This window comes from Onishia taeanensis (genome assembly GCF_900100755.1).
In the GTDB taxonomy this organism is placed as follows: Bacteria; Pseudomonadota; Gammaproteobacteria; order Pseudomonadales; family Halomonadaceae; genus Onishia; species Onishia taeanensis.
Map to the genome: position 1 here is coordinate 1 of NZ_FNCI01000001.1, position 56,053 is coordinate 56,053.

Below are 56,053 nucleotides of genomic sequence, written 5' to 3' on the forward strand. Positions count from 1 at the left end.
GCATTCGGATCAGGGCTGGCATTATCGACATCCCAGCTATCGCCGCCTAGTGGTGGATAAGCGAATACTGCGCAGTATGTCGCGGAAAGGGAATTGCCTGGACAATGCTGCCATGGAAAGTTTTTTCGGCACTCTGAAAGCCGAGTACTTCCACCTAACTCAGTTCGACAACGTTGAGCAGTTGCAGCAAGGCCTCGACCGGTACATCCATTACTACAATCACGAGCGCATCAAGATGAAACTAAAAGGCCTGAGCCCCGTGGAATACAGGACTCAGGCCATGGCCGCCGGTTGAGGTGACTAACCGTCCAACTACTGGGGGTCAGTTCATGAGAGAGCGGGGCGTTTTGCTTTTTGGGCTAACCCGCTGTTGTTGCAGTATCGCTTACTGGGTCGAGGCGCTGGGAGGCTTGGCCTTGACGCCGGCCATCACCTCGGCCTGACGCTCGAGGGTCAGCGACAGGCGCTCGATCAGACCTTCGAGCAATACGTGCCAGTCCTTGGTGATGCCGCCGTGGGAGGCGAGGGCCTCATCCAGTGATTGGCTCGCCTCGCGTATGCCGCGAGGCGATTGGCCCCGGGCGCTTTCCTCGAAGGCCTTGGCGAGCACCGCCAGCAATTCATGCAGGGCCTGGCGGACGGGAGGCGCGCTATTATCGAGGCGATGGCGCAGGCGCAGGCAGGACCGGCCAAGATCGAGACCGTTGAGGCCGATCATGAACAGATGTCGCTGCTCTTCGGGCAGCATGTTGTCGTGGCGGCCAAGCTGCAGCAGGCGGTCCGCCATGCGACCGCTGAAGGTGGCTTCTGCTTCGTGCAGCGGTGGCGCACCGATATCGCTGAGGTCTCGGCTGATGGCGCTCACCAGGCGGCGGCGTTGAAGGGGCGCCCCTAAACCGGGTATCAGCCGGAATGCCATCACTACCGCACTCAGGCCGATGATCACAGCAATGGCGCGGTTGGCAAAGCTGTCGAAGGAGAAATCCATGCCGTTGCCGGGCATGGTCAGCAGGATATTGAAGATGGTGAAGGCCAGGCAGTAGCCCATCAGCTGTGGCTTGGCGGCCCCCAGAAGCCCCAGGAAAAGTGGTGTGAAGAGCAGCATCGCTAGCATCGGAAAGCCGTTGGCCTGGGAGAGCAGCACATGGCCAAACAAAAAGGCGCTGGGCAGGGCCACCAGCATGCCTTTGAAGAACATCACGCAGATCGTGACCGGGTTGTCGCGGCTGGCGAAGAAGGTCGAGAACAGCGTGCCCAGCAGCATCGCGACCTGGCCGTTGGACCAGTGCGTTTGGATCCAGAAGGTCGCCAGACAGGAAAACACCAGCCCGGCTCGCCCGGCGTTGAGCAGCGCTGCCAGATGGTCGCGGTGCCAGGAAAGAGCGCCGGCACGCAGGCGCTTGCGGCCGGGGTGGGCGATGGCTTCTCGGGCGTCGAGCATGATCATGGCGCTGCCGAGTACCTCTCTCAGGCCGAGCAGCAGGCGTCGCTGCAGGGGCGTGAGGTCGGTTTCCGGGCAGGCATGGGCCTGATGACGCAGATCCTGTAGTCGCTCACGGGCCGCCGGCACGCCGCTGACATCTGCGGCATCACGAAAGGCCTGGGCGCTCTCACTGGCGAGGCGTTTCAGCGCATCGTTGACCTGGCCAGCCTGGTCCTGCAGCAACTGATGCAGGGCGCTCAAGGTGGCAAAGAAGCGCAGGGTGCGCTTGGTCAGAAGGTGGGTCGCGCGAACGCGGCCGGCACTGCCGGGGCCCTCATAACGCGCCGATTGGCTGTCGATTTCCAGCGTCATCAGCGGCTCGAGGCTCTGGGTCAGCGACTCCTGCAGCTCATCCATGTCGTCGCTGGCATCCAGTCGCTGGGCAGCATGGGTGAAGGCCTTGTTGATGACGCTGTCGGCCTGACGCGCCAGGTGCTCCTTGACCGGCGTAGGCCATAGCAAAGCGTTGACCAGGGTCGCACAGATCGCGCCCAGGCCGAGCTCCGACAGCCTGGCCACCGCGATACCGAAGACACCGCCGGGTTGGCTGTGGCCGATGACCACCACCAGCATCGCGGTCACCGCCCCCATGATGCAGCCGTAGGAAAAGTTGTTGCGCAAAAGCGAGCTGGCGTAGGCGCATAGCATCAGCCACAGCGTGAGGGTGATCAGCGCCGGCACCCTTGCCTGTGCAAACAGCGCCATGATGCCGATGCCCACCAGGGCGCCAATCAGGGTGCCGCCGATCTGGCAAAGACCCTTCTCGATCACCATGCCGCTCATCGGCCGAATTTGCAGGAAGGCGGCGGAGATCAGCGCCCAGTAGGGACGCTCCAGATCGAACATCAGGGCCACATAGAGCGCCAGCACCATGGCAAGCGTGGCCTTGGTGGCAAACTTGAGGGCGGATGGCGACGGCGTTAGATAGGCGTCGGTCCAGAGCGAAAGACGGCTCAAGGCGACGGTGCCTCGAGGATGCGCACGGTGGCGGTCATGCCGGCACTCAGCAAGGTGCCGTCGGGGATGTCATCGAGCTCGATGCGCACAGGAATACGCTGCGCCAGTCGTACCCAACTGAAGGTCGGCTCGACCTTGGGCAGTAACTGGTCATTGGCTGTGGTGTTGCTGTCGGCGATGCCGCGGCCAATGCCGGCAACATGGCCGTCAAGCTGGGTGTCGCCGCTCATCAAGGTAATGCGCGCGGGGTCACCGACGGCGATGCCCGGCATCTTGGTCTCTTCGAAATAGCCGGTGACGTAGTAGGAATCTGCCTTCACCAACGCCATCACCGGGTTGCCGGTATTGACGTAATTGCCTTCACTGAGTCTGAGGTTCAGGACGTTACCGTCGGCCGGCGCGGTCACCGTGGTGCGCTCGAGATCGAGCTGTGCGCTTTCAAGCTCGGCCTGGGCCTGGTCGAGGGAGGCCTTGGCACTTTGGGTCTCGAGGCGCGCCAGATCGAGATCTTCGTCGCTTATCGCCCGGTTGCTGAGACGGTTGCGGCGGGTCTCTTCATGCTGCTTGGACTCCCACTGCGCCTTCTTCTGTGCGACGACTGCCTTGGCCGTATCAACGGCCGTTGCATAGCGCTGGCGGTTGATCTGAAAGAGGACATCGCCCTTGTCCACCGCCTGGGTATCCTCGATGGACAGCTCGCTCACCCAGCCAGAAACGTCCGGTGCGATGGTGATCACATCGGCCCGTACCCGGCCGTCCCGGGTCCAGGGGGTATAGAGATAGTAATGCCAGAGCCAGGCACCCGCTGCCAGGGCCAGGGCCACGACCACGAGCGTGGTCAGCATGCGAAGCAGTTTGTGCATCATAAGGATCCGGTAGCAGAGGAAGAGAGAAAGGCGATGGCGGCGGTGATGATCACGAACAATGCCGCGTCGAACCAGGCTTCGTACCAGAATACCTTCGAGCCCACCAGACGATGTAGCAGGGTGCGAACGATGAAGGCGCCGAGAAAGCCCAGCAGGGCGTATAGCAGAAGTGGGCTGACGTAGATGCCGCCCAGGGCGATTTCCTTTAGGTCCATGCTTTCTCCCGTGGTCGGCACGCCCGTCGATGGACAAGCTTAATATGTTAGCACGCTATCAAAATAGTTGCACCAGGACGCTCTGGGCGCGACTCGGCCTAAGGCTGCCTGACCGTTGACAGGATTGCGCTCAGGCATTTTGTTTAATGTTTAGGCTAAGCTTATGCTGCGCTACAGGGGCCGCAACAACGATCAGTGTCGCGCCCGCCAACGGTCTGTCAATAATGAACAATCAAGGTCAGTAACAGGAGTCTTTTACCATGATCGTCAAGAAACCCTTAATCGGTGCCATTTCCGCCCTGGCAATGACCACCAGCCTCGCGGCCACCGCCGAACCGCTGAACGTGGGCGTACTGGTGCCGCTGACTGGCGACCTGCAGAGCTATGGTGAGCCGTCATTGCGCGCAGCTGAGCTGGCGGTCAAGGAGATCAACGCCGATGGCGGCGTGATGGGCGAGCCCATCGAGATCAGTGCCGGTGACACCCAGACCTCGCCGCAGCCCGGCGTGGCGGCTGCCCAGAAGCTGGTCAACGTGCAAGGCGTGCATGCCATCTTCGGCGCTCTGTCCAGCGGTGTGACTATCCCGGTGGCACAGAGCGTATCCAAGCCCGAGCAGGTGCTGCAGATCTCCAACGCTTCCACCTCGCCGGTGATCACGAGCCTGGATGACGACGACTTCTTGTTCCGCACCGTGCCGTCGGATGCCTTCCAGGGCGTGGCACTGTCCGAGATCACTGCCGAGAAAGGCTATAAGACCGTCAGTGTCATCTACGTGAACAACGATTATGGCAAGGGCCTGACCGATGCCTTCAGCAAGGCCTTCGAGGCTCAAGGCGGCACCGTGGCGGCAACCGTTGCCTACGAGCAGGGCCAGGCCGCTTATCGCGGTGAGCTGCAGCAGGCCGATACTGGTGGTACCGAGGCATTGGTACTGATCGGCTACCCGGAGAACGGCGAGACCATCCTGCGCCAGGCCCTCGAGGGCGGCTTCTTCCGTGACTTCGTGTTCACCGATGGCATGAAGGCGCCGGAACTGATCGACAACCTCGGCGCTCAGGCCCTGGAAGGCGCCATCGGCACCGTGCCTCAGGCTCGCGGCGACTCGCCGGGTGCCCAGCACTTTGCCAGCGCCTATGACGGTGAATACGGTGAGGTGCCGCCCAAGCCCTATCTGGACACCGCCTACGACGCCCTCTATGTGATTGCACTGGCTGCCGAGCAGGCCGGCTCCACCGACCACGTAGCCATTCGCGACAGCGTTCGCATGGTCGCCAACCCGCCGGGTGTGAAGGTTGGCCCGGGCGAGTTTGCCAAGGCCGTGGAGCTGATCGCCGCCGGTGAAGACATCGACTACGAGGGGGCCTCTGGCTCGGTGAACTTCGACAATAACGGTGACGTGCCGGGTACCTTCGGCGAATGGACCTTCAAGGATGGTGAGATCATCACCAACCGCATCTTCGAGCCCACCATGCCCGAGTGATGTTCCACTCGCTGAGCTAGCTGCAGGCTAGCGACATGACATCGCCCCGGCCACGCGCCGGGGCGTTTTTTTGTCGGTTACCTATCCTCGGCGACAAGAAGCGTCTGCTAGGTGATGCAGATACCGATAGATCAGGCCTTACGATGGGGAAGTGGGCCTTTGCGCTGGCAAAGCCCCGGCTCGATAAGCGAGCAGCCCTGGCGACAGCCCAAATAAAAACCCCGGCGCAAGGGCCGGGGCGGTGAGAGCCAAGCGGGAGCACGCCCGCCTGTCTCGTCGAGGATTACTTCTTACGGGCGATCAACTTGGGCGGCTTCTCGGGCAGAATGCCCTGCGGCCGAGTGACCAGAATGACCTGCAGCAGCACGCCAATCAGCAGCACCCGCAGGGCGGCGGCCTGGGTGGCGTACTCGGTGGGCAGCAGGTCGGTGGCCAGCTCGGTCAGGGTCCAGACGCCCCACACCACCACGGCGCCGAGAATGGCCCCGCGGTTATTGCCGCTACCGCCCGCGATCAGCATGACCCACACCAGGAAGGTGCCGTAGAGCGGCATGAAGGCCTCGGGGCTGAGGAAGCCGAAGAAGTGGGCATAGAGGCCGCCGCCCAGGCCCATGATGGCGGCACCTAGTACGAAGGCCTGCAGGCGGAAGCGGGCGATCGACTTGCCCGCCGCGGCGGTGGCGGGCTCGTTCTCGCGAATCGCCCGCAGCACGCGGCCCCAGGGCGAGGCATAGGCGCGCTCGAGCAGGAAGTAGACCAGCACCACGAAGGCCACCACTACCAGCAGGTAGCCGAAGGGGCTGTCCAGCGGTGTGCCGGCGAAGGGGCGCTCGATGCCGGCGATGCCGCGCACGCCGTTGGTCAGCCAATCCTCGTTCTTGATGAAGAGGCGAATCATCTCGGCGATGCCAATGGTGGCGATGGCGAGATAGTCGGTGCGCAGCTTGGCGGTGATGCGCCCGATCACCAGGCCGATCAGCGCCGAGGCAAGGGTCGCCCCGACCAGGCCCACCAGGAAGGGCATGCCCAGCCCGCCGAGATAGGCGGGGCTTTCCGGGGTGGTGAGAATGGCGCTGGTATAGGCACCCACGGCGAAGAAACCGGCGATACCGATGTTGAACTGACCGGTGAAACCCCATTGGGTGTTGAGGCCCATGGCCAGCACCGCATAGATGCCGGCGAAGGTCAGAAACGAGACGAGGTAAGCGAACAGGCTGGCGAATTCCATCACAGTGTCCCCTTGAAGATGCCCTGAGGCCGGAAGATCAGCATCATCACCATGATGGCGAAGGCCACGGCCGGCTTATAGGCAGCAGAGATGAACAGCGTCGACATCTCCATCGAGATACCGATGATCATACCGCCAACGATGGCCCCGTAGGGCCGCCCGATGCCGCCGAGAATGGCAGCGGCGAACACCGGCAGCAGCGTCGTCCAGCCCATCACCGGGTGTAGGCGAGTATCGATGCCGAGGAATACCCCGGCTGCCGCCGCCAGGGCGCCACCGATGATCCAGGTGACGATGATGACGCGTTCGGCAGGAATGCCGCTGACCAGCGCCAGGTCCATGTTGTCGGACATGGCGCGCATCGCCTTGCCCATCCGGGTGCGCGTCAGGAACAAATGCACGCCGGCTACCAGACCCAGCGAGATCAGCACGATCCACACATGATCCGGCTTGATGCGAAGCCCACCGAGCACGTCGAGGCGCCAGGGGAACTGGATGCCGCTGGCATAGGTCTGGTTTTCCGAACCCCAGATCAACTGGATCAGGCTGCGCAGGATCAGCGCCATGCCGAAGGAGGAGATCAGCAGGATGACCGGCTGGGTGCGGCGGATACGCCGGTAGAGCAGTTGGTCGATGACCACGGCCACCACGGCCATGCCGACCATGGCCGCCGGCAGCGCAAACCAGGGGCTGAGCCCCATCACGCCGATGAAGGTCAGGCCTATGTAGGCGCCTAGCGTCATGAAATCGCCGTGGGCGAAGTGCGCGAAGCGCAGGATGCCGAAGATCATCGACACCCCAATGGCGCCCATGCTCAGTACGCTGCCCAGCACCATGCCGTAGATCAGGATCTGTAAGATGTCATTCATGGCTAGCCTCCCAGGAACATTTCAGCGACTTCCGGGTCGGCCAGCAGATTGGGCCCGGTGTCCTCATGGCGATTGGCGCCGGTGGCAAGCACATAGCCGCGGCTGGCGATAGCCAGCGCCTGCTTGGCATTCTGCTCGACCATCAACACGCCGATGCCCTGGGCGTTGATCTGCTTGATGCGCTCGAAGGTTTCATCGATCAGCTTTGGTGACAGGCCAGCAGTGGGCTCATCGAGCATCAGCAGCTTGGGGTCGACCATCAGGGCGCGACCCATGGCAACCAGCTGGCGCTCGCCGCCGGACATCAGCCCGGCGGGCTGGCGGCGACGCTCGGCGAGCTTGGGGAACAGGTCGTAGACCTTCTCCATGCGCGGCTTGAGATCGCCGGTCATCAGATAGCCGCCCATCTCGAGGTTTTCCTGCACGGTAAGCGATGGGAAGACGTTCTGCTCCTGAGGCACGTAGGCGATGCCTCGGCGCACCATCTGTTCCGGCTTGGCGTTGGTGATGTCCTCGCCCTGGAAAAGCACCTTTCCGGTGCGGACCTTCACCAGCCCGAAGATCGCCTTCATGGCGGTGGACTTGCCGGCCCCGTTGGGGCCCACGATAACCACGATTTCATCGGCGTTGGCCCGCAGATTGGTGCCCTTGAGGATATCGGCGCCGCCGTAGCCACCGTAGATATCCTGGGCATCCAGCAGGGTGGTGGTCGAGCTGCTCATGCGTCTTCCCCCATATGACCGCTGACGCCGCCACCCAGATAGGCTTCGCGGACCTCTGCATTCTGGCGAATCTCGCTCATCGGGCCAGAGGCAATCAGTTCACCGTTGGCCATCACGTGCACCGGGTCGCAGAGTTGTGAGATCAGGTCCATATCGTGCTCGATTAGGCAAAAGGTATAGCCACGCTCGGTGTTGAGACGGCGGATCGCCTCGCGGATCTTGCCGAGCAGCGTGCGGTTGACGCCGGCACCCGGCTCATCCAGTAGCACCATCTTGGCGTCGGTCATCATGGTCCGACCGAGATCCAGCAGCTTCTTCTGGCCCCCCGAGAGATTGCCGGCCAGTTCATCGGCGACATGCGAGATTTCCAGGAAGTCGAGCACTTCGTCGACCCGCTCGAGGACCTTGGTATCTTCCTCGCGAACTCGGCCCCAGCGTAACCAGCTGTTGAAGAGGTTTTCACCGCTCTGTTCAGGGGGGACCACCATCAGATTCTCGCGCACTGTCATCTGCGAGAACTCATGGGGAATCTGGAAAGTGCGCACCAGCCCCCGGTGGAAGAGTTCATGGGTAGGCAGGCCGGTGATGTCCTGGCCGTCGAGCACGATGCGGCCGCTGGTAGGCGGGAAGAGGCCGGCGACGATGTTGAACAGGGTGCTTTTGCCGGCGCCGTTGGGGCCGATCAAGCCGGTGATGCTGCCCTGGGCAACCTCGAAGGACACATCCTTCACCGCCTGCAAGCCGCCGAAGGACTTGGAGACGTTTTCGATTCGGATCAAGGTGGGAGCTCCTGCCTTGAGATTGTTCTTGAAATTATGATGGAGCGGGCAGCACTAGCCTTTAGGCAGGCTCGCCCAATGCGAAGACAGTATCGCCGAGCACGAGGCGTATCAAGGCGACGAACAGACGAGATTTAAACGCTTGTCTTAAGGCAGGGGGCAGCAGCCGCTTCGCCGGCTGTCATCGAGAGGTTTCAGCTAGGGTATAAAAGTGACCGAGCCCGGCATGTCTGCGCGTCGACAACTACGCTCTGGAAGGCTACGACCTCTCGCGCCCCGAGCTGCTTCCTGGTAGAGGTGGGCGATGAAGCCGGCGTGGTCGGACCGATAATCGAAGGCGACCTGCTGGTGGTCGACGAGCAGAAGCCTGTACAGCACGATGGTCTGGTGGTGGTGGAACTGGACGGCGAGAAGCGGCTGTTCAGCAGCCACCGGATCGGTGTGCTGATGCGGCTGATGCCCACCGCCGGGCATTACTGACCCAGGCGCTTTCTTTATGGCATCCAGTCGCAAACGCAGGCTCTAAGCCCCGACCTGCCCATGAACACCTGTTTCACTGTTAGCCATTATCATTTGATCATCACGAAAGATTCCTTCCGGATAGTTTTTGTGCGGCTCCATCCAAGGGGTGAAAGTAATGTGACTCATGCCTGGATTAACAATGTCGCCAAAGCTAATTATTCCTAGCGATGGCTGCTTTAGCTTGATTGATAGCCCAAATGGAAATGCTTTCATGGAGCTGTATAGCTCACCACCATGTTTTAATTTTTTTAGTGTTGATGTTGAAGCTATTGTTTGAATTATTACGCTTTTCCTTTTTTTGTAAGGCCATATTCTTATTTCGTGATTGTCGAGATCCTCCCTTTCTCCCAAGACGAATTCTCTCAGCGGTGTGAAGTAATCTGTTTCTTCAAGTGGATTCATACAGCTTTCTTGGTTGGAGACGGCTAGCAGGTGACCAATAGTTGCTCTCAAGAAGCTGCTAGAATCACATGGTATCTTTTGCTTTTCTATGAGGTTACCGCCACGGTTAAGGAATTTGTATAGGTCGTTAATTGTTTTCTTTAAATCTTTGTATATATGGTCGATCTCGCCTAGTGTTTCGCTATTGCATTTCTGGCAAATAGTTTTAAAATATATTCCAGACAGGCCCTTTTTCTTTTTTATTTTTTCTTGCATCGTTCCTTCAAAGAGAGAGCAATATAAGCTGTCCCCCGGGGTTAGTAGGGACTTCGGTGGTACGTGATCTTTTTTTAGCTCCCCATAGCTACCACATATCCTACAATACCCTTCGGATATTCCTTTGTCATTGAAATATGAAGTCCGTCCCTGCATTGATAAACTCCGTACTGATTCTTTTGTTGTCTTAGTTAAGCATCTCAAGACTAGGTCGTACCACCTCTGGTTATCGGGTGCCCATCACCTCCATCTCCACCGAGCTGGTCAGCGCGTGGTCGCTGAGTTCGTGACTGACCTCGTCGATCAGCCTGGCGGTGTCGCCGATCTCGCGCTTCCAGTCGTTCAGCGTGACCGGCATCTCCAGGGAGATCTCGGGGCGGCAGTCGACGAGGGCCAAGTGAAGGACGAGCCGCCGCGAGGCAGGCGCTGGCATTCGCTCCGGGCGGCGGCGAAAGCGTCGGCCTTGGTGGCTTAAGTGGGGCAGCCCCATACCGAGCGTGCCCTAAATCCCCGCCCACCAGTTGTAGCCGCGGTCTTCCCAATAGCCACCGCGGCCCCGGCCGATATGCGTGAAGCTCTCGACCAGTTCGATACGCATGACGTACTTGGCCATCTTGTAGCCGAGTTGGCGTTCGGCGCGCAGTCGCAGCGGGGCGCCGTTGGCGATGGGCAGGTCGGCACCGTTGAGGGCGTAGGCTAGCTGCGTCTGCGGATGATAGGCCTCGAGCATGTCCAGGCTTTCGTAGTAGGCGTCGCCGCCGCGGTAGCGGTCGGCGCAGTGGAAAACGACGAAGCGCGCCTGGTCGCGGACCCCGACCCGGTCCAGCAGGTCGCCGAGCACTACACCCTTCCACTGGCCGATGCAGCTCCAGCCCTCGACGCAGTCATGGCGGGTGATCTGAGTGCGCGCCGGCATGGTCTTGAGTTCGTCGAGGGATAAGGCCTGTGGCTTGTCGACCAGGCCGCCGATCTCGAGCCGCCAATCGCGAAAGCCGCCTTCTGCAAGCTTCCGGTAGTCCTCTTCGTCGGGATTGGTGGTGCCGTTGGCGCGGAAGGTGGGGGCGATATCGGCGGGTGTGAACTCGCGGGCCAGCGACTGTCGGGAGGCCAGCAGCCGCTGGGCCTGCTGGGTCAGGGCGCTGCTGGCATCGAACAGCTTGCTCATGGCGTCGCTGCGCGTCAGCGCATCGCAACCGGCGAGCAGGGTCGCGCCGCCGGCCATCAGGGAGCGAGTCAGGAAACGGCGGCGGCCGCTATCGGTCGGTTTAGTCATCGCGGGGCTCCTGCTGCGGGGGCAGCGCCGAGGAAGGGGCATGGGGTTGCGCAGGGGGTAGCTCAGGGTGAAGCGCATAGCGTCCGGTGATCATCGAGCGCAGGTTGTTGAACATACCGGAAACCATCACCAGGGCGAGATGCACGAGGAAGAAGGCCAGTAGGCCGATGGCGCAGATGAAATGCAGAGTGCGCGCGCTCTGGCGACCGCCGAATGCGTCCAGCAGCCAGGGCCAGGCGGCATCCATGGTCGGCGACATGGTCAGGCCCGTGAGCACCACCAGCGGCAGCAGCCCCAGCAGCACCAGCAGGTAGGTGAGCTTCTGCAACAGGTTGTAGTGGCGGGCCTCTTCGCCGCGGGGGAAACGCAGCCGAACATGGTCGCGAATCGTCTCGCCGAGGTGGCGCCATTCGTCACGGCGGGGCAGTAGGCGCCGCTTGAGCTGGCCGCTGATTACTAGATAGAAAAGGTAGGCGGTGAGCATCGGCGCGAAGATCCACCCGGCCAGGAAGTGCCATTGGCGCCCCTTGCTGAGCCAGCGGGGGCCGGGCAAGGTCGCCCAGGCGGGAAAGGCGCGACGCTCCAGGTCGTCGGGCGGGCCGGATATTCCCAGCACGCCGGTAGTATCGAAGCGGTAGCCGCCGATGCGGGTGATGCCTTGCCAGGCGCCGTTGGCGTCGCGCTCGGCGCCAATCGATAGTGCCGGGCTGTCGAAGTGCGAATCCTTGCCCCAGTAGAGCGCCGGATGGGCGTTGAAGATCTGCAGGCCGCTCATCAGCAGGATGATCAAGCAGGCGAAATTCACCCAATGCCAGAGGCGGGAGAAGGCGGTATGACGCTTGATGAGCGTTGCTGCTTGGCCCGGGCGAGCCTTGCCGAAGAGCGGCATGAGACATCCTCCCTGGAATGGAGGTCGAAGAAAACGCCGGCCGGTAGCCCTATCGCTGGCACCGGCCGGTCGAGGAAGTGGCGAGCATCACATCTTGTCGTCTTCCTCCATCATCTCGTCTTCGCCCATGGCGTCGTGATCCATGTGGTCTTCGCCCATGGCGTCATGATCCATCTTGTCTTCGCCCATGGCGTCGTGATCCATCTTGTCTTCGCCCATGGCGTCGTGATCCATCTTGTCTCCGCTCATGGCGTCATGGTCCATCTTGTCTCCGCCCATGGCATCGTGCTCCATGCTCTCGCCGTCCATCATCGGGTCTTCATGCGAGTCGGCGAGGGCGGTCACCGGCAGCAGCAATGCACCGCTCAACAGGGCAGCGAAGAGGGCAGTCTTGGGGTGGGCTAGCTTGATCATCGTGAACCTCCAATGTTGTATGAGTCACCGACGATCGTTTCGCCGGTGTTTCCAAGCTAGTCAGTGGGGCGTGGCAATTCCTCACGAAACCATCACAGGCTGGCGAGGCACGTGACGTTTTCGTGATGCAGGCCTCGCGGCGCGTCTCTAGAGTAGGGGCATGCGAATCAAGGAGTACGGCGATGGCCTACCGGATCCTCTGTGTCGAGGACAACCCCGAGATCGGCAAGCTGCTCAGCGAGCAGCTTGCCGCTGCTGGCCATGACTGCGATTGGGTCACCGATGGCGAGGCGGCGCTCACCGCGCTGCTCGGCGATGTCAGCGGACCGCGCTATGACCTGGTAATGCTCGATTTGATGCTGCCGCGGATGGACGGCCTCGAGGTGTGTCGTCGGCTGCGGCGTGGCGACAGCCGGACCCCGGTGGTGATGGTCACCGCCAAGGCGTCGATCCGTGACGTGGTGGTGGGCCTGGAGATCGGTGCCGACGATTACGTCACCAAGCCTTTTCACTTGCCGATCCTGCTGGCCCGGGTGCAGGCCCTGCTGCGCCGTGGCCAGCAGCGCAGCAGCCCGGATGACGGCATCGGCGGCACCCCGCCGCTGGTGTGCGGCCCCCTGGTCATCGATGCCGACCAGCATCGGGTCGAGCTGGATGGCGTACCGGTGCAGCTCACCGGCAAGGAGTTCGCATTGCTTGCGCTCTTCGCCAGTCACCCGGGGCACACCTTCCGTCGCGGCGAGCTGCTGGATCACGTTTGGGGAAAGGAGTTCGATGGCTTTGATCACACCGTGAACACCCATATCAATCGCCTGCGCAACAAGGTCGAGACCGACCCGGCGCGGCCGCGCTTCATCGAGACGGTGTGGGGGGTGGGCTACCGCTTCGCTCCTCAAACCGAGGCGGGAGACGAGGGCGCATGAACCGTCTACTAAGTCGCGGCGCGCGTCTTGGCCGTAGCCTCTATGCGCGGATCGCCCTGGGGTACCTGATCAGCCTTCTGCTGCTGTCGGTAGCCGCGGCCTGGATCGCCATCAGCCAGTTCAACCAGCTCGGTCGCGAGCTACAGCAGCGCCAGGAGTTGAACCTCGCCGACAACCTGGCCAAGGTCATGCAGCCGGCGTTGCAGCAGGGCGCTGACAGCGCTGCCGCACATGACACGGCCCGGCATATCGCCTCGATCAACCCCTCCCTGGCGCTGTACGTGCTCGACGAGCGGGGTCGTGTGGTTGCGGATTACGCCGAGCCGTCATGCGGCCAGGCGCAGCAGGTCTCGACCCAGGCGCTGGAGACCCTGCTGTCCGAGGAGCCGATGCTGCCGGTGCTGGCGGTCTCTCCCTGCGGCGGCGAGCCCGGCGTCTTTTCGGTGGCGCGCATCGCCTATGGCGATACGGGTGACCCCGGCTATCTCTATGCCGACCTCACCAATGCCAGCCATGCCTCGATGTTCGCCATGCTGCGCACCAGCTCCATTACCCGCACCCTGATGGCGGCCGGCTTGATGGCGCTGTTGGTCTGCGGGCTCTTCGGCCTGGTGTGGTTCGCGCTGCTGACGCGGCGCTTCACCCGCCTGACGACGGCGGTGCAACGCCTCGCCGGCGGGGACTACAGCCAGCGCATCGAGGCGCCCAGTGATGACGAGCTGGGCCGCCTGGCGCGCGCCTTCAACGACATGGCTGGGACCATCGAGGCGCAGTTGGCGGCAATGCGCGAGACCGATCGTCAGCGCCGCGAGCTGATCGCCAATTTGACCCATGACTTTCGCACCCCGCTGACCTCGTTGCGCGGCTACGCCGAGCAGCTTCTGGCCGCCCCGCAATGCTCCGCGGACGAGCGCCGCCAGGCGCTGGACGCGATCCTCGACAACGCCGATCGGCTGACACGCCTGGCTCAGCAGCTCTCGACGCTGGCGCGGCTCGATGCCTACGACAAGCCGCTGCAGCGCGAATACTTCTCGCTGCCCGAGCTGGCTTACGACATCGCCGGCAAGTTCCAGAATCAGGCGCGTCAGGCTGGCGTCACCCTGAACGTGGCCTGCGACCCCGAGTTGCCTTGGGTCGATGCCGATCTAGGGCTGATCGACCGGGTGCTGAGCAACCTGATCGACAATGCCCTGCACGCCACGCCGGCCGGCGGCTGGGTGCGGCTCGATGCCGAGGCGCAGGATGAGGGTGTGCGGCTATCGGTCGTCGACAACGGCGTTGGCATCGCCGCCGAGGAGCTGCCGGTGATCACTCAGCGCTTCTACCGTACCCGCGAGAGCATCGCCAAGGGCGAGGGCTCGGGGCTGGGCCTGTCGATCGTGCGCGAAATCTGCGAACGCCATGGCACCGGGATGGAGATCGACAGTCGCCGTGGTGAGGGCACGCGGGTGAGTCTGGTGCTGCCCTTTGCCTGATATCGGTGGGCTTCATCATGGTGTCATGATCGGCTGGCCAACTTCTTCGTAGACGTATCGCAGCGAGAGGAAAAATCCTTGTTGCGCTGCAACAAGCACTTTGCTATGTTGCAATGCAGCGAGGGGCAGGAAGCCTCTCCATTCGAAACTGTTCGCAAGAGGTGGACCATGAGCAACACGAATTTTGACCAAGTCACCCAGCAATTCGAATCCATGTTCTTTGGCCCGGCTCGCGCCTATGCCGCGATGAGCCTGGACTACTCCGAGAAGCTGATGGCCGCCCAGTTTGACGCCGCCAAGGCTTACAGCGATCTCGGCATTAGCCAGGCTCGTGCCGCTCTGAACGTCAAGGATGCCGAAGGACTGCGCACCTACGTTGAAGGGCAGCAGAAAGTGGCTAAGGACGTTGGCGAGCGCGTCAAGGCCGACGCCGAGAAGGTCGTGGCCATGAACCAGGAAGTCGCCCAGCAGGCGCAAAAGCTGACCGAAGAGACGGTCAAGACTGCCTCCAAGGCCGCTACGACTGCTACTAAGTCGACTACCAAGTAACTCGATATAAGCCACTCATTGCCTAGGTCAGTTTTTACGTTTCACGCTAGGCAATGAGGGGCATTCAGCTCGGTAGCTCTGCCCGGTAAGCCCGCCAGGTACGTTAGCCAGGCAAGCCCGCACTGTATAAGTGAACCGAGCTGCTCGTCGGCGGAAGGTCTCCGCAGACGATACTAGAAGACGATATACGCCGTTGCCCCTTGGGGTAGCGGCGTTTTGCGTTGGGGCTGGGACCGGGGAAGGGGATGGTGAAGGGCTACTGGCCACTGCCGAGGTCAGGATGCTCCCGTTCCCAGGGCCTGCTCGTGCATATAGCGCAGCAGCGCTTGAGCCTCGGGAGCAGCGCTGTCGCCAAGCCCGGCTGCGACGCCTGCCTGGTCGGCGCCGCTGCGCTGCTGGCCGAGCTTTGCCTTGCCCTGGAGCGAGGCGATAGGGAGCCGGAAACCAACGATGCCGGCCAGCAGCCGGTCACGGAAGGCATCATCCAGAATCGCCTTGTCGTCGATAAGACCGGGTTCGAAGTGGGCCAGGCTGCGCTCGATCAGCGCGGCGGTGGCGTCCCCGTCGAGTCGCTCGACTGGCCCCTCGGCGTGCACGGCGGCGTAGTTCCAGGTCGGCACGGCTGGGCGAGTGGCGTACCAGCTGGGCGATACATAGGCATGCGGGCCGCTGAATATAGCTAGCGCTCGATGATCCTCCAGCGCCTGCCAGTGCGGGTTGGCTCGGGCGAAGTGGCCGTATAGGGTGCCGAACTCGCCTTCGTCTCGGTCCAGCAGCAACGGCAGATGGGTCGCCTGCAGGTCGCCGCCGACCAGCACGCCAAAAGGATGCGCCTCGATCAAGGCCTGGGCCTGTGGCATGGGCATTCGTAGTGCGGGAGGTACGTACATCGATTGTCTCCTCGTGGGGTACGCCGTCGGGTTAGCTTACCGCCAGCGCCGCCTCGGTCAGCTCGCCTAGAGGGCGACGCTGGCGGCCCTGGGGGTCGAAGTTGTCGGCGGCGAGCCAGCATGCGAAGGCCGGCTCCAATGCTTGCCAGTCACCGTCGAGCACCGAGAACCAGGCCGTGTCGCGGTTATGGCCCTGCACCACCCGGTGCTGGCGGAAGATGCCCTCGAAGCGAAAGCCCAGCCGTTCGGCGGCGCGCCGCGACGGGGCGTTGAGGGCGTCGCACTTCCACTCGTAGCGCCGATAGCCCATGGCAAAGGCGTGGCCCATCATCAGCACCATGGCCTCGGTGGCGGCGGTAGTGCGCGCGAGGCGCGGCGAGAAGTGCAGGTGCCCGACCTCGACGCTGCCGTGCTCGGGCACGATGTTCAGGTAGGCCGCGATGCCTAGCGCCTGGCCACTGGCGGCGTCGACGATGGCGTGGAAGCATGGATCGACGCTGGCCACTCGGTCAGCCAGCCAGGCGTGACAGCCAGGACCGTCGTCGAAGGGCCGCCCACCCAGATAAGTCCAGCGTGCCGCCAGGGCGTTGCGGGTTTCCGGCGCCGCGTCGGGCGCTTGCCAGGCCGTGAATAGGGCGTCTCCGTGGCGGTCGGCGTCGAGGGGCTCGATGCGCACTCGTTGGCCCGTCAGCGTGACGGGGCTAAGGCGTTTGGCGCCCTGCCAACCCGGCACGGGTTGGCCCACCGGCTGGTGGTAAGCATTAGTGGTCGTCATCCGGGGTACCTCTCTTTAAGCGCCATCTCCAGGTGCCATCTCCAGGTGCCATCTTCAGGTGCTATTTTCAGGTGCTATATAATCGCCACCTCAGCGAGCCGTTCCGGCCGGCAGCGACAGGCTGTAGTGACCGAAGGCGTCGTCGCGACGCCAGCCCATTGATGCGTAGAGCGTCTTGGCGCTGTGGTTCTCCACCTGGGTCTCCAGCCGCAACTGGGCGATGCCGTGAGACTCGGCCAGGTCGCGGGCGGCGTTCATCAGGGCCTTGGCGACGCCCTGACGGCGTGCCTCGGGGGCCACGAAAAGATCGCCGAGGATCCAGCACGGGGCCAGCTGCACCGTCGACAGAGTCGGGTAGAGCTGCACGAAGCCCCGCAGCGTGCCGTCGGGGCCGGCCTCCACCAGCAGGTGCGAATCGCCGAGCGCCAGGCGGTGTGACGCGAAGTCGGTGGCGGCGGCGAGGTCTGCGGCCTGGCCGTAGAAACGACGGTAGCCGTCGAGCAGCTCGCCGAGAGCAGCAAGGTCATCTTGGGTGGCGGGGCGCACGGGCATAGCGGTTCTCCTCAGTTTGAGGGTTGAGGGTTTGGGGTGACCGAATGCCAGTCTGGCGGCATAGTGGTTCCAGAATAAGAACCGGTTTTGGGGAAAATCATGGAACCGCTTTCATCGCAGGCCAAGCTGGACTGGGTCATCGATGCCCTCGCCATGGAAGTTGCCGAGCCCGCATCGGGGCCGCTCAGCCGGCGACTCTATCTTGGGCTGCGTGAGCGCATCCAGGCAGGACGGCTGGCTCCGGGCAGCCGACTGCCGTCCTCCCGGCGCCTGGCCCGGGAGCTGTGCCTGGGACGCAATACGGTGCTCGCCGCTCTCGAGCAGTTGGTCGCCGAGGGCTTTCTGGAGACCAGGGCCGGCGCGGGGACCTTCATCGCCGATCTGCCCCAACTGGCCGGGGCGTCGTCGGCACCAGGCGCCGCATCAGAGCAGGCATTGGCCTCCGCCGGTGAGGCCCCGGAGGTCGCGCTGTCGTCGCGGGGTACGCGGCTACTTGGTTACAGCCCCGGTTCGAACCTGCGTCCCGGCGTCTTCACGCCAGGGTTGCCGGCGCTGGACCGCTTCCCCCAAGCGCTATGGCAGCGGCTGATGAGGCGGCACCTGCATCGGGCGCCCACCGAATGGCTGGGCTATCAGACCCAGGGCGGTGTGCCGGCGCTGCGCGAGGCGCTGTGCGACTATCTGCGGCTATCGCGCTCGGTGCGCTGTCGCCCTGAGCAGATCCTTATCGTTCAGGGCGCCCAGCAGGGGTTCGAGCTGATCGCGCGTCTGCTCACCGACCCTGGCGACCGGGCCTGGGTCGAGGAACCCGGCTATGGCGGTGCCAAGGCTTGTTTCGAGGCCGCTGGGCTCGAGCTGCACGCAGTGCCGGTGGATGACGAGGGCCTGCGGGTGGCGGCGGATCTGCCCGCGCCGCGGCTGATTCAGGTCACGCCTTCGCATCAATATCCCAGCGGGGTAACCATGACCCTGGGGCGGCGCTTGGCCCTGCTCGAGGCCGCCGAAAAGCACGGGGCCTGGATCGTCGAGGACGACTACGATAGCGAATTTCGCTATGGCCAAGGTCCCATCGCCGCGCTCCAGGGGCTCGATAACGGTGGGCGGGTGCTCTATGTCGGCACCTTCAGCAAGGTGCTTTACCCGGGACTGCGGCTTGGCTATGTGGTGTTGCCCGAGGCCCTGGTGGACCCGTGCCGGCGGGCCAATGCCCGGCTCCATCGCGAGGGCCAGTATGTGGTGCAATCCGCGTTGGCCGAGTTTATCGCCGCTGGCCACTTCTCCCGCCCTGTTCGGCGCATGCGCGATTGCTACCGCGGCCGCCAGGCCCGGCTGCGCGATGCCTTGGCGCCGGCGGTCAGGGTAGGGCTTGAGCTGTCGGAGGGGCAGGCCGGCATGCACCTGGTGGCCTGGCTCGATGATCACGTCACCGAAGCGGCGCTGGTGGCCCGCGGCCTCGACCACGGCATCGGGCTGTCGCCGCTGTCGACGTATTACCTGACGCCCCCCGGCCGGCCCGGCCTGGTGCTGGGCTACGCCGGGGCGAGTGAGGAAGAGATCGACCGGGCCGGCGGCTGGCTGCGTCGAGAATGGCTGGCGCTCAGAGCCAAACGAGTTGCTAGCAGCATGACTAAGGTCGCCACCGAGCCGGGTGCTCGGGCTTGAGCACGCCGTCCTCGTCCCAGTCGTCCCATCCTGCGAAGGCGATCGGGGTATCGTCGTCGAGTGACTTAAGACGGCTTGCCCAGCGCGCCTTGTCGGCTTCCAGCTGGTCGCGAAAGGTGGTCTCGGATTGGTAGCTGAGGCCGCCACCCTGAATACCGTAATTGAGTTGAGGCGGCAGTACCTCGAGGCCAACGTAGTAGAGCGAGTAGTGGATGGGCCACATCAAGGCGGCGATATCGCCGCCGCGACCATCCCGCGAGAAAGCGGGCGCCGGCGAGCCGGTGGTCACCGAGCATAGTACCCGCTTGCCGCGCAGGCGGCCCCGGTCGTAGCGCATGCGGCCGCTGTAGAGGCCGCCGTAGACGAAGACGCGATCGAACCAGCCCTTGAGCATCGCGGGCTGCGCATGCCACCACAGCGGGAATTGCAAGATCACCAGGTCCGAGCGTTCGAGGCGCGTGATCTCGCGCTGCACATCGGCAGGCAAGCTCGCGGATTCGACGGCATGGCGCTGCTCATCGAGGGGTGCGAAGCGTTCATCGTCGCGCCGCGTTTCGAAGTGCCCGGGGCCTTCCACCGGGTCAAAGCCCTCTGCGTAGAGATCGGCCACTTCTACCTGGTGGCCAAGCCCCTCCAGGGTTTCCACGGCAATCTGGGTAAGGGCCGCGTTGAAGGAGCTGGGCTCGGGGTGGCAGTGGACGATCAATACCTGCATGGCGTGTCTCCTGGGGTGCTGTGACGTCGGTGCTATGAAGTCGCTGATGCGAAGGGGTGACGTAAGGCTCAGGAGTAGCCTAGGCTTTGCACTGATGAAAAAATATTCCCCATAACCGATAGATAACTTTGCATGGATGAACAGAGCGTCCGCTGGGACGACCTGCGGGTCGTATTGGCCATTCACACGGCGGGCTCCTTGTCTGGGGCCGCACGCCACCTGGGGCTAAGCCATGCCACGGTGTTTCGCCGCCTTGAAGGCATCGAGCGTCGCCTAGGTGTCAGCCTCTTCGTGCGCGCTCGTCGCGGCTATACGCCGACGCCGGCCGGCGAGGACATGGCTGCCACCGGCGCCCGTGTCGAGCGCGAAGTGCTGGGCGCCGAACGCCGAGTCGCGGGGCGTGATCTGAAATTGTCCGGCACGCTGCGGGTGACGACCACGGATACACTGTTTGCCGGGCTGTTGGCGCCGTTATTTGCGGACTTTCGGCTCATGCATCCGGATATCGTGCTCGAAGTCGCCATCTCCAATCAGTTGTACAACCTGACCCGGCGGGATGCGGATGTGGCGGTACGGCCCGCATCGACGCCGCCGGAGATGCTGGTAGGGCGGCGTATCGGCGATATAGCCCAGGCCGTCTATGGCGCGCGCGACTGTCATGTCGAAGGGCGTATTGGGGCGGACCTGACCGGCCTTGATTGGGTGGGACCGGATGCCCAGCTGGGCTATCCGGCGTTGGAGGCCTGGATGGAGAGCCAGTCGGTGGCGTCGGCTTGCCGCTACCGAGTCGACAGCATGCTGGGGATGCTCAGTGCCGTTCGCGAAGGCGCCGGGGTGGCGGTACTGCCTTGCTATCTCGCCGACGCCGATTCACGGCTGGTAAGGCTTAGCGAACCACTGGCGGAATTGAGTACCGATTTGTGGCTGTTGACGCATCCCGACTTGCGCCGGGTGGCGAGGATTCGCGCCTTCCTGGATTTTATCGCCGAAGCGATCATCGAGCGCCAAGCACGGTTGCGCGGAACGCAGCAGTGAGGGAGAAGCCGTGCCGAGCCGGTCATTCAGCTAGCCTAGCCCTTGGGCGTGCTGAGTCGATCCAGCCGCAGACGCTCGCGCTGGTCGAACAGCCGCCGGCTGGTGGCGGCAACGGCGGCCAGGGTGCCGAAGCCGGTGCCGGCGGTGATGATGAACATGACCAGGATCTGATATTTCACCGCCAGGGCCGGGGCGCTGCCGGCGAGTATCTGGCCGGTCATCATACCCGGCAGGCTGACGACGCCGGCGGCGGCCATGGAGTTGATCGTGGGGATCATGCCGCTGCGCATGGCCTCACGGCGCACGTCACCGATGGCCTCCTGCCAGGGCTGGCCCAGCATCAGCCGATTCTCGATCACGCTACGCTGCTGCCAGACGTTGGTGGTGAGCCTATCCATCGCCAGTGATACGCCGGTCATGGTATTGCCCAGCAGCATCCCGAGAAGGGGAATGGCGTACTGGGGCGTGTACCATGGCTGCGGCCCGACGATCACGGTCAGGGTCAGGATCGTCACGCTGAAGGAGGACAGGAACATCGTCATGGTGCCGATGCCGAAGCTCCAGCCGCCGCGCAGCCGTCGGCGTTGGCGGGTCATTACCTCGCGACCGGCGATCAGCAGCATGGCCACGGCCATCAGCGCCACCCACTGAAAGCGAGCCGAGGCGAATAGCGCCTCCAGCACCAGTCCGACCAGCGTCAGTTGCACCGCCGTGCGTATCGCGGCGATCAGCAATGGCCGGCCGATGCCCAGGCGCGCCATGGTGGTACAGGCCGCAAGTGCCACCACCATCAGCGCCGCGAGCCCCAGTTGCCACCCTTCCAGGGCGATCACGTTCATATGCTTGTCTCCAGGCGGCGGCCTGCGATCCGCACATGATGCTGGGCGACCCTTTTGATCTGCTCCGGGTCATGGGCGACCCACAGCACCGGCATGCCGTACTGGCGGGCCTGTGCGCCTAGCCAGGCTTCGCAGCGAAGGGTGGTGGCGTGATCCAGGTTGGCGGTGGGCTCATCCAGCAGCAGGACACGGGGCCGGCAGGAGAGGGCGCGTAGCAGGGCGAGCCGCTGCTTCTCGCCGGAAGAGAGCCGCGCCACCTGCCAGCCGAGTGTGTCCGAGGAAAGGCCCAGCGCCTCGAGACCCGCCTGGCAGTCGAGATCGAAATGCGCCCCGACATCCTCGGCCCACCACTGGCTTTCCGCCGGCACCAGCATGACCGCTCGGCGCCAGTCGTGGCCGGTCAGCGATTCTTGGGATTGGTCGCCGAGTCGAATATCGCCTTCGTGGGGTTCGAGGTCGGCGATGGCACGCAGCAGGCGACTCTTGCCACTGCCGCTGGGGCCGGACAGGCAGGTGATCTCGCCCGGGGCGAGGGTCAGGGAAATATCTTCAAGATCGCCAACGGCGACGGCCGCAAGGCTCAGAGACGTCGCTGCCTTTGGGGCGGGTAGGGCTGGCATCCGGCGGTTACTCGCTGACGGTGGGGCAAAGACGCGGCGCTTGCTCGACGGCATCCTTCGCGTCGATCAAGCGCCGCTCCTGTAGTCCAATACCTCAAGCATAGCCGCTATGGCGTTGCGGTCGCGTGACAGCTAGCCGGTTAGCCGTAGACGCCCTGGCTCTTCAGGTAGTCGTCATAGCTGCCGCTGAAGTCGACGATCTTATCGCCGCTCATATCGAGAATGCGCGTGGCTAGCGACGATACGAATTCGCGGTCGTGGCTGACGAATACCAGGGTGCCCGGATAGTGATCCAGGGCCAGGTTGAGGGCCTCGATGGATTCCATGTCCAGGTGGTTGGTGGGCTCGTCCATCAGCAGCACATTGGGCTTTTGCAGCGCCAGCTTGCCAAACAGCATGCGGCCCTGCTCGCCACCGGAGATGACCTTCACCGACTTGCCGATATCGTCGTTGGAGAACAGCATGCGGCCCAGCGCGCCACGGATCATCTGCTCGCCGCCGTCGGTCCACTGCGCCATCCATTCATAGAGCGTCGCCGGGTTGGCAAAGTCGTCGGCATGATCCTGGGCGAAGTAGCCGATCTCGGCGGCATCGGTCCATTTCACCTCGCCGGCGTCCGGCGCCAGGTGGCCGCTCAGGCAGCGCAGCAGGGTGGTCTTGCCGACGCCGTTGGGGCCGATGATCGCCACACGCTCGCCGGATTCGATCTGCATGCCCAGTTTCTCGAACAGCGGGCCTTCATCGAAGCCCTTGGCCAGCGACTCGACCTGCACCGCGCCGCGGTGGATCTTCTTGTTCTGCTCGAAGCGAATGAAGGGGCTGACGCGGCTGGACGGCTTGACCTCCTCGAGCTGGATCTTGTCGATCTTGCGCTGGCGCGAGGTGGCCTGCTTGGCTTTGGAGGCGTTGGCCGAGAAGCGGCTGACGAAGGCCTGCAGGTCGGCGATCTCGGCCTTCTTCTTGGCGTTGTCGGCGTGCAGACGCTCGCGGGCTTGCGTCGCCGCGGTCATGTAGTCGTCGTAGTTGCCCGGGAACAGCTGGATCTCGCCATAGTCCAGGTCCGCCATGTGGGTGCAGACGCTGTTGAGGAAGTGGCGGTCGTGGGAAATGATCACCATGGTGCTGCTGCGGGCCGTGAGCACGCCTTCGAGCCAGCGGATGGTGTTGATATCCAGGTGGTTGGTGGGCTCGTCGAGCAGCAGCACGTCCGGGTCGGCGAAGAGCGCCTGGGCGAGCAGTACGCGCAGTTTCCAGCCCGGCGACACCTCGCTCATTGGACCGAAGTGCTGGGCGTCGGGAATGCCGAGCCCGAGCAGCAGCTCGCCGGCACGGGCCTCGGCGGTGTAGCCGTCGAGCTCGGCGAAGCGGGTCTCGAGATCGGCAACGCGCATGCCGTCCTCTTCGCTCATTTCCGGATTCGAGTAGATGCGCTCGCGTTCGTCGGCGACCTCCCACAGCTCGGTGTTGCCCATGATCACGGTGTCGATCACCCGGTGTTCTTCATAGGCGAACTGGTCCTGACGCAGCTTGCCCAGGCGGGTGCCTGATTCCAGCATCACCTGACCGCCGGAAGGCTCGAGATCGCCGCCGAGAATCTTCATGAAGGTCGACTTGCCGCAGCCGTTGGCGCCGATCAGGCCGTAGCGGTTGCCGTTGTTGAACTTGATCGAGACGTCTTCGAACAGGGGCTTGGCCCCGAACTGCATGGTGATGTTGGCGGTGGAGATCAAATGGGGGTCCAATCGAAAGGGCTCAGCGCGCGCCGAGCGTGGGAGTAAGCATGATTCGGGCGCGCATTATACCGGTTCGTGCCCGCCTCTTCACAATCGATTCGATGTTCGAGCGGTATACGATACGGGGACGCTGTCAGCTGCTCCGGGGTTAGTGAAGCACATGCGACGGCTTAGCAGGAATCCTGGAAATGTGGGAATCACTTATCAACCGAGCCGGTTATTAGGTGAGCTAGGCATTAGTTGCGCGGGGGAGATGAAGTGGGGGGCTTGTCGTTGCCCCTCGCGCGCGGCGAAGGGCGCAGGTAGGCGAGCCAGTAGACGCCCGCGACGAGCAGGCTGCCGCCGACGATGTTGCCAAGACTCACCACCAGCAGGTTGGCGGCCGCGCCGGTCAGCGTAATCGATCCCTGAGCATCCAGCGCCATGCCCAGCGGCAGGAAGAACCAGTTGGCGATGGAGTGCTCGAATCCCAGCGCCACAAAGGCCGCAACCGGCAGGGCGATGGCCAGGATCTTGTCGGTGACGCTATGTCCGCCCATGGCCAGCCACACCGCGAGACACACCAGGACATTGCACAAAACGCCCCGAGCGAAGGCGGAAAGCAGACCGAGCTCGGCTTTGGCGACGGCGATGCTTCGCGCGGTCTCGCCCACCGCACCGCCTCCCAGCGACCCGCTATCGGCCCACACGACTAACAGCGCGGTGCCCAGCGCGCCGACCACGTTGCCGACATACACGAGCCCCCAGTTGCGTAGCATCGCGCGGGTGCTGATCTGGCCGCTGGCCCATGCCATGGCCAGGAGGTTGTTGCCGGTGAAAAGCTCGGCGCCACCCACGACCACCAGCACCAGGCCGAGGCTGAAGGCCATCCCGCCGAGCAGCCGGGTCACGCCGAATCCTAGGCTGCTATCCGTGACCACCACGGTGTAGAACAGGCCCCCAAGAGCGATGAAGGCACCGGCCAGCACGCCGAGAACCAAGAGCGTTAGCGCATCGGCGTTGGCCTTGGTTACGCCCATGCTGGTCACCCGCTTGGCAATTTCGCGGGGTTGGTAGGCATCGCTGAAGAGGGGAGAGGGGGCCATGGCGATCTGCGGCGAAGCGGGGCGTGATGGCAGTATAGCCCTTGCTCCCGGGGTCGCCGTTGATACTAGGCAGGCCCTGCGCGGGAGGCGCATCCCGCTGGTCGCCTTGCCCAGCGGTTTGACTTAGCGGTCCGGCTCAGCAGCATGAGTCGTGGCCGCAAGGCGCCTCGGCAGCCCAGGGGATAGGCCGTCAGCGTTGCCGGCGCTCTATCAGCAGGTTATTGCCCGGGGTGCGCTTGGCATGGCTCTTGAGCTCGGAGAGGCGGTCGGCGATGGCCGAAGCGCTGCTGAACTGACCGAACTTCACTGGTAGCGCGGCCAGCGTCAGGCTGATAAAGCGAAAAAACTGAGGGTTGCCCTGGCGGTCTTCGCTGCAGATACCGCCTGCCGCTTGGTCGTCGGGCCGGTAAAAACTGGGCGCCATGGTCTCAAAGCGGTCTAGTATCTGCTGGCAGTGGGCCTGCCAGTCATCGCCGCTTAACAGCAGCATGAAATCGTCGCCGCCGATGTGGCCGACGAAATGCCCATGCTCCAGCAGCGTGCTTTGCAGCAAGTTCGCCACGGCGATGATGACCTCGTCGCCATGCGCATAGCCGTAGGTGTCGTTGTAGGCCTTGAACTGGTCCAGGTCGCAGTAGGCGGCGACGAAGTCGCGCCCCTCGGCAAGCTGAGAGGCCAGGGCATCGTTGATCAGGGCATTGCCCGGCAGGCCGGTCAGGGGGTTGGCATGGCGGGCCTGACGGACGCGCTGCGAGGTGATCTCGCGGAGCAGGTCGATGATATTGCCCATGCCCTGGTAAAGCCCATCCTCATCCACGATCACGAAGTCTTCGTGGCGGCCGTCATCAGTTTCCGTGACCCACTGACTCAACTGCTCGAGGGAGGTGTCACTGCGTGCCACGATCATTTTCTTGTCGGCGAGCGCGTCGAGGCTGCTCTTGGCGTAAAGAGAGTGGGCGAAGGGGTTGGCAAACAGCGTCAGGAAGTCGTTGCGGCGAATGACGCCGACCGGGCGCCCCTCGCTGATCAGGGCGACGCACCGCAGTCCAAGATCATGCTTGAACCGGTCGAGTAGCGTGGGCAGCTTGCATTTGGTATCGATAGCGGCGATGGGATGGCTGATCGAGGCGGCGCTGTGGCTAGTGACGGGCTGGCGCTGCGGGGTATACCTGAGATTGTCGATCTTGTGCGGAGGCGCTTCGCTGGGGCGGGCGAAATGGTAGCCCTGCAGGTAGGTCAGCTGCATTTCCCAGAGGGCGTGATATTCCTCTTGGGTCTCGATACCCTCGGCGATCAGTTGGCAGCCCAGATTGCGTGAGACGTCGATGATCGAGCGCAGGAACTGCTGTTTTAGGCTGTCCTTGTCGATGCTTTCGATGAAGTGGCGGTCGATCTTGACGAAGTCGGGACGCAGCTCGGCCCAGTGGCGTAGCCCGGAATAGCCCGCGCCAAGATCGTCCAGCGCGACCTTGAAGCCCATATCGCGATAGTGGGTCACCGCGTTACGCATCAGGTCGTAATCATGGATCGGCGCGTGCTCGGTCAGCTCGATCACCACCCGGTCTGGCGAGAGGCCTGCGTCTTGCAGGTACTCGATGGTGGCGCCTTGGCGGAAATCCCATTCGAGGATGGTAGCCGGCATTACGTTGAGAAAGAGATGCGCCGGTAGCCCCAGTTCAGCGAAGCGCTGGATCGCCAGCCGGCGGCACAGTAGATCGAGTTCGACCAGTCGGCCTGCGTGCTGGGCACAGCCAAACAGCTTCAGGGGCGATTGTAGCGGCGAGTCCGAAGGGCCTCGGACCAACGCCTCATAGCCAAAGATCAGCTGACTTTCGCCATCGACAATGGGCTGAAACAGCACCGTCAGGGCCTTGGCCTCGATGATGTGATCCAACCACTGGGTATCGCTTTGCTGCATCAGCGTCTGCGCAGGGAATGCCATCGTGTGAAAATGAGCCTCGTCGGGGTAGCGCCATACCACTCAGATTGAATCAGCATCATTGCAAGGATGTGACATCCTGGCATGTCGCCCGAGACAGCAGGCCGCCCGCTGCGTTGCCGGCCCAGGCAGGCTGTGATGATATGTGGCCCCTGCACCTTCGATCTTTTGACCGTCATTTTCAGACAAGGATTTCGCCATGCGAGTGTTGTCGCGCCAGCTTGCCCGGTGGCTGCTGGTACTAGGGCTGGCTGTCGCGCCAGCCATCATGGCCAATGACGTGCCCCGCATTGCCGTGGCCTCGAGCCTGCAGTTCGCCTTGACCGAGATCGCCGACGATTTTTACAACGCCACCGGCCGCCGGGTCGTCCTCAACATGGGCTCGTCCGGCAACTTCCGTCGCCAAATCGCCCAGGGTGCGCCCTTCGAGCTGTTCCTCTCGGCCAATGAAGGCTATGTGCAGGCGCTACATGAGGCCGGCAAGACCCGTGATGCAGGGGTCCGCTACGCCCGAGGGCGGCTGGTCTGGCTAGAGCGCAAAGACCTAAAAGGTGGAGACGCCAATGCCCCGCTTTCTGCTGATGCGCCGCTGGCCGCCGTGAAAGCCGCGGTGCGGGCCTGGCAGGCCGACGGCAGCCGGTCTCGCGTTGCTCTGGCGAACCCCGAGCATGCGCCCTATGGCGTGGCGGCGCGTCAGGCACTGGCGCATGAAGGTCTATGGGAAGTAAGCCAGTCCCTACTGGTTCAGGGCGAGAACGTCGCCCAGGCGGCGCGTTTCGCGCTGTCTGCCGATACCCGCGGCGGCCTAGTTGCCTATTCGTTGGCATGCTCACCGTCGCTTGCAGACCAAAGCCGCTATGTGCTGATTCCCGAGGCCTGGCACGCGCCGCTCCATCAACGCATGGCGCTGCTGCCGGGCGCGGGGGCAACGGCTGAGGCCTTCTTTGCCTACCTGCAGAGCCCGCCTGCGCGGCAGGTCTTCCGCGACTATGGTTTTGCCGTGCCGGCTTTGGACGCGCCCTGATGGACTGGAGCGCCCTGTTCGTTTCGCTGCGACTGGCGGTCGGCACCTGTCTGATTCTGCTGCCGGTGGGACTTTGGCTTGGGCGGCGCCTGGCACGGATGCGGCGGCGCCGGGCGCTGCTCGAAGCGCTGGTGGCGCTACCACTGGTGATGCCGCCCACGGTGCTGGGCTTCTATCTGATGCTGGCCTTTGCCGGAGACGGTCCTGTGGGGGGCTTCTGGGCGTCGTTGACCGGCACCAGCCTGAACTTTTCCTTCACCGGCATTTTGCTCGCCTCGCTGGTGGTCAATCTGCCGTTCGCCGTCCAGCCGATTCAGCGCGCCTTCGAGGCGGTGCCGGAAACCCTGCGCGAGGCGGCCTGGTGTAGTGGCCTTTCACCGCGCCAGACCTTCTGGCGTATCGAGCTGCCGCTGGTGCGCTCGGGGGTGGTGTCGGCATTGGCGCTGACGTTCGCTCATACCCTTGGCGAGTTCGGAGTCATTCTGATGGTGGGCGGCGCTATCGACGGCGAGACTCGCACCCTGGCGATTGCGATCTACGACCGGGTGCAGTCGTTCGACGAAGCCGGCGCCGGCCGCATGTCGGCGCTGCTGCTGGGCATCTCGTTTCTGACCATTGGTGTGGTCTATGGCCTCTCCCGACGAGGAGGGCGCCGCCATGTTTGAGTCTGGGCACGCCGATTCCCCCGGCCAAGCGCTAGACGAGCAGGCGCGTCATGGCGAAGGGCTGAGCGTCTCGCTGCATCAGGCCGGGCCGATTCCGCTGGCGGCCGACTTTGCCTGTGGGCCCGGTGAGCTTCTGGGCCTGGTCGGCCCCTCCGGCAGCGGCAAGACCACGCTGCTCCGGGCGATTGCTGGCCTGACCGAGGTAGCCAGCGGCTATATCCGCTGTGGCGGGCAGAGCTGGTTCGATGCCGCGCGCGGGCACTCGCTTAGCGTCCAGGCTAGGCGCATCGGCTTCGTCTTTCAGGACTATGCCCTGTTTCCTCACCTCAGCGCTCGGGATAACGTCCTGCTGGCGGTGGAAGGGGATGACGTCGCGACGCGGCGCACCATGGCGGAGGCCTGGCTGTCGCGGGTGCGTCTCGAAGGCCTCGAGGACCGTTTGCCGGATCAGCTCTCGGGCGGCCAGCGTCAGCGGGTGGCGGTGGCCCGTGCGCTGGCGCGCAAGCCCCAGGTGTTGCTGCTCGACGAGCCCTTCTCGGCGGTGGATCAGGTCACCCGTCGGCGCCTGCAGCGTGAACTGGCGCTATTGCGCGAAACGCTGACCATTCCCATGCTGCTGGTCACTCACGATCTGGAAGAGGCCAGTGCCCTGGCCGACCGGCTGTGCGTGCTGCATGGCGGCAAGACCTTGCAGAGCGGCACGCCGGAGACCCTGTTTCGCACCCCCGATACGCCACAGATTGCCCGGCTGCTGGATCGCCATAATGTCTTCAGCGGTGAGGTGGTCGAAGCGCATGGCGAACGGCGGCTGGCCTGGGGCCCCTATCGGCTGGAAGTCGCTCAAGGGCTTGCGGCATTCGCACCCGGTCAGTCGCTGCACTGGTATCTGCCGCCCTCCGATGTGGTGCTGCACCGGCGTGGCAGGCCGTCGAATGGCGAGCGCGAAAACCCGGTCGAAGGCCGGATTCAGGAAATGGTGGTACTGGGCGGGGTGGCCCAGATCACGCTGGCCTTCGATCATGGTGCACAGACGCTGCGCTTCGAGATCACCACACATGCCGCCCGTCGCAATGCGCTGGCGCGAGGGGAGGTCGTGCAGGTGTCACTGCTGGCCGCCGCCATTCATCTAATGCCAGACAAGGGCTAATCACCCGAGAGGTTCATCCATGAAGATTCCCCCAAGCCTGACCCGCCGCCGTTTTCTCTCCGGCCTGGCCGCCATCGGCGGTGCGGCAGGCGCCATCGCCTGGCTTCCCCTGGCCGGTTGGCCGTCAAGCACTGCCCGTGCGGCGGAGCTTCACCTGGCGTCAACGACCCTGGCCATTCATGGCGATCAGGGGCCATCGCGTCTGGAGGTGGAGCTGGCCGAGAGTCCGCAGCAGCGGGCGAATGGGTTGATGGGGCGCGAACAACTGGGAGAGGACGCCGGGATGCTGTTCGTGTATCAGCGGCCTCAGTCGCCGGACAGCGGCTTCTGGATGTATCGCACCCTGATCCCGCTGGATATCGCCTTTATCGATCGCAACGGGCGCATTGCTGCCATCCACCAGATGACGCCCTGCGGCTCTTCTGTATCAGCGGACTGTCGCGCTTATCGCGCCGGTGTCGCCTATATCGCGGCACTGGAGGTCAATGCCGGATATTTCGCCAAGCGCGGCATTGATGTGGGTGACTGCGTGAGCCTGCCTGGTTCTCTAGCTCGGCAGGGGCAGTGCGAGCCCTAGGCTAAGCTTCAGGTGGTGGCCCGCTGTCGAGCCGGCTGCAGGATGATCAGCGCCAGCCCGGCCAGTACCAGCCCGCCGCCGGCCAGCTTGTAAATGTTCAGGCTATCGCCGAGCAGCCAGGCGCCAAGCAGCACCGCGCCCACCGGCATCAACAGCGTCAGCGGGGTGACGCGGCTCACCGGATGGCGGCGCAGCAGGCCGTACCAGATGCCGTAGGCGACGATCGATGACATCACCGCGGTGTAAACCACGGCGCCCCATCCTGCCCAACCGGCATTCTGGAGCGCCGCGAGATGATCCGTCTCGAACCACCACGAGCCCAGCGCCACCTGGGGCACCGAAAACAGCGCGACCCAGCCGGCCAGCGCCAGCGGGGGAATCTTGGGGCCGCGCTTGATCAAGAGCTGCGATATCGCCCAGCCCAGCGCACTGAGCAGCAGTAGCGCCAGAGGCAGTGGCGCGGGCAGAGTAGGACCGCCGGCCAGAACGACCACGCCGCCGAAGGACAGCAGCAGGCCGGTCAGGCGCCTGGCGTCCAGATGTTCGCGTAGGAAGATGACCGCCAACACCGTCGCGAAGGGGGTGCCCATCTGCACTATCAGAGCACCGGTGCCGGCCTCGGCCTGACCGAGGCCGATGAACAGCAGGGCAAAGTGCAGGCTGCCAAAGGTCAGCGACAGCAGCAGCAGGAAGGGTAGCTGGTGGCGAGGAACCGGATGAAAGGGCACCAGCAGTAGGGCCACCAGTGAAAAGCGCAGGGTCGTCAGCAGCAGCGGAGGCAGGTCGGCTACCCCGATCTTGATGACGATGATGTTCAGCGCCCAGATGGCGATGACGAAGAGGCCCAGTAGCAGGTCGCGAAGTGGCACGGCTCGTCCTTCAGGTTGTTCGATGGGCGAAAAAGTTAGCAGCATAGCAGTTTGTCGGTGCGATGATCCCGCCGATGCGCTGGCGCAAGCAGATGGGGATATCGCCATCGCTCCACTCATACCTTGGTTTGGCATCATTTAGGTTGTGTTCTCATTACACTGCTACAGGATCTACTGATTGATCGATTGCCATACCCATGGCCATACCAATAACGAAGGCCTAGCCCCTTGGATTGACCATCGGGTGATATAGCGCCTCAACAAGGACACGCAAAGATGACGTTACGTTTTTCCCGTTTGACGATGCTGCTGGCCGGCAGCGCCCTGCTGTGCACCACGCTGTCTGCCCAGGCTCGCGAACTCTCGGTCTCCACCGTGCTGTCGGATGCCTTCCCCTGGGGGCAGGCGGCGGAGAAGTGGGCTGAGCTTGTCGAGGAGCGCTCTGGCGGTGAGCTGACCCTACGGGTCTATCCCAACGCTCAGCTGGTATCCGGCGATCAGACGCGCGAGTTTTCGGCCATGCGCTCGGGGCTGATCGACCTGGCGGTGGGCTCGACCATCAACTGGTCGCCACAGGTGCCGGAGCTCAATCTCTTCTCGCTGCCGTTCTTCATGCGCGATTATGCCGCCGTCGATTCGGTGACCGGCGGCGAAGCCGGCAAGCAGGTCTTCGCGGCCATTGAGGAAGGTGGCGTGGTGCCGCTCGCCTGGGGCGAAAATGGCTTTCGCCAACTGTCCAACTCCAAGGGCCCCATCGATGAACCGAGCGACCTGGAAGGTTTGAAAATCCGTGTGGTGGGGTCGCCGTTGTTCCAGGATACCTTCGAGGCCCTGGGCGCCAATCCGACCCAGATGAGCTGGGCGGATGCCAAGCCGGCGCTGACCACCGGTGCCGTCGACGGCCAGGAGAATCCCCTGTCGGTTTTCGATGTGGCGCGCATCGACCAGGTTGGCCAGACGAACCTGACGTTGTGGAACTACATGAACGACCCCCTGGTGTTCGCGGCCAACCAGCGTGTCTGGGGCTCGCTGTCGGCCGAGGATCAAGACCTGCTGCGTCAGGCCGCCGTCGACGCTGGCGAGTGGGAGATCGCCATGACCCGCGAAGAAGAAGGCGAGCGTCGTGCCGCCATCACGGAACGCGGTGTCGATATCGTGGAGTTGACCGAAGCGCAGCACATGGCTTTCGTGCAAGCCACCCAGAGCGTTTACGACACCTGGATCGACAAGATCGGCGAGTCCCTGGTGAAGACCGCTCGCAGTGATATGGCGGCTAACTGAGCCCAAGCCCTATCGAGTACGCGGTGATAGCTGTGTGACGACAGCTTGTTTGAAGACGTTCATTGCTGATTGACCGGCCCCAAGGGGCCGGCTTTTGATGTTTGAGGACTCCATGAAGAGCCAACCCGATGCCAGGCCCGAACGGGTGCTGGCGACCCTTTCCCTGTTGATCATCGCGCTGATCAGCCTGGCGAATGTCGTTGTTCGCTATATCACCGATGCTTCCTTCGCCTTTACCGAAGAATTTTCGGTCTTCCTGCTGGTGGTACTGACCTTCGCCGGCGCCTCGGTGGCGCTGCGTCGCAATGGGCATATCCGTATCAGCCTGCTGGAGCGTGCCTTGCCGCCAGCGTTGCGGCGCGTGTTGATCGTTTTTCAATGGCTATGCGGTGCCACGGTGCTGAGCCTGATCGTATGGTTTGGCGGCAAGCTGGCCTGGGAGGAACACCAATGGCAGTCGCTGTCGCCGGGGCTTGGCCTGCCCCAGTGGTGGTACATCGCTTGGCTGCCAGTGCTCGCGGCCTTGATGCTGCTGCGCCTGAGCCAGCAGTGCCTGGATCGGCTGCGCGGAGGCCTTTCAGATGAGCCCTGATGTTTGGATGATTCTGGCCTTTGCGGGTCTGTTGATTGCCGGTGTGCCGGTGGCGTTTTCGCTGGGGCTTTCCGGGGCGGTGGGGATCGTGATGGGCCTGCCGACGACCATGCTGGCGACCCTGGGCACCAACACTTATAACAGCGTCGCCAAGTATCCGCTGATTGCCATTCCGCTCTTCATCCTTACCGGGCTGATCTTCGAGCGGGCGGGGGTGGCGGCTAGACTGGTGCGCTTTGCCCAGGCGCTGATCGGGCCTCGCCATGGCGGGCTTGCGCTGGTTGCGGTGCTGGTCTGCATGATCATGGGCGGAATGAGCGGCTCCGGGCCCGCAGATGCCGCGGCCGTGGCCATGGTGATGCTGCCCAGCATGACCCGAGCCGGCTATCCAAAGCCCTTCTCGGCCACCTTGATCGCGGCGTCCGCCTCCACGGCGATTCTGATCCCGCCGTCGGTGGCGCTGATTCTTTACTCGATCGTGGTGCCCGGGGTCGACCTGCGCGCGCTCTTTGCCGCCGGCCTTTTCCCGGGCATGCTGGCGGGTGTGGCCCTGCTGGTGCCCGCCTGGTGGCTGTCTCGGCGCTTTGGCTGGGAGTCGCCGGAGAGCGTCTCGCGCCCGGCGCTGGGCGAGAGCTTTCGTCAGGCGCTGCCCGCTCTCTTCGCCCCGGTATTGATTCTCGGCGGGCTGCGCTCCGGGTTGTTCACGCCCACCGAAGCGGGCGTGGCCGCGGTGGCCTACGGGGTCATCGTGGGCATCTTCCTGACCCGTGAACTTAACTGGCGAGAGCTCTGGCGGCTGTTCGGCGAGGCGGCGGTGATCACTGGCGTGGTGATGCTGATCATTGCGCTTGCCGGGATCTTTGCCTGGGCCGGTACCATGCTGGGGACCTTCCGGCATCTGGCCGAGTGGATCATCGGCCTGTCCGACAACGGCGCCTGGCTGCTGTTGCTGATCATGCTGGCGGTGCTGTTGGCGGGGATGGTGCTGGATGCAATCTCGATCTACCTGATCATGATGCCGATCCTGATCCCGGTGATGGAGCATTTTGGCTGGCACCCGGTGTGGTTTGGCATCCTGCTGGCCATGAATATCGCCATCGGCCAATTTACCCCGCCGGTCGCGGTCAACCTGATGGTCACCACGGAAGTGGCGAAGATTCGTCTCGAGCAGACCGTGGGCTGGGCGCTGGTGTTCGTGGCGGCCATGGCAACGGCGCTTGCCCTGGTGGCGCTCTTTCCGTCGATTGCGCTATGGCTGCCTGGCGTTCTGGGCTATAACGTCTAGCCAGATGAAAGTCAGAGACCTAGAGAAGGGCATATTCAGGGAATAAACGACGGAGTAGAGCAGGGCTTTCCAAGAGACAGCCGTTATCTATCAACAACCACAGGGAAGTGGCTTTGATGAAAGAAGTGAAACCAGCGGCGTATCTGCGCCGTGAAACGACGCTATGTTCGCTCCTGAGCCGCCTGGGGGTGTGCCTGGTGCTTGCCGGTTGGACAATGGCCGCTCAGGCACAGATCTATTCCTGGCAGGATGAGACGGGCCAGTGGCATTTCGCCGACCACTCTCCCGAGGGTGGCGGCGGCGAGCAACGCAACCTCGATGAGCTGTCGGATATCAATAGTATGCGACCGCCCGGCGACTCTCCCTATCGCGCCTTGTCATCGCCGCAATCGTCGCGTTCCGGCAGCAGCGTGCAGCGCAACGCCGGTGGAGCTAACCCACGCTGCGACAGGCTCGAGCAGCGTCTCGAGTCCATTCAGCAGCAGTTGCGGGCGGGATACGAAGAGCCCCGTGGCAACCGGCTGCGCGCCGCTCGGCGGGAGTTGACTGCGGTCTATCGACGCGAGTGCCGTAATTAGGCGCGAGTGCTCTGAGCCGGCTCTTCAGGCCGCTACCCTGTTTATCAGCCTGTCGAGGGTGGTTTAGTGCCGGCTGGTTGGTTTTGGTGAGCCTGACCGTGCAGCGGCTAGGTTAGAGCGGACGATCAGACCAGTTGGCTGGCGGCACGATGCAACCGGGCATGGCGCTGTGCCAGCGCCTCGAGATCCCGGTCGTAGCCGCCGCCGATTACCGCCGCCACCGGAATATGGGCCTCGCGACAGATCGACAGCACATAGTGGTCCCGGGCGAAGAGCCCGTTATCCGTCAATGCCAGGTGGCCCAAGCGATCATCGGCATGCACGTCGACGCCTGCGTCATAGAGCACGAGATCAGGGGCGAATTGAACCAGCAATGGCGGCAGGCTGGTCGTGAGCTGGTGAAGGTAGGCGGCATCGTCCGTGCCCCGGGGCAAGGCGATATCCAGATCGCTATGCTGCTTGCGGGCCGGGAAGTTTGCCGCGCCGTGCATCGAGAAGGTGAAAACGCGCTGATCGTGGCGAAAGAGGCGGGCGGTGCCGTCGCCCTGATGCACGTCCAGGTCGACGATCAGGATGCGGTCCACCCAGCCGTGGGTCAGCGCATGAGCCGCGGCCACCGCCAGGTCGTTGATCAGGCAGTAGCCGCTGGCGGCATCTGCGTGAGCATGGTGGGTGCCGCCGGCGGTGTTGCAGGCAAGGCCGGTATCAAGCGCCGCCTCCACGGTTGTGAGCGTGCCGCCGACCTCGAGCAGGGTGCGCTCGACCAGTGCCTCGGACCAGCGAAAACCGCTGCGTCGTTGGGTCGCCTCACTCATCGAACCGCCGAGAAAGGCGCGCAGGTATTCGGGCGTATGAATGCGCGCCAGGCTTGCTTCGCTGGCCGGTTGCGGGGTGATCCACTCGGCCCCCATGCCGGTCTCTTCGGCGGCCAAGATGTCGCGTAGCACGCGAAACTTGGCCATCGGGAAGGGATGGCGTGGGGGCAGGACGATGGTGTAGCCGGGGTGGTGAATCAGCGGTAGCGGCATGTAAGGCGGTAGGCTTAGTGGCCAGAAGCGAGAAAGGCCACACTCTACTCGCCGTGCGGGGTCCTAGCCAGCCGGGGCCTTTTCCGGCTCGAGCAGTGCATCAGCGGTATGGTTCTTCATCCCCAGCGGGCTGCTTGGTAACTATTGCCCTGGCAGCGTCTGATCGCGACTGTGGCTGCTATGCGGCCTTCCGCTCAACCGCTCAACGTATTCCTTTCCTGCACGTCCCTTCACGCCTTTTCGCGCTGGGCCTCGCTATCGGTCTTGTCTGTGATCAAGTGAAAGGTTATCGAGTCCCCGGAGATCGGGCCTCGATGCTGCGTGTTGACCGATGCCGAGATGTTTCAACGGCAAAGAGAACTAAGATGTTGGTCGTAAATAGCTGAATCGTACGGTCGTTTTTATCTAAAGTAGTGCATAATCATATTCTGTAAGGATCAGCGGAACTGATCGCTGAAAGCACAACGTCGCTATACCTGCGCAGGCAAGCTATACCTTACACATCGAATGCGATGATCGAAGCGAATCCATCGTCATTCTGGTTAGGTGCGCCGACGCAAGACGGGCGATGATGTCGCAAGGGTGGTCACGCCATCCAACATCAACAATACCAAGAGGTGTCTGAATGAAACGCCATGCAATCACTGCTGCAGCCGTCTCCGGCATGCTAATGGGTGCCGCCATGTTCTCCTCGCCGGTCGTGGCGCAGGAGCGCTTCATCACTATCGGTACCGGTGGCCAGACCGGCGTCTATTATGTCGTCGGTCAGTCGATCTGCCGTCTCGTGAACCGCCTCGAAGACGCAGATATCAAGTGCAACGCGCCGTCTACCGGCGGTTCCGTGGCCAACATCAACGGCATCAAGTCCGGTGAACTGGACATGGGCGTGGCTCAGTCCGACGTGCAGTACCAAGCCTATAACGGTACCGGCACCTTTGCGGGTGATGCCTATCCCGAACTGCGTGCTGTCTTCCGCGTGCATGGCGAGCCGCTGACGCTGCTGGCCCGCGCCGACTCCGGCATCGAAACCCTCGATGACCTGGAAGGCAAGCGCGTCAATATCGGTAACCCGGGCTCCGGTCAGCGCAACACCATGGAACAGGTCATGGAAGCCAAGGGCTGGACCGAGGACACCTTCGCGTTGGCGTCTCAGCTTGATGCCGCCGAGCAGGCTGCCGCTCTGGCCGATAACAATATCGACGCCATGGTCTATGTGGTGGGTCACCCTAACGGTTCCATTCAGGAAGCCACCACTACCGTGGATGCCAAGCTGATTCCGCTGGATGACGAGGCGATTGACGGTCTGGTCGAAGAATATCCGTATTACTCCAAGGTCGTGATCCCGGGGGGCCTCTACAAGGGCAACGATGAGGACGTGACGACCTTCGGTGTGGCGGCGACCTTCGTGACCAAGGAATCCGTGGATGAGGACATCATCTATGAGACCGTCAAGGCAGTGTTCGATAACTTCGATCGCTTCAAGCGCCTGCACCCTGCATTCGCTAACCTGAATGAAGAAGACATGGTCACCCAGGGGCTGTCGGCTCCGCTGCATCCGGGGGCGGCGCGTTACTATCGCGAGCGTGGCTGGATCGAGTGATCCTGGTCTAGACGGAGTTCAATGCTCCTGACTCGATGCGCGGCCGTTCCAGCAGGAAGGTCGCGCATCATGGTTTCTAGCCCCGGGGTATGGACCGGGAGCTCAGGCTTTTCCGGCGATGGATGGCAAGCAGGATGATTTCATGAGCGAAGACAAAACAAGGACCTCAGCCTCGAGCGTCGATCTCGAGGACATGGTGGCGTCCTCGGACTCCGGGTCGCGAAAGCCGCCCGGGCTGCCTGGCAAGGTGCTGGTGGTTACGGCAGCGGTCTGGTCGTTGTTCCAGCTGTGGATCGCTTCACCGCTACCTTTCGTGCTCGAGTTCGGGGTATTCAATGCCACCGAGTCGCGCTCGATTCACCTGGCATTTGCCCTGTTTCTGGCTTACATGGCCTACCCGGCCACCAAGAACTCTCCGCGGGATCGTATCCCCATTCAGGACTGGGTACTTGGCCTGCTGGCGGCACTCGCCGGTGCCTACATGTTCATTTTCTACGAGCAGTTAGCCCAGCGTCCGGGGGCGCCGATCATGCAGGACGTGATCGTCGGCGTCATTGGTATTTTGCTGTTGCTCGAAGCAACGCGCCGGGCGCTAGGCCCGCCGCTGATGATAGTGGCCCTGGTCTTTATCGGCTACTCGCTGGCAGGCCCTTATATGCCGGGCATTCTGTCTCACCGAGGCGTCAGCGTTTCTGGATTGATCAACCACCAGTGGCTGACCACCCAGGGGGTGTTCGGCATTGCATTGGGGGTGTCGACCAGCTTCGTCTTCCTGTTCGTATTGTTTGGTGCCCTGCTCGATAAGGCGGGGGCGGGTAACTATTTTATCAAGGTGGCTTTCTCGCTGCTTGGCCACTACAAGGGTGGTCCGGCCAAGGCGGCGGTGGTCGCCTCAGGCATGACCGGCCTGATTTCCGGCTCTTCTATCGCCAACGTGGTGACCACCGGCACCTTCACCATTCCGATGATGAAACGGGTCGGCTTCTCCTCCGAAAAAGCGGGGGCCGTCGAGGTCGCTTCGTCGGTGAACGGTCAGATCATGCCGCCTGTAATGGGCGCTGCGGCCTTCTTGATGGTCGAGTACGTGGGCATCTCCTATGTGGAGGTCATCAAACATGCCTTCCTGCCGGCGCTGATCTCCTATATTGCGCTGGTTTATATCGTCCACCTCGAGGCTCTCAAGGCCAACATGAAGGGGCTCGAGAGCAGCAACCCGCCAAAGCCGATGGTGCGCAAGGTCATCGGCTTCCTGGCCGGCCTCTTGTTGATGATGATCACGGCCTTGGTGGTCTATTACGGCCTCGGCTGGCTCAAGCCGGTACTTGGCGAAGCGACTCCCTGGGTGGTGGCGGTGGCGCTGACGGTGATTTACATCGCCCTGCTTAAGGTCGGGTCCAACTACCCCGAGCTCGAGACCGATGATCCCAATGCACCGGTGGTGAGGCTGCCTCAGACGCGTCCTACCGTCATGGTGGGCCTGCAGTTCATTCTACCGGTCGTGGTGCTGGTCTGGTGCCTGATGGTCGAGCGGCTGTCGCCAGGACTCTCGGCCTTCTGGGCCACGGTCTTCATGACTTTCATCATCGTCACCCAGCGCCCGCTCATGGCGATATTTCGCGGCCAGAGCGACTTCGCTGAAGACATCAAGGCTGGCTTTCTCGATCTGTGGGATGGCTTAGTAACCGGTGCTCGCAACATGATCGGCATTGGTATCGCCACGGCCACCGCCGGCATTATCGTCGGAGCGGTATCGCAGACCGGTGTCGGCCTGGTGCTCGCCGACGTGGTCGAGGTCCTGTCGATGGGCAATCTGATGCTCATTCTGATGCTCACGGCAGTGCTGAGCCTGATCCTTGGCATGGGCCTGCCGACGACCGCCAACTACATCGTGGTGTCGGCGCTGCTGGCGCCGGTCATCGTGACCTTGGGGGAGCAGAACGGCCTATTGGTGCCACTGATTGCCGTGCACTTGTTCGTGTTCTATTTCGGCATCATGGCCGACGTCACGCCGCCGGTGGGGCTGGCCTCCTTCGCTGCCGCCGCCGTATCGGGGGGAGATCCGCTGCGTACCGGTTTCCAGGCCTTTTACTACAGCCTGCGGACTGCCGCGCTGCCGTTCCTGTTCATCTTCAACACTGACCTGCTGTTGATCGATGTGTCCTTCCTGCAAGGCATTGTGGTCTTCGTGGTGGCGACCATTGCCATGCTGATCTTTGCCGCGGCGACGCAAGGGTTCATGCTGACGCGCAATCGCTGGTACGAGAGCATTCTGCTGCTGCTGGTGGCCTTCACGCTCTTCCGTCCTGGCTTCTGGATGGACATGATCCATGATCCCTACAGGTCGATACCGGCGAGCCAGTTCGTCCAGGCCCTTGGGGAAATGGACGATGACAGCACGCTGCGTGTCCAGGTGGCGGGTGAGGATGCCTATGGCGATCCGCTGACCACCTACATGACCCTGCCGGTGCCGGAAGGCGATACGGGCGAAGAGCGCTTGGAGAACTTCGGCCTGGAGCTATTGGTCAAGGACGGAGACTTGGTCGTCGATATGGTCGCCTTTGGCAGTCAGGCTGAGAAACTTGGCTTCGACTTCGATCAGAAAATCATCGAGGTGATGGCGCCTGTGGACCGCTGGGCCAAGGAGTGGATGTGGATTCCGGCTCTCGCGGTCTTTGCCTTGATCGTGCTGATGCAGCGGCGTCGCCGCGATGGCTCGGCCAAACCGGTGTCTGTCTAATGGAGGGTTAGACCATGTATCAGAAAATCCTGTTGCCGGTGGACCTCAACGAGCAGGCGTCCTGGGAAAGGGCGCTGCCCACCGCCTTGGCTTTGTGCCATACCTTCGGCGCCTCGCTGCACCTGGTGTCCGTGTTGCCTGACTATCGCATGCCGTTGGTGGGGTCGTATTTCCCGGCCGACTTCAGCGAGAAGGCCCACAAGGCACTCACCGAGGCCCAGCACGCCTTCGTGCAGCAGCACATACCCAGTGATATCACCGTGCAATGTGCTATCGCCGAGGGCTCACCCTGGGAAGCCATCATCGATACCGCCAAGAAACTCGATATCGACCTAGTGGTCATGGCCTCGCACAACAAGCGTAAGTTCGCCGATTACGTGCTTGGCCCCAATGCCGAGCACGTGGTGCATCACAGCAAGATGTCGGTGATGATCGTACGCTAAGTCACCCACGACATTGCCTGGCTGTCGCCAACCCCCGAACGGCTCTGCCATTCGGGGGTTGGCGTTTATGGGGCCTGGGGCGGCGAGGCCTCCATGTCCCTATGCCTCTGTACCTGTCGTCTGTCGAGATAGGCGTCACCCAGGGCAACTCTTCATCCCCTCGTCTACAGTGACATAAGCACTATTGAAAAAACCTCAGGAGATCCTGGCTTTCAGGCCGATGCGTACTCATGGACGTTGCCGGGTACGCTGCTCGTTTAGGCTTGGTGGCCTTATCTTCCCGAACGGTTGAGGGGTGTGCCATGAATGCAGCTGCCACGAAGGGCCCCAAGCCTTCTGATTACCACGTTAAGATCAGCATCAACCCCGTCGGTTTGGACAGACCCAGGGCCTGGCTGGTGGCCGGTTTCCAGGACTTTCGCGATGCCACGGCCGTCAGCTTGGCTTATGGCGTGTTTTGGGTAGGCCTTAGCCTGGCCATCACACTGGGGGCCTTTACCCTCGATCTCTGGCACTGGCTGCTGCCGCTGGTCGCCGGCTTCATGTTTCTTGGCCCCCTGGTGGCGGTAGGTGCGTACGGCATCAGTCGCGCGCTCGAAGAGCACCGTACACCGACCATGGGCGATGCCTTTGGCGCCTGGCGTGCCCATACCGGGCAGTTGGCGATGATGGGCCTGATGATGATGATTTTCTTCCTCGCCTGGATTCGCTTGGCAACCCTGCTATTCGCGCTCTTCTTTGGTTTCGAAGTGCCAAACCCTGACACCCTCTACATTTCCTTGCTGACCACCTCTGAAGGCTTGAGCATGCTGCTGGTCGGCACGGCGGCGGGGGCGGTACTCGCCTTTGGGGCATTCTCGATCAGTGTGGTCGCCATTCCGACTCTGATGGACCAGGACCTGACCTTTATGGAAGGCATCGAAGCCAGTCTCAAGGCCGTGGCACAGAATTTTCGCCCCATGCTGCTATGGGCAGCCATTCTCACTGGCAGCGTGCTGCTCGGCGTGGTGACGTTTTATATAGGCTTGGCCGTGATCCTGCCGGTGCTGGGTCATGCCAGCTGGCATGCCTACGAAGACCTCGTGAATGTGGAAATCACCGAGCCTCCAACCCGCTGAGGGCTTCCCCAACCCGCTAAGGGCTTCCCCAACTGGCTCGGTATCGGTGATTTTCGGTAAGCTAGGTAGGCGAATCGCGCAAAACATATTGCGTTTGGCGGCTAGACTAGGCTCAGCATGCCGGCCGCCAGGCTTCCTCCTAGCCGCAAGGACTGCTTACCATGGCTACCCCTCGCCTGCATTTGTCTGCTTTATATCGCTATCCACTCAAGTCCTGTGCGGGAGAACCACTCGAACGCGCGCAGGTGCATCAAGAAGGAATCGCCGGGGATCGTCGTTTGATGTTGGCTCGCCCCGATGGCCGCTTTATCACGGCTCGGACCCACCCCCGGTTGGAATTGATGCAGGTTCAGCTCGGTGAGGAAACGGTGGTGCTGCGTTTCCCCGGGCACCGGGATCTCGAACTGGTCCGGGCAAATTTCTCTCTGGCGCCATTTGCCACCGAGGTATGGGGTGATCGCTTCGAAGCGCTGGCGACCTCAAAAGAGGCCGATGCTTGGTGTAGTGCGGTAGTAGGGGAGGCGGCTCACCTGCTCTGCATCGGTGAGCGTTCGCCGCGCTATCGTGAATCGATCCAGCAGCGGGTTGGGTTTGCCGATGGCTATCCGCTGCTGTTGATTGGTGAGGGATCGCTTGCCGATCTCAACGCGAAGCTGGCTCATGCACAAGGGGCGTCAGATGGTAAGCCTCACGTCATGGCCCAGTTTCGTCCCAATTTGGTCGTGGCTGGCAGTGATGCCTTCGCCGAGGATGGCTGGCAGCGTCTGCGTATCGGAGACGTGGAGCTTGGCGTCGCGGAACCCTGTGCACGATGCGCAATGATTACCGTAGACCCGGCCACCGGCGCCTTTTTACCTGGCAAAGAACCGCTCAAGACGCTGGCGACCTATCGGCGCGGCGGAAAGGGAAAAGTCCTCTTTGGTCAGAATTTGGTCGTCCTGAAAGAGGGGCAATTAACGCTCGGAGATGACGTCGAAATCCTGGCATGATATGGCCCCTGATCAGCCAGCGAAGTACGCCTAGGGTGAAAGTATGCATGTCGAACCGCCGGAGATTTATGTGAATCCGATTGCTCGCTCACTGACTAGGTGTCTGCTTGCCTGCCTCATGACGTTACCCGCTCAAGCCGCACCCCTGTCCTTGCCTCAGCCTGAGGGAGAGGTGTTGCTCGAAATCAGCGGCGATATCCTTTACACCAACGACGGAGACAAGGCGCTATTCGATCGGGAAATGCTCAGTCAACTGCCTGTCCGGATCGTTAGCACTCATACTCCTTGGACGGACCGGGAAAGGCAGTTTCAAGGCCCGTTGATTCGGGACCTTTTGTCTCGAGTCGGTGCCCAAGGCGATGAGCTACGCGTCGAGGCGCTCAACCATTTTTCGGGGGAGATACCTGTTAGCGATGTTCAGAATTATGCCGTCATTCTAGCCATGGCCATGGATGGTGAGCCGTTGGCGATTCGCGACTTTGGGCCCCTCTTCGTGTTATACCCTTTTGACGATCACCCTGAACTCGATACCGAGAATGTTCGCTATCGAAGTGTGTGGCAGGTTGCCAAAATTCATGTGCATTGAGCAGTATCGAGATCATCTTTCCCAGCGGTATGCGTCTACATGCTTCGCTATCCATTACGCTTGAAACTTGGCGCCGCCTCGGTGCTGGTGTTTTTCATGGCCGCTGTCGTGGTGGCGGGCATGGTGGTATGGCGACAGGAAGGCCTGGCGGCAAGTGTGGGTGGAGACGCAACCTGGGGGGCCTACAAGCTTGACAGGGAGGCCATCCAACTTCGCGATCAACTCAACGACGCCGAGAGTCTCGGGGCGTTACGCGTCAAGTTCGAGCTGCTCTATAGCCGGCTCAACTTTCTGCAACGCGGTGAAATTAGTGAGCTTTTTAGTCGCATCGACGACCAGGATCGCCTGATACCTGCCATTGCCACCCAGATGAACATTCTGGATCTACAGTTTGGCGGTCTAGAGCGCCTGGACCAAGCATCGCGTCGTTCGCTGCAGATAGCCCTCGATCCGCTGATTTATCTCAGCCAGCAGTTGGTGGTGGCGACCAACGCCTATCTGGCCGACGCCAAGCAGCAAGAGCGAGAAGCGCTGCAACTGCTGCATTGGGTGCTGCTTGCCATGCTGGGTTTGATGAGCCTTTCGATCCTGATGGTGACGCGGTTTCTCTTTCGCGAAGCCCGGGAAAACGCGGCGTCTCGGCGCGACCAGGAAGTGCTGCGGAGTCGACTCGAGGAGGCGGCGCAAAAGGCCCAATCTGCCAACGAAGCCAAATCCGAGTTCCTGGCCACCGTTAGCCATGAGATTCGCACACCACTCAATGGCGTTATCGGTATGAGCGAGATGTTGCGCGGGCGTCCGCTGGATACTACCTCGCGGCGCTATGCCGAGATCATCCATGACAGCGCCGACAAACTGCTCGTCTTGATCAATGACATTCTCGACTTTTCTCGCATCGAAGCCGGTCGGCTCGAGCTCGAGCAGGTGGATTTTTCCTTACAGGAGCTGCTCGATTCCGCCGTGCGACTCTTCGAGCCCCGGGCGATCTACAAGAACATCACCCTGACGGCGCGGCTCGCGGAAGACGTGCCTGAACGACTACAGGGCGACCCCGGTCGGCTTCGGCAAGTGCTGCTCAACCTGCTTTCCAATGCCATCAAGTTCACCGAGCAGGGGGAGGTCTCGGTACTGGTGGCCTACTCGTCTTTGCAAGAGCGCCTGCATGTCTCGGTCAGCGATAGCGGCCCGGGAATACCCAGCAGCCATCAGCACCGCTTGTTCGAGCCTTTTAGCCAAGGCGATGCCTCTACGGCGCGCCGCTTCGGGGGCAGCGGGCTGGGGCTGGTGATCTGCAGGCGTCTGGTGAGTGCCATGGACGGGGAAATGGACTTCGTCAGTCGTATAGGCGAGGGCAGCTGTTTCTGGTTCAAGGTGCCACTATCGCCGGCCAATGAACCCGAGAGCATGGGAAAACAAGGCTCCCAAGAGATCTTGCCCGCCTTGCCATCTGGCCTGCGGCTTTTGGTCGTCGAAGACAATGAGATCAATCAGCAGGTGGCGCATATCATGTTGTCGCGCCTGGGGTGCCAGGTCGATATCGCCTCGTCGGGAGAGGAGGCGCTGAACATGACCCAGGCCGAGCCCTACGCCTTGATCTTCATGGACGTTCAGATGCCGCTGATGGACGGCCTCGAAGTGACGCGCCAGCTGCGCAAGCGCCATGACTGGTGTGCCGAGGTGCCGATCGTGGCCATGACCGCGGGGACCTTTGGTGACGAGCGCTCACGCTGTTTGGAGGCCGGCATGAACGATTACCTAGTCAAGCCGCTTGCCAGTGCTCAACTGCTCGAGAAGCTGCATCTGTACATTGGCCTGCCAGCCGATCATGCGACGCAAAGGGCTGGCGTTGAGGGTATCGGCGGGCTGCCTCTCGATGCTGCAGCTGATGCGGTTGAGGCTAACGCAGACGACCCACAGTGGTTGGCATTGGCAGTGCTCAAGGAGCTGCTCGATCACATCGAGGCCCTGGGCATCAGGCAGTTGGTGGACGCCTATCGTCGCCAGTTGCCTGAACGCCGGAAGGCCCTGTCGGCGGCTGTTCGTGACGGACAGGCCGAGCAGGTGATGCAGGTTGCGCACTTGATGAAGGGTGAAGCGCTCAGCCTGGGCCTGATGCAGGTAGGAGAGCGGGCCAGGGAGCTCGAAACGGCGGCAAAGACGTCGCAGCGCGAAAAACTGCCTGCGTTGCAGCTTGCGCTGGAGCATAGCCTGGCGCCTTCGCTGGCTGCCGTTGATGCCTGGCTTGATGGCAGTGATCGCCGCCAGCAGTCAGCCAGCTAGGCGAGATCGCTGAGTGCTGGTAATGAACCTGGCTAAGGAATGACATCTGACATGGTAAAGGCCACCAATATTGGCCCGAAGGTTTTCTGCGTCGCTCACCCGGTGGGCGGCAGTCGCCGGCGCAGGGCGCGTTCAACCACCACCTGACCGGGGTGATAGTCGCCGTGAGCGGCGGCAATGGCGTGATCCAGGGTCAGTTCGGCGATGCGATCATGCTGCTGAGGCAGTGAGTTGACCGGCAGGGGCAGAAAATCCAGCAGCCGATCATCGCCGAAGGTCGCCAGGCGCAGCGAGGGCGGCAGGCCACCGCTCTCCAGCAGTTCGTCCAGCACGCCATCGAGTAGCGTATAAGAGGCGGTGACCAGCGCGTCGGGCATGCCTTCATCTTCGAGCAGCTCGCGCATCAGCCGCGCCCCTTCCTTTCGATCATAGCGGACCCCGCTGCGGGTCAAGGCCTGGCAGTCGTGGCCTTCGAGCGCCTCGTGAAAGCCCGCCAGTCGCTCGATGCTGATCGATAGCTGGGGCACGGCATCCAGCCAGGCGACGCGCCTCACACCCGAGCCAAGAACCGAACGGGTCAAGCCCTTGGCAGCCGACTGATTGTTGCTGACCACGCTGATGAAGCGTTGCGGATCTAGGGCGCGGTCGACGGCGATGACCGGCAGGCCGCCGGCCATCAGTTCCGCATAAAAGGGATCGTCCATGGCCAGGCAGCTGGCCACGATCAGTACTTCGCAGCGCTGGGCGCGCAAGGCCCGAGCCAGCTCGCGTTCGCTGTCCGGGTTGTCCTCGGAGCCGGCGATCAGGAGTTGGTAACCCCGCTGCCTCGCGCCTTGCTCGAGGCGTTTAGCGAGCAGGGCATAACTCGCATTCTCCAGGTCAGGGATGATCAGCCCAATGGTGCGGCTGGCGCCTCGGCGCAGTGCCGCCGCCTGAGCGTCGATACGGTAGTGATGCTGCTCGACCACCGCCATGACGCGATCGACGGTCTCTTGACTGATGCGCCGTTCCTTGGCCTTGCCGTTGATGACATAGCTTGCCGTGGTCCGGGATACGCCGGACAAGCGAGCGATTTCTGCGAGCGTCATGGTGACCCCTTGTATACGATGCGGCACATTCTACGCGAGCTCTTGGCACCAGCGACTACGCCCAAGGTCGTAGCCGATCCTGCTTGATAAATGGCCTGACTCGATCCAGCATTGTACTAAATCTTAGGTGACACGATTCAGCCATGGGAAAGCAAGGTTGGCAAGGCCAGGTGCAACGGCCGCCAGCCAGCGGCCGGCACTCTCCGCTGCCCGCCCCCAGGCACAGGAGGCTAGTATGTTGACACTCGGACAGGACGATATCCTGCTCGACCGCAAGGCCGCTGACTGGCGCGCGGCGCTCGATCAGGCGTCTGAGGCGCTGGTCGAGGCCGGATTGGTGGCGCCTGGCTATCGCGATGGCCTGCATGCCCGCGAGGCGCAGTCATCCACGTTTCTTGGCAACGCCATTGCGATACCCCATGGCACCCCCGAGAGCCGTACCCACGTCCAGCGTACCGGGGTGCGGGTACTTCAATTCCCCGCGGGCATCGACTGGCACGATGGCAATCGGGTCTATGTGCTGGTGACCATCGCCGCCCAGAATGATGAGCATCTGGACATTCTGCGTCAGTTGACCCACGTACTGGACCGCGAGGGGGTGGCCGAGCGACTGGCCGCCGCCGGTTCCCGTGCCGAGGTGGCCGGGCTGCTATCCAAGGCCGTCGTGGAAGCGCGCCTCGATGACGAGACCCTCTGTCTCAACTTCCCCGCCCGCGACCGGCTCGAGCTTGCCCTGGCCGCCGCTGCTCGGCTGCGCCAGGCAGGCTGCGTCGGCAATGACTTCGTTGCCGATATCGCCTCTCAGTCTCCGCTGTCGCTGGGCCAGGGGCTCTGGTTCGCGACCAGTGCCAACGATGTGAAGGCGCCGGCGCTATCGCTTGCCACCCCGGAAGCGGCCATCGGCCAGGGCGACAGCGCCGTCAGTGGCGTCTTCTGTCTCGCGGCCCAGGGCAATGCCCATCGCAGCCTGCTGGAACGCTTGACGGCCCTGCTCGAGCGCGGTGAGGGCAAGGACCTGCATCAGCTATCCGCCGAGAGCGTATTGGCGCGCCTGTCCGGTGAGTCGGCCAGCGCCCAGACCGCACGCGCCCGGGTGCTCAACGCCCACGGCCTGCATGCCCGCCCGGCCAAGCAACTCATTCAGGTGGCGCGCCGCCAGAGCGTCTCGGTTCGAGTGCGCCTGGCCGACGGTAGCGGCGAAGCCGTATCAGCGGCTAGCCTGACCAAGGTCATCGGCCTTGGCGCTCGTCGTGGCCAACAGCTGGTGTTCTCGGCCGAAGGCGAGGGTGCCAGCCAGGCGCTGGACGCCATGTGCGAGGCCATGCAAGGCGGCCTGGGTGAAGTGGTTCAGCCCTTCGAGGAAGGCCGTGAGCACGTCGCCAGTACGCCGCCCGAGGGTGCCAAGCCGCCTGAGCCACTGCCGGCCGACACCCCTTACCAGGCGGTTGCCGCCTCCCCGGGGATGGCCATCGCGCCGCTATTCGTGATGCGTACGCCGCGCTTCGATTATCCCGAGCGGGCAAGCGATGCCGCTGAGCAGAAGCGCCGTCTGGAGGCGTCCATCAAGGAAGGCGCCGAGCAGCTCGAGGCATTGGTGCACAGCGCCCAGGGCGGCGAGGTGGCCGAGATCCTATCGATGCATGAGGAAATGCTCGACGACCCGGAGCTGCATCAGGCCGCCCACGAAGGCATTCAGGAAGGCTATTCCGCCGAAGCGGCCTGGTGGACTGCGATCGAGACGGCGGCCAGGGCTCAGGAAATGCTGGCCGATCGACTGCTTGCCGAGCGGGCAGCCGACCTGCGGGACGTTGGCCGTCGGGTGCTGGGCATCCTGTGCGATATCAGCCTGCCCACGCCGCCGGATCATCCCTACATCCTGGTCATGGATGACGTCGGCCCCTCCGATGTGGCCCGTCTCGATACCAGTCGCGTCCGCGGGCTGCTGACCGCCAGAGGTGGGGCGACGGCCCACAGTGCGATCCTCGCCCGTGCGCTGGGGATCCCGGCCGTGGTGGGGGCCGGCGAGCGAGTACTGACGCTTGAAGACGGCGTCGAGATGATCCTCGACGGCGAGCGCGGGCGTATCACGCCGGCGCCGTCCACGGAGCGTCGCCAGCGGGCCGAGCTGAGCCTCAAGGAACATCAGCGCCTGGAGCGCGAGGCCTGGGCCGCGCGCTTCGAGGAAGGCCGTACCCGCGATGGCCATCGCGTCGAAGTGGCCGCCAACCTGGGCAATACCGCTCATACCGCGGATGCCGTCGAGCGTGGCGCCGAAGGCGTGGGGCTGTTGCGTACCGAGTTCATCTTCATGGCGCATTCCCAGGCACCGGATCTCGAGACGCAGATCGGCGAGTACAAGGAAGCCATGGACGCCCTCAACGGGCTCCCGCTGGTGGCCCGTACGCTGGACGTGGGCGGCGATAAGCCGTTGCCCTACTGGCCGGTGCCCCAGGAAGACAACCCCTTCCTGGGCCTGCGCGGCATCCGTTTGGCCCTGACCCAGCCAGAGGTGCTCGAGACGCAGCTGCGTGCCTTGCTGCTCGCCGCTGCGGGGGGCGACAATCGACCGGGCCGGCCGCTGCGCATCATGCTGCCGATGGTCAAGGACATCGCCGAGTTCCGGGCCGCCAAGGCCATCTTCGACCGGCTGCTCGAGGAGATCCCGGCCGAGCAGCGGGCCACCGATGTGCAGCTCGGCGTGATGATCGAGGTGCCGTCCTGCGCGCTGCTGGCGCCGACGCTTGCCGCCGAGGTCGACTTCTTCTCGGTGGGGACCAACGATCTGACCCAGTACACCCTCGCCATCGACCGCGGCCATCCGGCGCTGTCGGCTCAGTCCGACGGCCTGCATCCGGCGGTGCTGCGCCTGATCCAGATGACCGTCGATGCCGCGCATGCCCACGGCAAGTGGGTCGGGGTATGCGGCGAGCTGGCCTCCGACGCCCAGGCGGTGCCGGTGCTGGTGGGTCTCGGCGTCGATGAACTCTCGGTCAGCGCCCGCCAGGTGCCGATGGTCAAGGCGCGGCTGCGCGACTTCGATCTCGCCGACGCCAAGGCCCAGGCCGAACTGGCCCTGGCCCAGGCAACCAGCGATGACGTGAGAAACGCGCTGGAGGTGCGCTGATGGCCAGGATACTGACGATCAGTCTCAATCCGGCGCTGGATCTGGCGATCGGTCTGCCGACACTGACCCTTGGCGAGGTCAATCGGACCGATGCGACGCAACTGAGCGCCGCCGGCAAGGGCGTGAATGTCGCCCGGGTGCTGGCGACATTGGGTCATGACATCGTGGTCTCCGGCTTTCTGGGGGCCGATAACGATGGCCCCTTCCGGCGCGCCTTCGAGGACATGGGCGTCGAGGATGCCTTCCACCGCGTGCCCGGCGAGACGCGCATCAACGCCAAGCTCGCCGAGCACAGTGGCCGCGTCACCGATATCAACGGTCCCGGCTTGGTGATTGATGCTGGCACCTTCAACGCCTATGTGAATGATCTCGAAGCGTTGGCCGCCGACCCCAGCCGACGTCCCGATGCGGTGGTGATTGCCGGTAGCCTGCCGCCTGGCATCGAGGCCGACGATCAGGCCGCGCTGATCGCGCGCCTCAAGGCCCATGGGCTACCGGTATGGGTCGATACCAGCGGCCCGGCGCTGGCCCGCGCCATAGCGGCGGCCCCTACAGCGGTCAAGCCCAACGAGCTGGAGCTGGCCGAGTGGGCCGGCGAGGCGCTGGACAGCGACGCCCGACGGCTGGCGGCGGGACTTCGCCTGCATCAGGCCGGTATCCAGGAGGCGCTGATCTCCGCTGGTGCCGATGGCGTGCTCTGGGTCAGCCAGCGCGGCGCCTGGCACGCCACGCCGCCGAAGATGACGGTCGCCAGCACCGTGGGTGCCGGCGACACCTTGCTAGCCGGTATGTTGCACGGCGTCCTCGAGGGCCATGCCCCTGATGCGGCGCTGCGCTTTGCGACGGCCCTGTCCGCCGAAGCCGTACGCCATGTCGGCGTGGGCAATCCTCACGCCGATGACTTCCCTCACCTCCAACAACAGACCCGCGTGCGTCGCCTGAACGACGTGGACGCAGGGGGAGCGCTCGCATGAATGTGATCCTGATTACTGCCTGCCCCAGTGGCATGGCCACCACCTTCCTCGCCGCGCGGCGCCTCGAGCAGGCGGCCAGTCGGCTAGGCTGGACCACCACGGTGGAAATGCACGGTGAACTGGCGCCGGTGGAGCCGGCATCTGCCGAGTCGATTGCTGCCGCCGATCTGGTGGTAGTGGCCGCCGATACGGTGCCGAATCCACAGCGCTTTGCCGGGAAGTCGCTTTATCAGGCATCGATCGCCGAGGCCCTGCCGGATCCGTCCGGTTTCCTCGAGCGGGCTCAGGCCGAGGCAGCCGCCTATACGCCGCCCGCCGACGATGCCAAGGACGGTGCCAAGCCGGTGGCAACCGATACGGCGGGTGCCAAGCGCATCGTCGCGGTAACTGCCTGTCCGACCGGTGTGGCGCATACCTTCATGGCCGCCGAGGCGTTGAGTGAAGCCGGTAGGGCGCTGGGTCACGAGATCCGCGTTGAGACCCAGGGGTCGGTAGGCGCCCAGGACAAGCTGACCGAAGAAGAGATCGCGGCTGCCGACGTGGTGCTGCTGGCCTGTGATATCGAGGTCGACCCGACTCGCTTCGCCGGTAAACGCATCTATCGCACCTCCACCGGCAGCGCCCTGAAGAAACCTCGCCAGGCCATCGAGGCAGCCCTTGCCGAGGCCGATGTGGAAACGGCAGGCGGCGCTGCGAGTGGCGGCGAGGCCAAGAAGAGCGTCAAGGACAAGGGCGTCTACAAGCACCTGCTGACTGGGGTGTCCTTCATGCTGCCGATGGTGGTCGCCGGTGGCCTGTTGATCGCCTTGTCCTTCGTCTTTGGCATCGAGGCCTTCAAGGAGGAGGGGACCTTTGCTGCGGCGCTGATGCAGATTGGCGGCGGTACCGCCTTCGCCTTGATGGTGCCGGTGCTGGCGGGCTATATCGCCTACTCGATCGCCGACCGGCCGGGCATCGCCCCGGGCATGATCGGCGGCATGCTGGCCTCGAACCTCGGCGCCGGCTTTATCGGCGGCATCCTCGCCGGCTTTCTTGCCGGTTACGTCGCCAAGGCGGTTGCCGACTACGTCAAGCTGCCCTCGAGCATCGAATCGCTGAAGCCGATTCTGATCATTCCATTGGTGGCGAGCCTGGTCACCGGCCTGACCATGATCTATGTGGTGGGCGAGCCGGTGGCCGCCGTGCTCTCCACGCTGACCAACTTCCTCGAGAACATGGGCTCGGCCAACGCCGTGCTGCTAGGTATTCTGCTTGGGGCCATGATGTGCTTCGACATGGGCGGGCCGGTCAACAAGGCGGCCTACACCTTTGGCGTGGGCCTGCTGGCCTCCGAGACCTATGCGCCCATGGCCGCCGTCATGGCGTCGGGCATGGTGCCGGCCATCGGTATGGGGATCGCCAGCTTCGTTGCCAAGTCGAAGTTCTCCGAGCCGGAGCGGGAAGCCGGCAAGGCCTCCTTCGTGCTCGGCCTGTGCTTCATCAGTGAAGGGGCGATTCCGTTTGCCGCCAAGGACCCGCTGCGCGTGATTCCCGCCTGCATGATCGGTGGTGCGATCACCGGCGCCATTTCGATGCTGGTGGGGGCCAAGCTGATGGCACCGCACGGCGGCATCTTCGTGCTGCTGATTCCCAATGCCATCACGCCGGTGTTCCTGTACCTTGCCGCCATCGTCATTGGCTCGCTGGTCACCGGTCTTGGCTATGCGCTGATCAAGCGCGGCAGCCAGGAGGTTTCGGTGGCGGCCAACGCCTGATCGCAGATGGCTAATGGCTCCCCCAAAGCCCCGATATCCGCCAGGATATCGGGGCTTTTGCATGGGGCAGGGTGGGTAGATAACGGTAGTTAGGAGGTTGGCTTTTCGGGCTCGCCTTCACGCTGGCGCTGCGGGTCCTTGATCCTGAAAACGGCGGCGTCGGAAGCTGGCAGTAGCTGTCGCTCGAGGATATGATCGGCGGCTTTCTCGGCGATCATGATGGTCGGCGCATTGATATTGCCATTGGTCACGGTGGGCATGATCGAGGAGTCGACCACCCGCAGTCGTTCGATGCCACGAACGCGGCACTCGGGGTCGACCACCGCCATCTCGTCAGTCCCCATGCGACAGCTGCCGCAGGGGTGGTAGGCGGTTTCGGCGCTATTGGCGATCCACTCATCGACCGCTTCGTCGCTGACCACGTCCTTCCCTGGCGATAGCTCGTCGCCGCGATAGGCATCGAGGGCCGGTTGGGCGAAGATTTCTCGGGTCAGGCGCAGGCCGTTCCGGTAGGCCTGCTTGTCTTCTTCTTCGTGCAGGTAGTTGAAGAAGATCTTGGGGGGAGCGGCGGGGTCGGAGGAGGCGAGCTTTACCCAGCCGCGGCTCTTGGGCTTGTTGGCGCCCAGGTGCACCTGAAAGCCGTGCCCCTTGGCGGCGCTGGAGCCATCGTAGGCGATGGCGCCGGGCAGGAAGTGATACTGCAGGTCTGGCCACTCAAGGCCCGGGCGGCTGCGAATATAGCCGTTGGATTCGAAGTGGTTGGTTGCCCCTAGGCCTGATTTGAACGCCAGCCAGCGCAGGCCAATCAGTGCCTGGCCGACGGGGTTGAGCCAGCCATTGAGGGTGATCTTCTGCTTGCAGCTTTGCTGGACCCAGACCTCGAGATGGTCGTGCAGGTTCTGGCCCACGCCCGGCAGGTCGTGGATGACCTCGATGCCGTGCTCCTCGAGGTGCTCGGCGGGACCGATGCCCGAGAGCATCAACAGCTTCGGTGAGTTGAAGGCGCTGGCAGAGAGAATGACCTCACGACGGGCCTGGACCCGATACGTCTTGCCGCTTTGTTCGTATTCAACGCCGACGGCTCGCTTGCCCTCGAAGAGGATGCGCTTGGTCAGGGCGTGCATTTCCAACTGCAGATTGTCTCGGCTGAGGGCCGGCTTCAGATAGGCATTGGCGGTCGAGCAGCGCACCCCGTCACGCACCGTCATGTCCATGCGGCAGAAGCCTTCCTGGCGATAGCCGTTGTAGTCCTGAGTCTCGCCGTAGCCTGCCTGGCGGCCTGCCTCAATGAAGGCCTTGTAGAGCGGGTTCTGCATATTATTGCCGTTGCATACGCCAAGCAGGCCCTTGCCGGAGCGGTAGTCATCATCGCCATACAGGCAGCCTTCGGCACGCTTGAAGTAGGGCAACACGTCGGCATAGCTCCAGCCGTCGGCGCCGAGTTCGGCCCATTCCTGGTAATCGCCGGCACAGCCGCGCACGTAGGCCATGCCATTTATCGAAGAGGAACCGCCAATCACCTTGCCTCGCGCCTGATGCAGGCTGCGCCCATTGAGGCCAGGCTCGGGCTCGGTGTGAAATCCCCAATCGAAGCGCGGCTTGTTCAGCGGGATCGAGAAAGCGGTGGGCATCTGGATGAAGATGGAATTGTCCTTGCCGCCAAACTCCAGTACCAGTACCTCCAGGTCGCTCTCGGCGCTGAGGCGGTTGGCCAGTACCGAGCCCGCTGAGCCGGCGCCGACGATCACGTAATCAACGCTTCGGTCGAAGGGTTCTTGACTCATTTCATCGCTCCTTGGGCCTGAGATCTTGCGTGGCGTGATCCTGGGTACCGATCAGCGTCCTGCGGAGGCCGGGTCGTCTGGCATCACGGTATGGGTGCCGGGCTGCTCGCGCTGGATATGCAGGAACAGCAGGTGGCGCTCGTACTGGTCGAGGATATCCGCAATCAACTGTTCCTGGCTGTAGCCATAGACATCATAGCCCTGTCCTCCCTCGATGATATGTACCTCAAGCCGGTAGTAATGGGTGCCGGCATGGGTGTCGCGAATCGAGAAGGCCGGCATGGCACACTGGCGAGGCCATACCTGATAGGTGAAGTCCTGCTCGCCGCCGAGGCCCACGTTCAGTTCCAGGTGTTCCTCTGCCGCATCGCCCTCGACTAGCGTCACCGGGTAACCCTGATCGCTCAAGACGTCGCGGATCTCCTCCATGGCCGGCTTGACCGTGTCGCCGAGGAAGCGGCTGACCTGCTCGCGGCTGGCGAAACTCAAGGCGCGACTCAGTCGCTGATGCCAGTTGCGGTGGGCGCTTTCACCGGGAAGGGTTCGCCCCGAGAGATGGCCCGCCATGCTGCGCTGCAGACTGTCTTCCTTGAGGCCTTCCACCTTCAGTGCCTTGTAGAGGCCCAGCATCATCAGAAAGAGCACGAAGGCGAAGGGCAGGCCGGTGATGACCACCGCACTCTGCAGCGCGCCCAGGCCGCCGGCCATCAGCAGCGCCAGGGTCAGCACCCCGATGATGGCGGCCCACAGCACCCGCATCCAGGCCGGGGCATCATGATTGGGATCACGCAGGATCGAGGTCAGGTTGGAGAGCACCAGCGACCCCGAGTCGCCAGAGGTCACGAAGAAGACGATCGCCAGCAGGGTCACGACCACCGTGGTCAGGCCGACCCAGGGCACATTCTGCAGGAACAGATAGATCGCCGAGCCGGGATTGTTCATGGCCTGTTCGCCGAAATCCGCCACGCCGGTGCCGTTCATCACCATGTCGATGGCGCTGTTACCCATGATCGACATCCAGGCCATCATGAAGGCCAGCGGCAGGATCAGGGTGCCGGCGACGAACTGACGGATGGTGCGTCCTCGGGAGATGCGGGCCAGGAATAGCCCCACGAAGGGACCCCAGGCGATCCACCAGGCCCAGAAGAACACCGTCCAGCCGTTGAGCCAGTCGGTGGGAGGATCGAAGGCGTAGGTGTTCATCGACAGGGAGATGAAGTGGGACAGGTAGTCGCCCACGTTCATCACCAGGGCATTGAGCAGGAACAGGGTCTTGCCGGTGAACAGCACGAACAGCAGCAACAAAAGGGCCAGCAGCATGTTGAACTCGGAGAGCCGACGGATGCCCTTGTCGACCCCGGTCACGGCGGAAATCGCCGAGAA

52 protein-coding genes (1 of these 52 cut by a window edge) are annotated in these 56,053 nt (G+C 63.1%); 26 read left to right on the top strand and 26 right to left on the bottom strand.

Annotated elements, in window-relative coordinates:
* A partial coding sequence (locus BLR71_RS00005; protein ID WP_139172491.1) for an IS3 family transposase occupies positions 1-295 on the top strand: 295 nt, incomplete at its 5' end.
* 90 nt (positions 296-385) lie between these two features.
* On the opposite strand, the gene BLR71_RS00010 is transcribed toward BLR71_RS00005, so the two are convergent.
* The 3 genes from BLR71_RS00010 to BLR71_RS00020 are packed head-to-tail and all read right to left on the bottom strand — an operon-like array spanning position 386 to position 3,521.
* Positions 386-2,440, bottom strand: a complete 2,055-nt coding sequence (locus BLR71_RS00010; RefSeq protein WP_245696292.1) for an FUSC family protein — start codon at positions 2,438-2,440, stop codon at positions 386-388.
* A complete protein-coding gene (locus BLR71_RS00015) occupies positions 2,437-3,303 on the bottom strand; it encodes an efflux RND transporter periplasmic adaptor subunit (protein WP_092521822.1) in 867 nt (288 codons plus the stop codon). The genes BLR71_RS00010 and BLR71_RS00015 overlap by 4 nt, the downstream gene beginning before the upstream one ends.
* Positions 3,303-3,521 (bottom strand): DUF1656 domain-containing protein, encoded by a 219-nt coding sequence (locus BLR71_RS00020; RefSeq protein WP_092521824.1) that lies wholly within the window; start codon positions 3,519-3,521, stop codon positions 3,303-3,305. Before BLR71_RS00020 ends, BLR71_RS00015 begins: the two co-directional genes overlap by 1 nt.
* A 260-nt stretch (positions 3,522-3,781) precedes the next feature.
* On the opposite strand from BLR71_RS00020, the gene BLR71_RS00025 reads away from it, so the two are divergent.
* The gene (locus tag BLR71_RS00025) at positions 3,782-5,002 is read left to right on the top strand and encodes an ABC transporter substrate-binding protein (RefSeq protein WP_092521826.1); all 1,221 of its coding nucleotides are present in this window, start codon (positions 3,782-3,784) and stop codon (positions 5,000-5,002) included.
* A gap of 283 nt (positions 5,003-5,285) precedes the next feature.
* On the opposite strand, the gene BLR71_RS00030 is transcribed toward BLR71_RS00025, so the two are convergent.
* Genes BLR71_RS00030 through BLR71_RS00045 form a run of 4 tightly spaced genes read right to left on the bottom strand, consistent with a single transcriptional unit; the run spans position 5,286 to position 8,600 of the window.
* Positions 5,286-6,230 (bottom strand): branched-chain amino acid ABC transporter permease, encoded by a 945-nt coding sequence (locus BLR71_RS00030; protein WP_175491578.1) that lies wholly within the window; start codon positions 6,228-6,230, stop codon positions 5,286-5,288.
* Positions 6,230-7,099: a branched-chain amino acid ABC transporter permease gene (locus tag BLR71_RS00035; protein WP_092521828.1), complete on the bottom strand. Its 870-nt coding sequence runs from the start codon at positions 7,097-7,099 to the stop codon at positions 6,230-6,232. The genes BLR71_RS00030 and BLR71_RS00035 overlap by 1 nt, the downstream gene beginning before the upstream one ends.
* A 2-nt stretch (positions 7,100-7,101) precedes the next feature.
* Positions 7,102-7,821 carry an ABC transporter ATP-binding protein gene (locus tag BLR71_RS00040; protein ID WP_092521830.1) on the bottom strand — a complete coding sequence of 240 codons (720 nt, stop codon included), beginning with the start codon at positions 7,819-7,821 and terminating at the stop codon, positions 7,102-7,104.
* The gene (locus tag BLR71_RS00045; protein WP_092521832.1) at positions 7,818-8,600 is read right to left on the bottom strand and encodes an ABC transporter ATP-binding protein; all 783 of its coding nucleotides are present in this window, start codon (positions 8,598-8,600) and stop codon (positions 7,818-7,820) included. The genes BLR71_RS00040 and BLR71_RS00045 overlap by 4 nt, the downstream gene beginning before the upstream one ends.
* A gap of 183 nt (positions 8,601-8,783) precedes the next feature.
* Between BLR71_RS00045 and BLR71_RS17850 the strand changes: the two genes are divergently transcribed.
* The gene (locus BLR71_RS17850) at positions 8,784-9,080 is read left to right on the top strand and encodes a LexA family protein (RefSeq protein ID WP_245696317.1); all 297 of its coding nucleotides are present in this window, start codon (positions 8,784-8,786) and stop codon (positions 9,078-9,080) included.
* Between the two features lie 42 nt (positions 9,081-9,122).
* Here the strand turns inward: BLR71_RS17850 and BLR71_RS17325 are convergent, their stop codons facing one another.
* The 5 genes from BLR71_RS17325 to BLR71_RS00070 form a co-directional block, all read right to left on the bottom strand.
* A complete protein-coding gene (locus tag BLR71_RS17325) occupies positions 9,123-9,935 on the bottom strand; it encodes a hypothetical protein (protein WP_139172493.1) in 813 nt (270 codons plus the stop codon).
* A 70-nt stretch (positions 9,936-10,005) separates the two neighbouring features.
* Positions 10,006-10,212 carry a hypothetical protein gene (locus BLR71_RS00055; protein WP_092521836.1) on the bottom strand — a complete coding sequence of 69 codons (207 nt, stop codon included), beginning with the start codon at positions 10,210-10,212 and terminating at the stop codon, positions 10,006-10,008.
* 69 nt (positions 10,213-10,281) lie between these two features.
* Positions 10,282-11,052 carry a molybdopterin-binding protein gene (locus BLR71_RS00060; protein WP_092521838.1) on the bottom strand — a complete coding sequence of 257 codons (771 nt, stop codon included), beginning with the start codon at positions 11,050-11,052 and terminating at the stop codon, positions 10,282-10,284.
* Positions 11,045-11,941, bottom strand: a complete 897-nt coding sequence (locus BLR71_RS00065) for a cytochrome b/b6 domain-containing protein (protein WP_092521840.1) — start codon at positions 11,939-11,941, stop codon at positions 11,045-11,047. Before BLR71_RS00065 ends, BLR71_RS00060 begins: the two co-directional genes overlap by 8 nt.
* Before the next feature lie 87 nt (positions 11,942-12,028).
* Positions 12,029-12,355, bottom strand: a complete 327-nt coding sequence (locus BLR71_RS00070; protein WP_092521842.1) for a pentapeptide MXKDX repeat protein — start codon at positions 12,353-12,355, stop codon at positions 12,029-12,031.
* Positions 12,356-12,537: 182 nt separating this feature from the next.
* On the opposite strand from BLR71_RS00070, the gene BLR71_RS00075 reads away from it, so the two are divergent.
* The 3 genes from BLR71_RS00075 (at position 12,538) to BLR71_RS00085 (ending at position 15,302) form a co-directional block, all read left to right on the top strand.
* Positions 12,538-13,278: a response regulator transcription factor gene (locus BLR71_RS00075; RefSeq protein WP_092521844.1), complete on the top strand. Its 741-nt coding sequence runs from the start codon at positions 12,538-12,540 to the stop codon at positions 13,276-13,278.
* Entirely contained in the window at positions 13,275-14,753 is a 1,479-nt protein-coding gene (locus BLR71_RS00080) for a sensor histidine kinase (protein WP_092521846.1), read from the top strand. The genes BLR71_RS00075 and BLR71_RS00080 overlap by 4 nt, the downstream gene beginning before the upstream one ends.
* Positions 14,754-14,921: 168 nt before the next feature.
* Entirely contained in the window at positions 14,922-15,302 is a 381-nt protein-coding gene (locus BLR71_RS00085; protein ID WP_092521848.1) for a phasin family protein, read from the top strand.
* Between the two features lie 275 nt (positions 15,303-15,577).
* On the opposite strand, the gene BLR71_RS00090 is transcribed toward BLR71_RS00085, so the two are convergent.
* From BLR71_RS00090 to BLR71_RS00100, 3 genes are all read right to left on the bottom strand, one after another.
* Positions 15,578-16,192: an FMN-binding negative transcriptional regulator gene (locus tag BLR71_RS00090; RefSeq protein WP_092521850.1), complete on the bottom strand. Its 615-nt coding sequence runs from the start codon at positions 16,190-16,192 to the stop codon at positions 15,578-15,580.
* 31 nt (positions 16,193-16,223) lie between these two features.
* Positions 16,224-16,967 (bottom strand): GNAT family N-acetyltransferase, encoded by a 744-nt coding sequence (locus BLR71_RS00095; RefSeq protein WP_092521851.1) that lies wholly within the window; start codon positions 16,965-16,967, stop codon positions 16,224-16,226.
* Positions 16,968-17,057: 90 nt separating this feature from the next.
* Positions 17,058-17,519, bottom strand: a complete 462-nt coding sequence (locus BLR71_RS00100) for a GNAT family N-acetyltransferase (RefSeq protein WP_092521852.1) — start codon at positions 17,517-17,519, stop codon at positions 17,058-17,060.
* A gap of 99 nt (positions 17,520-17,618) precedes the next feature.
* Between BLR71_RS00100 and pdxR the strand changes: the two genes are divergently transcribed.
* Positions 17,619-19,181 carry a MocR-like pyridoxine biosynthesis transcription factor PdxR gene (gene pdxR, locus BLR71_RS00105; protein WP_092521857.1) on the top strand — a complete coding sequence of 521 codons (1,563 nt, stop codon included), beginning with the start codon at positions 17,619-17,621 and terminating at the stop codon, positions 19,179-19,181.
* Here the strand turns inward: pdxR and BLR71_RS00110 are convergent.
* Positions 19,147-19,896 (bottom strand): NAD(P)H-dependent oxidoreductase, encoded by a 750-nt coding sequence (locus BLR71_RS00110; RefSeq protein ID WP_092521859.1) that lies wholly within the window; start codon positions 19,894-19,896, stop codon positions 19,147-19,149. The genes pdxR and BLR71_RS00110 overlap by 35 nt on opposite strands.
* Before the next feature lie 132 nt (positions 19,897-20,028).
* Between BLR71_RS00110 and BLR71_RS00115 the strand changes: the two genes are divergently transcribed.
* Positions 20,029-20,931, top strand: coding sequence for a LysR family transcriptional regulator (locus BLR71_RS00115; RefSeq protein ID WP_092521861.1), 903 nt, complete (start codon positions 20,029-20,031; stop codon positions 20,929-20,931).
* A gap of 35 nt (positions 20,932-20,966) precedes the next feature.
* Here BLR71_RS00115 and BLR71_RS00120 read toward each other — a convergent pair whose 3' ends face one another.
* The 5 genes from BLR71_RS00120 to BLR71_RS00140 all read right to left on the bottom strand — a co-directional run bounded on the left by BLR71_RS00120 (position 20,967) and on the right by BLR71_RS00140 (position 27,150).
* Positions 20,967-21,770, bottom strand: a complete 804-nt coding sequence (locus tag BLR71_RS00120) for an ABC transporter permease (RefSeq protein ID WP_092521863.1) — start codon at positions 21,768-21,770, stop codon at positions 20,967-20,969.
* Positions 21,767-22,390, bottom strand: a complete 624-nt coding sequence (locus BLR71_RS00125; protein ID WP_092521865.1) for an ABC transporter ATP-binding protein — start codon at positions 22,388-22,390, stop codon at positions 21,767-21,769. Before BLR71_RS00125 ends, BLR71_RS00120 begins: the two co-directional genes overlap by 4 nt.
* A gap of 140 nt (positions 22,391-22,530) precedes the next feature.
* Positions 22,531-24,120 (bottom strand): ABC-F family ATPase, encoded by a 1,590-nt coding sequence (locus BLR71_RS00130; RefSeq protein ID WP_092521867.1) that lies wholly within the window; start codon positions 24,118-24,120, stop codon positions 22,531-22,533.
* A 239-nt stretch (positions 24,121-24,359) separates the two neighbouring features.
* The gene (locus BLR71_RS00135; RefSeq protein WP_092521875.1) at positions 24,360-25,208 is read right to left on the bottom strand and encodes a formate/nitrite transporter family protein; all 849 of its coding nucleotides are present in this window, start codon (positions 25,206-25,208) and stop codon (positions 24,360-24,362) included.
* Positions 25,209-25,398: 190 nt separating this feature from the next.
* Positions 25,399-27,150 (bottom strand): bifunctional diguanylate cyclase/phosphodiesterase, encoded by a 1,752-nt coding sequence (locus BLR71_RS00140; protein WP_245696293.1) that lies wholly within the window; start codon positions 27,148-27,150, stop codon positions 25,399-25,401.
* Between the two features lie 196 nt (positions 27,151-27,346).
* Here BLR71_RS00140 and modA point away from each other — a divergent pair, with 196 nt between their 5' ends.
* From modA to BLR71_RS00160, 4 genes are read left to right on the top strand one after another with little or no spacing between them, the layout of a single operon-like run.
* Positions 27,347-28,171 carry a molybdate ABC transporter substrate-binding protein gene (gene modA, locus BLR71_RS00145; RefSeq protein WP_092521876.1) on the top strand — a complete coding sequence of 275 codons (825 nt, stop codon included), beginning with the start codon at positions 27,347-27,349 and terminating at the stop codon, positions 28,169-28,171.
* On the top strand, positions 28,171-28,836 hold the full coding sequence (gene modB / locus BLR71_RS00150) for a molybdate ABC transporter permease subunit (protein ID WP_092521877.1): 666 nt from the start codon (positions 28,171-28,173) through the stop codon (positions 28,834-28,836). Before modA ends, modB begins: the two co-directional genes overlap by 1 nt.
* On the top strand, positions 28,829-29,983 hold the full coding sequence (locus BLR71_RS00155; RefSeq protein WP_092522749.1) for an ABC transporter ATP-binding protein: 1,155 nt from the start codon (positions 28,829-28,831) through the stop codon (positions 29,981-29,983). Before modB ends, BLR71_RS00155 begins: the two co-directional genes overlap by 8 nt.
* A gap of 19 nt (positions 29,984-30,002) precedes the next feature.
* Positions 30,003-30,560 carry a DUF192 domain-containing protein gene (locus BLR71_RS00160; RefSeq protein WP_092521878.1) on the top strand — a complete coding sequence of 186 codons (558 nt, stop codon included), beginning with the start codon at positions 30,003-30,005 and terminating at the stop codon, positions 30,558-30,560.
* 8 nt (positions 30,561-30,568) lie between these two features.
* On the opposite strand, the gene BLR71_RS00165 is transcribed toward BLR71_RS00160, so the two are convergent.
* Entirely contained in the window at positions 30,569-31,429 is an 861-nt protein-coding gene (locus BLR71_RS00165; RefSeq protein ID WP_092521879.1) for a DMT family transporter, read from the bottom strand.
* Positions 31,430-31,705: 276 nt separating this feature from the next.
* Between BLR71_RS00165 and BLR71_RS00170 the strand changes: the two genes are divergently transcribed.
* From BLR71_RS00170 to BLR71_RS00185, 4 genes are all read left to right on the top strand, one after another.
* The gene (locus BLR71_RS00170; protein WP_092521880.1) at positions 31,706-32,710 is read left to right on the top strand and encodes a DctP family TRAP transporter solute-binding subunit; all 1,005 of its coding nucleotides are present in this window, start codon (positions 31,706-31,708) and stop codon (positions 32,708-32,710) included.
* 112 nt (positions 32,711-32,822) lie between these two features.
* The gene (locus tag BLR71_RS00175) at positions 32,823-33,302 is read left to right on the top strand and encodes a TRAP transporter small permease (RefSeq protein WP_092521881.1); all 480 of its coding nucleotides are present in this window, start codon (positions 32,823-32,825) and stop codon (positions 33,300-33,302) included.
* Positions 33,292-34,587: a TRAP transporter large permease gene (locus BLR71_RS00180; protein WP_092521888.1), complete on the top strand. Its 1,296-nt coding sequence runs from the start codon at positions 33,292-33,294 to the stop codon at positions 34,585-34,587. The genes BLR71_RS00175 and BLR71_RS00180 overlap by 11 nt, the downstream gene beginning before the upstream one ends.
* Before the next feature lie 116 nt (positions 34,588-34,703).
* Positions 34,704-35,165: a DUF4124 domain-containing protein gene (locus BLR71_RS00185; protein ID WP_092521889.1), complete on the top strand. Its 462-nt coding sequence runs from the start codon at positions 34,704-34,706 to the stop codon at positions 35,163-35,165.
* A 125-nt stretch (positions 35,166-35,290) separates the two neighbouring features.
* Here the strand turns inward: BLR71_RS00185 and BLR71_RS00190 are convergent, their stop codons facing one another.
* Entirely contained in the window at positions 35,291-36,193 is a 903-nt protein-coding gene (locus BLR71_RS00190) for a histone deacetylase family protein (RefSeq protein WP_092521893.1), read from the bottom strand.
* Between the two features lie 625 nt (positions 36,194-36,818).
* On the opposite strand from BLR71_RS00190, the gene BLR71_RS00195 reads away from it, so the two are divergent.
* The 7 genes from BLR71_RS00195 (at position 36,819) to BLR71_RS00225 (ending at position 45,946) form a co-directional block, all read left to right on the top strand.
* Positions 36,819-37,793, top strand: coding sequence for a TAXI family TRAP transporter solute-binding subunit (locus BLR71_RS00195; protein WP_092521895.1), 975 nt, complete (start codon positions 36,819-36,821; stop codon positions 37,791-37,793).
* Positions 37,794-37,935: 142 nt separating this feature from the next.
* On the top strand, positions 37,936-40,530 hold the full coding sequence (locus BLR71_RS00200) for a TRAP transporter permease (RefSeq protein ID WP_092522750.1): 2,595 nt from the start codon (positions 37,936-37,938) through the stop codon (positions 40,528-40,530).
* Positions 40,531-40,544: 14 nt separating this feature from the next.
* Positions 40,545-40,973 carry a universal stress protein gene (locus tag BLR71_RS00205; protein ID WP_092521897.1) on the top strand — a complete coding sequence of 143 codons (429 nt, stop codon included), beginning with the start codon at positions 40,545-40,547 and terminating at the stop codon, positions 40,971-40,973.
* A 302-nt stretch (positions 40,974-41,275) separates the two neighbouring features.
* Complete coding sequence (locus BLR71_RS00210; protein ID WP_092521899.1) at positions 41,276-42,091, top strand: DUF2189 domain-containing protein; 816 nt, start codon at positions 41,276-41,278, stop codon at positions 42,089-42,091.
* A 161-nt stretch (positions 42,092-42,252) separates the two neighbouring features.
* Complete coding sequence (locus BLR71_RS00215; RefSeq protein ID WP_092521900.1) at positions 42,253-43,080, top strand: MOSC domain-containing protein; 828 nt, start codon at positions 42,253-42,255, stop codon at positions 43,078-43,080.
* Positions 43,081-43,123: 43 nt separating this feature from the next.
* Positions 43,124-43,666 (top strand): putative pterin-binding protein, encoded by a 543-nt coding sequence (locus tag BLR71_RS00220; protein ID WP_139172495.1) that lies wholly within the window; start codon positions 43,124-43,126, stop codon positions 43,664-43,666.
* Positions 43,667-43,705: 39 nt separating this feature from the next.
* Positions 43,706-45,946 carry an ATP-binding protein gene (locus BLR71_RS00225; protein ID WP_092521901.1) on the top strand — a complete coding sequence of 747 codons (2,241 nt, stop codon included), beginning with the start codon at positions 43,706-43,708 and terminating at the stop codon, positions 45,944-45,946.
* A gap of 95 nt (positions 45,947-46,041) precedes the next feature.
* Here BLR71_RS00225 and cra read toward each other — a convergent pair whose 3' ends face one another.
* Positions 46,042-47,034 carry a catabolite repressor/activator gene (gene cra / locus BLR71_RS00230; protein WP_092521902.1) on the bottom strand — a complete coding sequence of 331 codons (993 nt, stop codon included), beginning with the start codon at positions 47,032-47,034 and terminating at the stop codon, positions 46,042-46,044.
* A gap of 235 nt (positions 47,035-47,269) precedes the next feature.
* On the opposite strand from cra, the gene ptsP reads away from it, so the two are divergent.
* From ptsP to BLR71_RS00245, 3 genes are read left to right on the top strand one after another with little or no spacing between them, the layout of a single operon-like run.
* Positions 47,270-50,158, top strand: coding sequence for a phosphoenolpyruvate--protein phosphotransferase (gene ptsP, locus BLR71_RS00235; protein ID WP_092521903.1), 2,889 nt, complete (start codon positions 47,270-47,272; stop codon positions 50,156-50,158).
* Entirely contained in the window at positions 50,158-51,132 is a 975-nt protein-coding gene (gene pfkB, locus BLR71_RS00240; RefSeq protein WP_092521904.1) for a 1-phosphofructokinase, read from the top strand. Before ptsP ends, pfkB begins: the two co-directional genes overlap by 1 nt.
* Positions 51,129-52,886 carry a PTS fructose-like transporter subunit IIB gene (locus BLR71_RS00245; RefSeq protein ID WP_092521932.1) on the top strand — a complete coding sequence of 586 codons (1,758 nt, stop codon included), beginning with the start codon at positions 51,129-51,131 and terminating at the stop codon, positions 52,884-52,886. The genes pfkB and BLR71_RS00245 overlap by 4 nt, the downstream gene beginning before the upstream one ends.
* Positions 52,887-52,975: 89 nt before the next feature.
* Here the strand turns inward: BLR71_RS00245 and betA are convergent, their stop codons facing one another.
* Both betA and betT read right to left on the bottom strand, forming a co-directional pair.
* Positions 52,976-54,670: a choline dehydrogenase gene (betA, locus tag BLR71_RS00250; RefSeq protein ID WP_092521934.1), complete on the bottom strand. Its 1,695-nt coding sequence runs from the start codon at positions 54,668-54,670 to the stop codon at positions 52,976-52,978.
* Between the two features lie 51 nt (positions 54,671-54,721).
* Positions 54,722-56,053 carry the 3' portion of a choline BCCT transporter BetT gene (gene betT, locus BLR71_RS00255; RefSeq protein ID WP_175491580.1) on the bottom strand. Its footprint extends 741 nt past the window's final position, so the window shows 1,332 of its 2,073 coding nt (coding positions 742-2,073); the start codon falls outside the window, past its right edge — the gene reads right to left on this strand; the stop codon is at positions 54,722-54,724.

Excerpts from the sequence above, each read along its gene's own strand:
- BLR71_RS00015 (WP_092521822.1), bottom strand. The coding sequence starts at position 3,303 with ATGCACAAACTGCTTCGCATGCTGACCACGCTCGTGGTCGTGGCCCTG.
- BLR71_RS00020 (WP_092521824.1), bottom strand. The coding sequence starts at position 3,521 with ATGGACCTAAAGGAAATCGCCCTGGGCGGCATCTACGTCAGCCCACTT.
- BLR71_RS00025 (WP_092521826.1), top strand. The coding sequence starts at position 3,782 with ATGATCGTCAAGAAACCCTTAATCGGTGCCATTTCCGCCCTGGCAATG.
- BLR71_RS00030 (WP_175491578.1), bottom strand. The coding sequence starts at position 6,230 with ATGGAATTCGCCAGCCTGTTCGCTTACCTCGTCTCGTTTCTGACCTTC.
- BLR71_RS00035 (WP_092521828.1), bottom strand. The coding sequence starts at position 7,099 with ATGAATGACATCTTACAGATCCTGATCTACGGCATGGTGCTGGGCAGC.
- BLR71_RS00040 (WP_092521830.1), bottom strand. The coding sequence starts at position 7,821 with ATGAGCAGCTCGACCACCACCCTGCTGGATGCCCAGGATATCTACGGT.
- BLR71_RS17325 (WP_139172493.1), bottom strand. The coding sequence starts at position 9,935 with ATGCAGGGACGGACTTCATATTTCAATGACAAAGGAATATCCGAAGGG.
- BLR71_RS00055 (WP_092521836.1), bottom strand. The coding sequence starts at position 10,212 with ATGCCAGCGCCTGCCTCGCGGCGGCTCGTCCTTCACTTGGCCCTCGTC.
- BLR71_RS00060 (WP_092521838.1), bottom strand. The coding sequence starts at position 11,052 with ATGACTAAACCGACCGATAGCGGCCGCCGCCGTTTCCTGACTCGCTCC.
- BLR71_RS00065 (WP_092521840.1), bottom strand. The coding sequence starts at position 11,941 with ATGCCGCTCTTCGGCAAGGCTCGCCCGGGCCAAGCAGCAACGCTCATC.
- BLR71_RS00070 (WP_092521842.1), bottom strand. The coding sequence starts at position 12,355 with ATGATCAAGCTAGCCCACCCCAAGACTGCCCTCTTCGCTGCCCTGTTG.
- BLR71_RS00075 (WP_092521844.1), top strand. The coding sequence starts at position 12,538 with ATGGCCTACCGGATCCTCTGTGTCGAGGACAACCCCGAGATCGGCAAG.
- BLR71_RS00080 (WP_092521846.1), top strand. The coding sequence starts at position 13,275 with ATGAACCGTCTACTAAGTCGCGGCGCGCGTCTTGGCCGTAGCCTCTAT.
- BLR71_RS00085 (WP_092521848.1), top strand. The coding sequence starts at position 14,922 with ATGAGCAACACGAATTTTGACCAAGTCACCCAGCAATTCGAATCCATG.
- BLR71_RS00090 (WP_092521850.1), bottom strand. The coding sequence starts at position 16,192 with ATGTACGTACCTCCCGCACTACGAATGCCCATGCCACAGGCCCAGGCC.
- BLR71_RS00095 (WP_092521851.1), bottom strand. The coding sequence starts at position 16,967 with ATGACGACCACTAATGCTTACCACCAGCCGGTGGGCCAACCCGTGCCG.
- BLR71_RS00100 (WP_092521852.1), bottom strand. The coding sequence starts at position 17,519 with ATGCCCGTGCGCCCCGCCACCCAAGATGACCTTGCTGCTCTCGGCGAG.
- pdxR (WP_092521857.1), top strand. The coding sequence starts at position 17,619 with ATGGAACCGCTTTCATCGCAGGCCAAGCTGGACTGGGTCATCGATGCC.
- BLR71_RS00110 (WP_092521859.1), bottom strand. The coding sequence starts at position 19,896 with ATGCAGGTATTGATCGTCCACTGCCACCCCGAGCCCAGCTCCTTCAAC.
- BLR71_RS00115 (WP_092521861.1), top strand. The coding sequence starts at position 20,029 with ATGGATGAACAGAGCGTCCGCTGGGACGACCTGCGGGTCGTATTGGCC.
- BLR71_RS00120 (WP_092521863.1), bottom strand. The coding sequence starts at position 21,770 with ATGAACGTGATCGCCCTGGAAGGGTGGCAACTGGGGCTCGCGGCGCTG.
- BLR71_RS00125 (WP_092521865.1), bottom strand. The coding sequence starts at position 22,390 with ATGCCAGCCCTACCCGCCCCAAAGGCAGCGACGTCTCTGAGCCTTGCG.
- BLR71_RS00135 (WP_092521875.1), bottom strand. The coding sequence starts at position 25,208 with ATGGCCCCCTCTCCCCTCTTCAGCGATGCCTACCAACCCCGCGAAATT.
- BLR71_RS00140 (WP_245696293.1), bottom strand. The coding sequence starts at position 27,150 with ATGGCATTCCCTGCGCAGACGCTGATGCAGCAAAGCGATACCCAGTGG.
- modA (WP_092521876.1), top strand. The coding sequence starts at position 27,347 with ATGCGAGTGTTGTCGCGCCAGCTTGCCCGGTGGCTGCTGGTACTAGGG.
- modB (WP_092521877.1), top strand. The coding sequence starts at position 28,171 with ATGGACTGGAGCGCCCTGTTCGTTTCGCTGCGACTGGCGGTCGGCACC.
- BLR71_RS00155 (WP_092522749.1), top strand. The coding sequence starts at position 28,829 with ATGTTTGAGTCTGGGCACGCCGATTCCCCCGGCCAAGCGCTAGACGAG.
- BLR71_RS00160 (WP_092521878.1), top strand. The coding sequence starts at position 30,003 with ATGAAGATTCCCCCAAGCCTGACCCGCCGCCGTTTTCTCTCCGGCCTG.
- BLR71_RS00170 (WP_092521880.1), top strand. The coding sequence starts at position 31,706 with ATGACGTTACGTTTTTCCCGTTTGACGATGCTGCTGGCCGGCAGCGCC.
- BLR71_RS00175 (WP_092521881.1), top strand. The coding sequence starts at position 32,823 with ATGAAGAGCCAACCCGATGCCAGGCCCGAACGGGTGCTGGCGACCCTT.
- BLR71_RS00180 (WP_092521888.1), top strand. The coding sequence starts at position 33,292 with ATGAGCCCTGATGTTTGGATGATTCTGGCCTTTGCGGGTCTGTTGATT.
- BLR71_RS00185 (WP_092521889.1), top strand. The coding sequence starts at position 34,704 with ATGAAAGAAGTGAAACCAGCGGCGTATCTGCGCCGTGAAACGACGCTA.
- BLR71_RS00190 (WP_092521893.1), bottom strand. The coding sequence starts at position 36,193 with ATGCCGCTACCGCTGATTCACCACCCCGGCTACACCATCGTCCTGCCC.
- BLR71_RS00195 (WP_092521895.1), top strand. The coding sequence starts at position 36,819 with ATGAAACGCCATGCAATCACTGCTGCAGCCGTCTCCGGCATGCTAATG.
- BLR71_RS00200 (WP_092522750.1), top strand. The coding sequence starts at position 37,936 with ATGAGCGAAGACAAAACAAGGACCTCAGCCTCGAGCGTCGATCTCGAG.
- BLR71_RS00205 (WP_092521897.1), top strand. The coding sequence starts at position 40,545 with ATGTATCAGAAAATCCTGTTGCCGGTGGACCTCAACGAGCAGGCGTCC.
- BLR71_RS00210 (WP_092521899.1), top strand. The coding sequence starts at position 41,276 with ATGAATGCAGCTGCCACGAAGGGCCCCAAGCCTTCTGATTACCACGTT.
- BLR71_RS00215 (WP_092521900.1), top strand. The coding sequence starts at position 42,253 with ATGGCTACCCCTCGCCTGCATTTGTCTGCTTTATATCGCTATCCACTC.
- BLR71_RS00220 (WP_139172495.1), top strand. The coding sequence starts at position 43,124 with ATGCATGTCGAACCGCCGGAGATTTATGTGAATCCGATTGCTCGCTCA.
- BLR71_RS00225 (WP_092521901.1), top strand. The coding sequence starts at position 43,706 with ATGCTTCGCTATCCATTACGCTTGAAACTTGGCGCCGCCTCGGTGCTG.
- cra (WP_092521902.1), bottom strand. The coding sequence starts at position 47,034 with ATGACGCTCGCAGAAATCGCTCGCTTGTCCGGCGTATCCCGGACCACG.
- ptsP (WP_092521903.1), top strand. The coding sequence starts at position 47,270 with ATGTTGACACTCGGACAGGACGATATCCTGCTCGACCGCAAGGCCGCT.
- pfkB (WP_092521904.1), top strand. The coding sequence starts at position 50,158 with ATGGCCAGGATACTGACGATCAGTCTCAATCCGGCGCTGGATCTGGCG.
- BLR71_RS00245 (WP_092521932.1), top strand. The coding sequence starts at position 51,129 with ATGAATGTGATCCTGATTACTGCCTGCCCCAGTGGCATGGCCACCACC.
- betA (WP_092521934.1), bottom strand. The coding sequence starts at position 54,670 with ATGAGTCAAGAACCCTTCGACCGAAGCGTTGATTACGTGATCGTCGGC.